Raw genomic sequence first — 56,876 nt, forward strand, 5'->3', positions numbered from 1 at the left:
CAACGGTGCACCGGGTGTTTATAGCGCACGCTATGCTGGTGGCGAAGGCCACGACTCGGAGGCCAATATGCAGAAGCTGCTTGCCGAACTGGCAGGAAAAGACAATCGCCAAGCACGCTTCCGCACCGTCATTGCGCTGATAGAGCGACGCGATGTGTGCCCCTGCGGTTGCACTGCTGTGAAGAAAGTGACCGAGTTTGAAGGCATTGTCAACGGCACCATCACCCACGAGAAGCACGGCAGTGAAGGCTTCGGCTACGACCCCGTGTTCCAACCCGAAGGTTACGACCACACCTTTGCAGAACTCGGAGTGGATGTCAAAAACACCATCAGCCACCGTGCACGTGCCACTCAGAAGTTGGCCGACTATCTGCGTGCAACTCTTGGAAAATAAACTATAAGAAAAATGATACTATCCCCACGTCAGACAGCATCATGGCTCATGTCCCACGACATTAGCTTTGGTGCTGTCTGTCGTTGTGTATGCACCCTGCTATGCTGGTTTGCCATGACGACAGTCCATGCACAGCCCGGCACCTGGCAGTATTATTTAGCCTATGGCGAACCGCAACAAATAGAGAAAGCAGAGCAAGGACTCTTCGTCAAAGCGAGTGGCAATCTCTATCACTACAACCTCAACGACCAGTCGGTTACTACTTTCGACCGGTCCAACGGCCTGAATGGCGGTCAGCTATCCCATATCAAATGGTGTAGCGAAGCCCATCGCCTCATCGCCATTTATACCAATGCCAATATCGACCTCATCAATCCTGAGGGTGAAGTGACCAATATGCCCGACCTCTATATGGCAACGATGGCAGGCAGCAAGAAGGTTCACCGCATTGTTACCGACGGTAGCATCGCCTACCTCTGTGTGGGTTCCAGCATTGTGAAGATAGATGTGGCGAATGCCCATGTGGTAGAAACTTACACCTTAGGCAGCGATGTTTGGAATGTGATGGCGGTTGACGGCAACCTCTATGCCAATACCGCAGCGAGCGGCGTGATGGTTGGGCGGATGTCCGACAACCTCATCAATCCTGCCAACTGGCACTCGACAAGCCATTTCCCTGAATCCATTTACGATGCTTACCGGGGTGACTACGATGCCTATATATCCATCGTCAGCCAGATAAATGCCGGTGGACCACACTACAACGAGTTCAACAGTCTGTGGTTCGTCAACGGATGTTTGTATGGAGTAGGTGGCGGTTGGTACGACGGAGGACAGATGGATCGCACCGCACAATGGCAGCAAATGGACCGCGAGGGACATTGGCAGCAAATCGATGCTCCAATGAAAAAGGATGCGGTGAGCATGGCTATCGACCCTGCCGATGCCACACATCTTTATATAGCGACCTGTGGCAACGGCCTCTTTGAGTTTCGCAACGGGCAATCGGTGGCTCAATACACCGCAGGCAATAGTCTGTTGGCAAGTGCCATTCCGGGCAACAACAACTATGTGCGTGTTGATGGACTCTTCTACGACCGTCAGCATCGCCTTTGGATGACCAACAGCGAGACCCAGCACCCACTTATCCGCATGAACAGTGAAGGCACGATGGAGTCACTCGACCATCCCTCACTCTTCTATAACGGCACGCCCCTAACCATCTTGCGCAACCCTACGACCGACCATACGGGTAAGGTTTGGCTTGTCAACAGTCATCACCATCACCCTTGCCTGGTGCGCATCGACCCTGAAACAGACGAGGTGGACCGTTTCGATGCCTTGCGCAATCAAGACGAAACACCCTTGCGCGACATCTATAGCTTCAACTGTGTGGCTGAAGATAAAGATGGCAATATATGGGCAGGCACCAATCAGGGACCGCTGATGCTCACTCCACAACAGCAACAATCGCCCGACTACGGATATACGCAGATTGTCGTTCCGCGCAATGATGGCAGCGGTTATGGCGACTATCTGTTGGAGGGAATCAGTGTGACTGCCATGGCTATTGATGGCGGCAACCGCAAATGGATAGGCACAGAAAGCAACGGCGTCTATGTAATCAGTAGCGACAACACCACCGAAGTGGCTCATTACACCTCAGCCGACAGCGGTTTGCTGTCTGACCGCATAGAGAGTATCGCCATCGACGGACAGACCGGACGGGTGTATATCGGCACGGAAGAGGGGCTATGCGCTGTGGTTTCCGATGCTACCGATGCCGCTGAAAAGATGGAGAAAGGTGTGGTGCGCGCCTATCCCAACCCTGTAGCCCCCGACTATACGGGACCTATCACCATTGAAGGACTGAGTTACGATGCGGATGTGCGCATTGTAAACACGGCAGGCATGCTGGTGGCACGTGGGCGCAGCACGGGTGGCACCTATATCTGGGATGGTTGCGACAGCAAAGGGCGCCGCGTGGCCTCTGGCGTCTATCATGTTTTGACCGCTACAAGCGACGGTCATCGAGGCACCGTTTGCCGCATTGCCATCATCCGATAAGTGGCAATGCGTCAAGCGCCATGATTTAAAGACAGTCCATCAGCTGACTGAAATGTTCTATCTTCGTTAATCTTTCGTGTGGAAACTCTTGCGATTTCTCCAATGCCCATACTGCATGGAAGGGAATATGTACTGCCCAGGCGCCAACAGCAAGTGCCGGAGCAATGTCGCTACGGAAGGAGTTGCCCACCATGAGTGTTTCATGGGGATCCACACCAAGGGTGTCGCAGAGTGTGCGATAGGCGGTTTCGGTCTTGTCGGACACGATTTCCACATGCGAGAAATAGGGCAACAGTCCTGATCGCGACAGTTTATCCTCTTGTCCCATCAGTTCACCTTTGGTAAATACCACCAACCGGTAGCGTCCCGCTTCGTGGAGTTGGCGCAGCGTAGATTCCACTTCAGGCAACGGAGTAGCAGGGAAACGCAGCAGACGCTTACCCATTTCGATGATTTGGAGTAGCACATCGGCACCGATGCGACCATCGGTCAGTTTGATAGCATTCTCCAACAGCGACAGGGTGAATGCCTTAGTGCCATAGCCGAAAAGCGGCATATTAGCGCGCTCGATGGCAAAGAGGCTGTCTGCCACGCATTGTCTGTCGCTCACCCAAGGTTTAAGCATATCGGCAAGTTGCTCTTCGGCACGGTCAAACCAAGTCTGACAGTCCCATAGGGTATCGTCGGCATCGAAAATGATGGTCGTGATATCGGTCTTTGTCATTGTCATGTTGCGATGTTATTCAGTAAGTCACGGATTGGGATGGGTACGGCGGTAGTGCCACAGTTCAGCTGAGTTGATGATGTTCTGCCACAGCACATAACAGCCTGCGCCTACCGATGCTACAGGATGCAGATAGAGGTAAGCCACCCAAATGGCTAACGAGGTGTTCTTCTGAAACAGGGCTTGACCGCAGCAGATTTCCTCGCCAAGGTGTCTGCCAATGGCGCGACCAATGCCGAACTGCACAAAGCAGACCACGAAACTCAATGCGGCAATAGCCGTGAGCAACCACAATGGTGCATTGCTGTGCAGGATATTCTTCACCGTTACACCGGCTACAATAGTGAGCGAGACGCCCCATAGATAGAAACTCAGATTGGGCATGGAGGCAATGCGACGGCAGACCGCCTTTACATAGTGCTGCATCAGCCAGCCCAAGACCAACGGCAACAGGAGCACCATCGATACTTTTTGCAGAATAATGAGGAAGGTTTCGAAGAATGTAAGATGCACCGTACTAGTCAACGGAGGAAACACCAAGGGTATCATCAATGCCGATGCAAGGGCTGAGATGACGGTAAAGGTGGTCATCGTATTGATGTTTCCACCGAGCTTGCCCGTCACAACGGGCGCTGCCGATGCCGACGGGGCGATGGTACAAGTAAGCACTCCTTGCCAGATGAGCTGTTGGTCAAGGTCGTCTCCTACCAGAAAGATGATGCCGAGATTGGAAACTACCAGCAATACCTGTGCTGCAAGCACACCAATATGCCAACGATGGGGGCGCATCTGATGGAAATCGACCTTGCAAAAGGTGGCTAACAGCGTGAGAAACACCGTCACCGGGAATATCACATCGATAACGGGGCCTAGCCTATTGCCCAGTCCGTCGAGCTGCGGCACATAGTAAAACAGCAGATAAACTGTTGCACCAAGAGCTATTGCCACAGGCAGCGTCCAGTCTTTCAGAAAGCGTATTATATTCATGTCTTACTCTCTTTTCATCTGCAAAATTACTGCTTATCGGGGGAATGACAAAAGAAAGTGGACGTTTCTTTTGTCATTCCGCCCATCTTTATGTACTTTTGCACGCATGAAACACGCTACTGCTATATTACTCATCGGTATCATCCTGCTGACGGGAGGATGCAGAAACCAGCCGCCTGTGGATTTTCAAGAGGTGGTGAGTCTGCCGTTCACTCCTGTCAAAAACCAAGGCAACGACGCGCTCTGCTGGGCTTATGCCATGCTCGCCACCATCGAGACGGAACATATCTGCCGAGGTGACTCGGTAAACCTATCACCTTATTATATCAAGAGGCTGGTGGGAAAACAGCGACAGCGTGGTATGGGGCACTCCTTGCTCCGCTTGATGGCTAATAAAGGTATTGTGCCGTTCGACACCTATCCCGACTCTACCCACGACCAACTGCCGTTGCCACAGTGGGTGTTCATGCTCGGTGCACGTTATACGCCACAGGAGTTTGCCCACAGTGTGTGTGGACCAGAGGAATACATGGCGGTAACTTCCGACCCTACCCAGCCTTATGGCAAGATGATTGTGGCAGACTATCCCGACAACTGGGAGCGGGAAACCTTTCTCAACGTGCCTCAAGACTCGTTGGTTGCCATAGTCTTGCGTGCCCTGCACCATCGCCATCCCGTTTGTTGGGAGGGTGATATCAACAACAGTGGATTTTCTTTTCGTAGCGGCATAGCCGACCACACCACCTCGTCACGACCCGATGACGACCATTGCATGACGATAATAGGCCTGGCGCGCCACCCCGACGGGCGGCTGTTCTTTAAGATGAAAAACTCATGGGGAACCGACAATCCCTATGGCGGAATGGTGTATATGTCGCAGGAGTATCTGCGCTGCTGCACCGTTGCACTATACCTAACGCGCGAAGCATATCTCGGTAAATAGCCTACCGATAGCACTTTACTTGTTGATGAAGGTCACTTGGTTCTGCAAATCAAATTGATTTGCAGAGTAATTCAAATTGATTTGCAGAGCAATTCAAATTGATTTGCTGAGTAATTCAAATTGATTTGCTCTGCTAACTGATTTTTATAAGAGACGAACGAAATATTCGTTGATGTGCAAACTCATTGAATTTGCGAAGTAAATTCATTGAAATTGCTGACCAAATTCATTGAAATTGCTGACCAAATTCATTGAAATTGCTGAGTAACGCAACTCGCATAGCACTATAATACACTATATACCATCATGTTACACAACTCTTAAGAGTGGGCGGAAAAACATGGTTTTTCTGGCTTCCAACGCTATACATGGTGCAGAGGACCTATACACACGTGATTGATGCTTCGTGCATTGCCCCAAAAACATGATCATAAAAAAACAGGGCGATATCACATCGGCCTGTTTAAACGATGATTTATAAAAAAAGGCTTTTATACTAAACAATGTAAAAATACATCAAATTGTTCTCATTTATTAAGTTTCCAGGTGACACCATCCTTAGTGTCTTTTACCTCAAAACCTGCTGCTGCCAACTCATCACGAATCTTATCTGATGTGGCCCAGTCCTTATCTGACTTGGCCTTGGCACGCAATTCAAGCACCATATCGACCACCTTTCCGAAGGCTTGCTCGCGCTCCTGGCTGGTTTCACTCGCCTCTTCACGCAGACCAAGAATGTCGAATGTGAACAGGCGCATGGTGTCGCTAAGCTCTTTCAGACAGTCGGCACAGATGGTAGCTTTATGGTCAACGAGCTTGTTGACTACCGAGCAAGCCTCAAACAGATGGCTGATGACCTGTGGAGTAGCCAAATCGTCGTTCATAGCATCGTAGCATTTCTGGCGCAACGACTTCACAATATGTTCGGTCTCACTATCACAATGTGCGCTGACATTGATGCGCTTCAGGTCGGCAATGCCTTGCAACAGTTTCTGTAAGCCCTTCTCCGATGCCTTCAATGCCTCGTTGGAGAAATCAACAGTGCCGCGATAGTGGGCAGAAAGTATGAAGAAACGGATGGTCATGGCGCTGTAGGCCTGTTCCAACAATGGGTGATTACCGCTGAAAAACTCGTTGAGCGTAATGAAATTGCCCAGCGATTTGCCCATCTTCTGACCGTTGATGGTCAACATATTATTATGCATCCAGTACTTCACCATAGGGTGTCCCTGGGATGCAATGGCTTGCGCGATCTCACATTCATGGTGTGGGAAAATCAAATCCATACCACCACCGTGGATGTCGAAAGTATCGCCAAGATACTTACGGCCCATGGCTGTACACTCACAGTGCCATCCGGGGAAACCGTCACTCCATGGCGAAGGCCAGCGCATGATGTGCTCTGCCGATGCTTTCTTCCACAAAGCAAAGTCGGCTTGGTGGCGCTTTTCACCCACACCTGCCAACTCGCGGCTCTCATCCTTCGTGTTTTCGAGCGATCGTCCACTGAGTTCACCATATTTATATTGCTTGTTGTAAGCCTCGATGTCAAAGTAGATAGAACCGTTCGACTTGTAGGCAAAACCATTGTCCAATATCTGCTGCACCAATTGCTGCTGTTCGATGATGTGACCAGTGGCATGCGGTTCGATACTCGGAGGCAACACGTTGAGGGCTTCCATAGCCTGATGGTAGCGGTTGGTATAGTACTGGGCTATCTCCATCGGCTCCAATTGCTCCAAACGAGCCTTCTTTTCTATCTTGTCGTCGCCTTCATCGGCATCGTGCTCCAAGTGGCCCACATCGGTAATGTTGCGCACATAGCGAACCTTATAACCTAAATGGCGAAGATAACGAAACACCAAGTCGAAGGTAATGGCAGGGCGAGCATGGCCCAAATGGGGGTCGCCATAGACGGTAGGACCACACACATACATGCCTACATGAGGTGCATTCAATGGTTCAAAACGCTCTTTTTGACGAGTTAGCGTATTGTATATTACGAGTTTGGATTCCATTCTATTTTAAGTTTTACTTTTGCAAAATTACTAATAACACACCGAAAAACAAAGTTTTTGACTTCAAAATTTGACTTTTCAACAAATATTTCGTAATTTCGCACCCACTAACGGAATATAAACTACCCAAACATAAAACAAATGGCTTATACACGCATGACCGCTGCAGAAGCTGCAGCGCTGATCAACAACAACGACAACATCGCCATGAGTGGCTTCACGCCTGCTGGTGTTGCCAAAGCTGTCACAAGAGAACTGGCAAAGAAAGCAGAGGCAGAACACGCTGCTGGACGCGAGTTCAAAGTTGGTATCTTCACCGGTGCTTCGACCGGACAGTCCACAGATGGCGTACTGGCCAATGCACAGGCCATTAAATACCGTGCTCCATATACCACCAATCCAGATTTCCGCAAGCGCGTCAACATGGGAGAAATCCCATACAACGACCTGCACCTGAGCCACATGGCACAGGAACTGCGCTATGGTTTCTATGGTGAGATTGACTGGGCTATACTCGAAGTATGCGACATCGAGGAGTGTGGCAACGAGTATCACGTCTATCTGACCGCTGCTGGTGGCATCTCGCCAACGGCTGCACGCCTCGCCAAGCATGTGATTCTCGAACTGAACAGCTTCCACAACCCCAACGCAAAGTTCATCCACGACGTCTATGAACCTCTCGATCCTCCTTACCGCAAGGCTATCCCCATCGAAAAGGTTGGCGATCGCATCGGTGTGCCCTATGTAGTTATACCCAAAGACAAGCTCGTGGGCGTTGTAGAATGTAACATCCCCGACGAGGCAAGAGCGTTCAAAGACTCTGACCCCGTAACAGAAAAAATCGGTTTCCTTACTGCCGAATTCCTCGTTTCTGAGCTCGCCAAGGGACGTATTCCTAAGGAATTCCTCCCCTTGCAGAGTGGCGTAGGATCTACAGCTAACGCTATCCTCGGTGCGCTGGGACAAGACAAGCAGGTGCCCGACTTCAATATCTACACCGAAGTGATACAGAACTCTGTCATTGACATGATGCTCACAGGTCGCGTGAAAGATGCATCTGCATGCTCACTGACCGTGTCAAACGACTGCCTCATGCAGGTTTATGACAACATGGACTACTTCAAAGACCACCTCACACTGCGCCAGAGCGAGATTTCAAACAGTCCTGAGATCATTCGCCGACTGGGTGTTATCGCTATCAACACCGCTATTGAGTGTGACCTCTACGGCAATGCAAACTCTACACATATCAGTGGCGTGAAGATGATGAACGGTATTGGTGGTTCGGGAGACTTCGAGCGCAACGCTTACCTCTCTATCTTCACCTGTCCGTCAACTGCCAAAGGCGGCCTCATCAGTAGCATCGTGCCTTTCGTAAGCCATCAGGACCACTCAGAACACGATGTCAATATCATCGTAACAGAGCAAGGTGTGGCTGACTTGCGCGGTAAATGTCCGGAAGAAAGAGCGAAACTCATTATCGAGCAGTGCGTACATCCAGACTACAAGCAACTGTTGTGGGACTACATGAAGATTGCCAAAGGCGGTCACACACGCCACAATCTGCCCGCTGCATTCGCTATGCACGACTCATTGGCACGCAAGGGCGATATGCGACTGACCGATTTCGCGGAATATGTGAAATAACATCAGCGTGAAAAAATAACACTGGGAGGGGTCCGCACAACGCTGACTCCTCCTCGTTTTTACAGCCCACAGCCACCCCAAAAGAGCCGCAACCACCAGCGAAGAAAGGCCGCAACCGTTACCGAAGCATCTCCTTCAGTCCTCCATCCCCCATTCCCAACAATGAACGACAGTACCCTTACCTTCATCAAGCAACATCGCAACGATGACATCCGCCAGTTGGCGCTGACGAAACCTGCGTCTGACATCGATCTGAAACTGGCTTTGCAACAGATTGCCGGATGGCAGACTGCACGCCGAAAACTGCCCGACTGGGCGGCATGCGACAACATTCTATACCCACCACACCTCAACATGGAACAGGCATCGAGCCAACAAACGGCTCAATACAAAGCAAACGTCGTGGAGAGATGGGGCGGCAAAGACACTTCCTATGTGGATCTTACAGGCGGCATGGGTATCGATTTCTCGTTCATGGCAAGGGCATTCGACAAGCGAACCTACGTGGAACGCAATGAAATGCTCTGTCAACTGGCACACCACAACTTCCCCATACTGCAGTTGGAAGCCGCCGTTGCCAACGATGATGCAGAAGACTTTGTCAACAAGATGGCGCGTGCTACGGTCATATTCATAGACCCGGCAAGGCGCGACGAACATGGCGCACGCACCTACGGACTGGCTGATTGCACACCAGATGTCACGCTCATGATGCCTGTGTTGCGCGAAAAGGCTGAACATATAGTCATGAAACTATCGCCTATGCTCGACTGGCGAAAGGCGGTTGATGACCTGGGAGGCGCCAGCGAGGTACATATCGTCAGCGTGAAAAATGAATGTAAGGAGCTATTGCTTGTCATCGACCATCGCGCTTCGGCAAATCCAACACTCATTTGTATCAACGATGAACAACGGTTCTGCCCTTCCGACACAACAGAAACACCAACCTGCCAACCCACAGCAACTGACAACAGCGCTTTGGACAATACCTATCTCTATGAACCCAATGCCAGTATCATGAAAGGCGGATGCTTCACTGAAGTGGAACGTGCCTTCGCCATGCAACAGGTGGCTGCCAATTCACACCTCTTCCTAAGCAACACAGCGGTGAAATCATTCCCTGGTAGAAGTTTCATCGTCAAGCAACAATGCTCCTTAAACAAGCGCGAACTGAGACAAGCACTTGCTGGTATAGACCGCGCCAATGTGGCAGTGCGCAACTTTCCACTATCGGCAGAAGTACTGCGCAAGAAACTCAAGCTGAAAGACGGTGGAGATACATACATCTTCGGCACCACACTTCCAGATGGCAACCACGTATTGTTCGTATGCCGTAAAATAGGTTAAATGTTTGGCTTTTTGTCAGTTTTTCACTACCTTTGCATCAATTCTGGACGTTATTTATAGATAAAAAGAAGAAGAGATGTCATCAATAGAAATAAAGAGAGTAGATAGCCAGAAACTTCTGGAAGACTTCATACAATTCCATTATGACCTGTATAGAGGCAATAAATATGATGCGCCCAACCTATACAGCGACGAGAAACATACGCACAACAAGAAGGAAAACGCGGCTTTCGAATTTTGCGAAGCTGAATATTTCCTCGCCTTTAAAGACGGAAAGATTGTTGGACGCGTGGCTGCCATCATCAATAACCGAGCCAACGAACGCTGGCAGAGAAAAAGCGTGAGGTTCGGATGGATCGACTTCATTGACGATATCGAGGTTTCGAAAGCATTACTTGAGGCCGTTGAACAATGGGGGCGCACCAAAGGTATGACCGAAATGGTAGGACCACTCGGCTATACGGACATGGATCCAGAGGGTATGCTCATTGAAGGATTCGACCAATTGGGTACGATGGCGACTATTTACAACTATCCCTACTATCCAAAACACATGGAACAGATGGGCGGTTGGGAGAAAGACAACGACTACGTGGAGTTCAAACTTATTGTGCCAAAAAAGGGAACGATGCCCGACAAATACGCTAAAATCGCACAAATGGTGATGAAGCGATACAACCTTCACGTAAGAAAGATAAAACGTAGCGAGGTTTTTGGCAAAGAACAGGTGGGAAGAAAAGTGTTCGACGTGGTCAACCAAACATTCGGAAACCTCTACGGATACTCGCAAATGACCGAAGCACAGATTGACGAATACCTCAAAATGTATTTCCCTGTACTCGACCTCAATCTCGTCACTCTCATAGAAGACTGGAATACGCCAGACCACAAACTGATTGGAGTGGGCATATCTATACCGTCGCTGACTAAAGCACTGCAGAAATGCCACAACGGAAGAATGTTCCCATTCGGCTGGTGGCACTTACTCAAGGCTCTGAAATTCCACAAAACAAAGATTGTAGATCTTATGCTGGTGGGCATTCTGCCTGAATATCAAAACAAAGGCGCTAACGCTTTGCTATTCTACGACCTCATCCCATGGTATCAGATATATGGCTTTGAATGGGGAGAGACTAATGTCGAGATGGAAACCAACGATAAAGTGCAGAGCCAATGGCAGTATCTTGAACACGTACAACATAAGCGGCGCCGCTGTTATAAAAAGAATATCTAACCTGACAATATGAGCGAAGACATCAACACCAACGAGCAAACCATCAGATATGAAGATGACAATATCCGACATCTGTCGGATATGGAACACGTGCGAACAAGACCGGGCATGTATATCGGACGCCTGGGCGACGGTTCGCTGGCTGAAGACGGCATCTATGTATTGCTGAAAGAGGTCATAGACAACTCTATCGACGAGTTTAAAATGAATGCCGGAGACCGCATAGAAATCAACATCGACGACCAACTGCGGGTGTCGGTGCGCGACTATGGACGTGGCATTCCACAAGGAAAACTTATCGAAGCGGTCAGTATGCTGAATACGGGCGGTAAATATGACTCTAAGGCTTTCAAAAAATCTGTAGGACTCAATGGTGTCGGTATCAAAGCAGTCAATGCGTTAAGCAGTAGGTTTGAAGTGGCATCATATAGAGATGGACAGGTAAGAAGAGCGGTTTTTGAGCGCGGACAACTGCAAAGTGACGTGACAGAAAAGACCGACGACGAGAATGGAACATACATCTTCTTCGAGCCAGACAATACCTTGTTTGTCAACTACCAGTTCCACAACGACTTTGTGGAAAACATGCTCCGCAACTATACCTATCTCAATACTGGTCTCGCCATCATGTACAACGGCAGAAGAATACTCAGCCGACATGGTTTGGAGGACTTGTTGAAGGACCGAATGACCAACGATCCCCTATATCCCATCATACACCTCAAGGGAGAAGATATAGAAATTGCATTCACACATGCCAACCAGTATGGTGAAGAATATTATTCGTTTGTCAACGGACAACATACAACTCAGGGCGGTACACATCAAAGTGCATTCAAAGAGCATATCGCCAAGACAATTAAGGAATTTTTCGGGAAATACGAATATGGGGATATTCGAACCGGACTCGTTGCTGCTATTGCCATCAACGTAGAGGAACCGATGTTCGAAAGCCAGACCAAAATCAAGTTGGGATCACTCACTATGTCTCCTAACGATGGAGTCTCTATTAATAAATATGTGGGCGACTTCGTCAAACAGGAGGTGGACAACTACCTGCACATCCATACCGACGTGGCTGAAGTGATAGAGCAGAAGGTGAAAGAGAGCGAACGCGAGCGCAAAGCAATGGCGGGTGTGACCAAGATTGCACGTGAACGGGCAAAGAAAGCTAACTTGCACAACCGCAAACTGCGCGATTGTCGCATCCATTTCAGCGATGCTAAAAACGACAGAAAAGAGGAGAGTTGCATCTTTATCACTGAGGGCGACTCGGCAAGCGGAAGTATCACAAAGAGCAGAGATGTGAATACACAGGCGGTTTTCTCACTGCGCGGTAAACCTCTGAACTCGTTTGGACTGACCAAAAAGGTGGTCTATGAAAACGAAGAGTTCAACCTTTTGCAGGCTGCACTCGATATCGAAGAGAGCCTTGACACGTTGCGCTACAATAAAGTGATAGTGGCTACCGATGCGGATGTCGATGGAATGCACATCCGACTGCTGATTATTACATTCTTCTTGCAGTTCTTTCCAGAACTTGTCAAAAAGGGACACGTATATGTACTACAGACTCCTTTGTTCAGAGTGCGCAACCGTAGAACCAAAATAAAAAACAAAAAGGTGGTGGCAGAAGCTGACGCTAAGACGGAAGGAAAGAAGACTGACTTCATCACACGCTATTGCTATAGCGAAGAGGAACGCATCAATGCCATACAACAATTAGGACCGGACCCGGAAATCACACGATTCAAAGGTCTCGGAGAAATAAGCCCAGAAGAGTTTGCTGGCTTTATCGGACCTGATATCAGACTCGAACAGGTGACGCTGCATAAGAACGACCAGGTGCAAAAGCTATTGGAATACTACATGGGCAAGAACACTATGGAGCGACAGAACTTTATCATCGACAACCTCGTGATAGAGGAAGACCGACCAGAAGACGTTTACGAATAACAAAGAAAACATGATTTCAAAAAGAAATATACTATACCTCATGCTATTGTTGCCGTTGGCTGCCATAGCACAGTTGCGCATCAATATGCGAGGAGAAGCCTTGCGCAAACTGCAAATAGCAGAGATGGCTATCAACAACCTGTATGTGGACACCGTAGATGAACAGCGATTGGTGGAAGACGGCATACGAGGTATGCTCGAAAAACTCGATCCGCACAGCAGTTACCTTACCGCAAAAGAGGTGGAAGCAAGCAACGAACCACTGCAAGGCAACTTCGAGGGCATCGGTGTGCAGTTTAATATGTCGGAAGATACACTACTCGTGATACAACCCGTGGTAGGCGGTCCGTCTGAAAAGAAAGGCATCATGGCGGGCGACAGAATAGTCACCGTCAATGATACTGCGATTGCTGGCGTAAAAATGTCGCGCGAAGAAATCATGCGCAGACTGCGCGGACGAAAGGGAACATTAGTGCGCTTGGGCGTTGTACGCCGCGGTATCAAGGGCATGCTGCATTTCGATATCATCCGCGACAAGATTCCTGTGAAGACTATCGATGCCTCATATATGATCAGACCAACGATAGGATATATCCGAATCGGTAGCTTCGGGGCACAAACCCACGAAGAATTTCGCGAACGCCTCAAAGCTTTAAAGGCACAAGGCATGACCTCGCTCATACTTGACCTGCAAGGAAACGGTGGCGGATATATGCACGCTGCAGTGGAAATTGCCAACGAGATGCTTCACGCTGGCGACCTTATTGTATATATGGAAGGGCGACAAGCCTCACGCAAAGATTATAAAGCACGCGGAAAAGGACTCTTTGAGGAAGGTCAGCTCGCTGTGTTGATTGACAGTTACTCGGCTTCAGCCGCTGAAATCGTGACGGGTGCCATACAAGACCAAGATCGCGGCATCGTGGTTGGACGTCGATCATACGGTAAAGGTCTGGTACAACGACCTGTTGACCTGCCCGATGGATCAATGATTCGACTGACTATAGCCCACTATTTCACACCATCTGGACGCTGTATCCAAAAACCATACGTGAAAGGAAAAGCAGAAGATTACGCCATGGATGTATATAACAGACTGACCAGTGGCGAACTGCAACATGCAGACAGCATACATTTTGCCGACTCACTGAAATGCTATACACTGCGCCAACACCGTACGGTTTATGGCGGAGGAGGTATCATGCCCGACCATTATGTGCCACTCGATACTACAATCTATACTCCCTTCTACAGAGAGATTGCTGCCAAATCATATATCATCAATGCCAATCTGCGCTATGTGGATACACATCGCAAGCAGTTGCAAAAGCAGTATCCTGTGTTTGAGACTTTCAAAAACACCTATGAAGTGCCGCAAGATGTGATTGACCAAATGTTGGCAGAGGCTGCAAAAGACGGTGTCAAACCAAAAGACGATGCCGAATTGCAAAAGTCACTCCCATCCCTTCGTCTCCAAATGAAGGCACTTGTGGCACGCGACCTATGGAATATGGATGAGTATTTCTCTATCATGAATGAGCAAAACGACATCGTGATGAAGGCTATCCAGCTGTTGCAACACCCCTAACCCACTTCTATTGCAGTAGGAATGACGTACAATACGCTTTGTAAACAACTGGCATTGACCTACGACGAGGGTGAGGCAAAAGCCATTGCACGCTTGGTTTATGAAGTGCGCTATGGTTTATCACTCACCGATATCTGTCTCGGACGCGACGCAGACATCGATGACAGCGACCTCAAACAAGTGGCAGAACGATTGAAAAACCATGAGCCCGTGCAGTATGTATTAGGCAAGACGCAGTTTTGCGGACATACTTTCCATACCGACCGACGGGCTTTAATACCCAGACCTGAGACCGGAGAACTCTGTCAATGGATGCTTTCCACACCATTCAGCAGTTTGCTCGATATCGGAACAGGCAGTGGTTGCATTGCCATCACTATGGCATTGGCACAGCCAAAAGCACAGATTACAGCATGGGATATATCCCCCGATGCCCTTTCGCTGGCTTCAGAAAATGCACAAAACCTGAACGCACATGTTGATTTCATATTGCGCGATGCACTACAAAATCATGAAGATGATAATCAGCGCTATGACATTATCGTGAGCAATCCGCCATATATCTGTCAAAACGAGGCTGAAGCGATGGAGAAAAACGTACTCGATTACGAACCACACACAGCACTTTTCGTGCCAGATAGCGATCCGCTGCGATTCTACTGCGCCATTGCACGCTATGCCTTAACGGCACTTCTACCGCAAGGTAACCTTTATTTCGAAATCAATCCACTCTATGCCGATGATCTCTGCACAATGCTTCACAATGCTGGATTCAGCGAAGTGACGCCCCGTAGCGATGCTTTTGGCAAAATACGCTTTATCCGTTGCCGCCGATGAACACGATGACAGAACAAGAAGCCTACCTCCGCTTGGCTGCATTATGTGCTCAAGCTGAACACTGCGAATATGAGATGCAGGAGAAAATGCGCCGTTGGGAAATTGCTGACGATGCTCAGGCGAGAGTGATGCAACGGCTGATAACCGAGCGATATGTAGATGATGAACGCTTTGCACGTGCTTTTGCCAACGACAAAGTGAAATACAATAAATGGGGACGACGCAAGGTCGAACAGGCCATGTGGCTGAAACACATTGCCGAAGACATACGCCAACGAGTGCTCGACAGTATCGACGACGAGGAATACATTGCCATTCTGCGCCCATTGCTACAACAGAAAAGACGCTCAGTAAAGGCGCATAACGACTATGAATTGCGGCAGAAGCTCATCAAATTTGCCATCGGCAGAGGATTCACCATGGATATTATCAAACAGTGTATCAGTATCGATGACGAAGAAGAATACGATATGGAATAGGCTTCTCGACACCATTCTACCCCGCCATTGCAGTATCTGCGACAGTCGGTTGGGCTTCGACGAGAAAGCCATTTGTGGCAGTTGTGCCACAAGACTGCCGCGTACCCACTACGAACTGACGGCAGACTATAATCCTATGACCGTCTTGTTTCAAGGTATCGTACCTATAGAAAAGGCCGTGGCATTCGTCCATTTCAATCCTCACAATGCTTCAGCGCGCCTCATTTATGCTATAAAATACTACCGGCATCCTGACTATGCGATGGCTATGGGGGAAATCATGGCAAAAGAACTATTATCCTCAGGGTTCTTTAACGATATAGATGCCATCGTTCCGGTACCACTTTCGCGCCGCCGGCTACATCAACGAGGCTACAACCAAAGCGAATACTTGGCACGTGGAGTCAGTAAAATCACCTCTATTCCAGTAATTACCAAAGCGCTCCGTCGCAAGCATTTCCTACAAAGTCAAACGATGTTGGGGCACACTGAACGCCAGAAAAATGTGGAAAACATGTTTGTATTGCGTGATGCCTCAGCACTTTCTGACCGACATATCCTATTGATAGACGACATCTGCACTACAGGTGCCACAGCCATGGCCTGTATTCAAGAGATGCAAGTAGCAAAAAATATACGCTTCAGCATACTGACGCTTGGGTTGACAGACCATTAAACAGCCATTCCAAAAAGATGATGAAGACCATGAAATCATCTCTTTTTCTGCTTCTCGACAGGTTGCACTTTGTGAACAGCCGACTTACTTGTATGTGCAGCAGACCTTCCGGAAGCCTTCCCCGTACCTTTACTATGAGATGTAGCAGACTTACCTGAAACCTTCTCCGTGGCTTTATTTGGATGCATTGCAGACTTTCCTGTGGATTTTCCTGCCGTTTTTTTCGCAGGAACAGCAACAGTTTTTTCATCTTCATCTTGCCATTGCGGAACGATTTTATCATCGCTTTCGGTCATTTCCAAATCGAGTTCAGGCACATCAAAACCGTCATCTGGCTTGAATGGTATCTCTACTTTTCGCTTATAAACCGATACCTCAACCATGGCAACACCCTGCGCTACGATGCCCAACTCACGGGCAGCGCGATAGGAAAGATCGATGACACGACCACGGGAAAAAGGTCCTCGGTCGATAACGCGTACTACAACTTCCTTGCCATTGGCAGGATTTCTCACTTTTAGGAGTGTGCCGAAGGGGTGTGTGCGATGCGCACAGACCAGACTGTCACTATGGATACGTTCTCCACTTGCCGTTCTTGAACCATTAGCGCGCTTCGAATAAAAGGTTGCTTTACCTTTCTGTTGAGCAGCCGAAGGAATCCCGATGGCAGCCAAAACAGCCATAAGGATAGAATACAGATACGATTCCAGAGTTCTTAGTTGCTTTGATAGACTTTTCATTGTTATAGTGATTGACCACCAACAGCGTCTCTTTGGTCAGAAAACAGATGTGTCGGTGGTACGAATTATTTGTCGTTATCAAGTTCAAGTTCGAGTTCATCAGTTCGCCGCTTTATATCGCGGTAAGCCTGTGACAGGTCGGTTTTGGTAATATCGATATTTGTGTTAATCGGTCGCCGTGGGTCGCTTAATGCGTGTTGAAACAACCAATCATACGTTTTGTCGGTATAGAAGAAGCGTGCCAAAGCACCATGTGATGCTCCAGGCATCCAGTCATAACGCAAACGCTCGGTAGCTCCGAGTATTTTCATCCCTTCAACCACCTTCTGTGATTCGCGCACCGATACGGCGCGGTCTGCAGTTCCATGCACTATCCATAATGGTAATTCACCCAATCCACGATAGTCTTTCAGCGTAGAACCGCCACATAGTGCTATTGCGGCAGCTATTTTGTCAGGATAAGTACCTGCGAAATCCAGTGTACCATAGCCTCCGAGACTCATACCTATTACATATACGCGTGTATCGTCAAATGAATAGTTCTTCTTCATCCACTCCAGAATATTGTTAAGGCGGCGTGGATTCCATGCCCCGCCTGGGTTTTGTGGGGTAACTATAAGTGCGGGAATCTGTCTTCCCATCTTAACGGCATCAACAGGGCCATATTGCAAACAGCGTTTCATATCGCGTCCACAGCGGCTTGCACCATGAAGGAAGATTATCAATGGAGTTTGTTCCTGCGAGAAATAATAGTCATCTGGCGTATATACCCAAAAGTCGTAGCCGTCTTTCACAACCCCTTTCTTTGCCGACAATAAGTCATACTGCGCCCATGTTGCTGTGTGTAACATCAGCAACAAGAGCGTCAGTATGGTTGTATGCAGCGTTTTTTTCGTTATATATACGCTCACTTTCTGATTTTATCGTTTAATTTTTACCGTTGTTTTCTTACCATTATAGGCCACTTTATAAATGGTATTATCGGGCATCTTCACCTCAAAGACACGCTTTTGGAGCATTCCTTTGAATTTTCCGCGACGCTGTCCGATAGTCAGCAAATGCTGTTTTTCGTTCCATGTCATAGGAATTTCGGCATATTGTCCACGTTGATAGTTGAAGTTGTCGCCCTCATCTTCATAGAGTGTAAACGATGTATCGCGTCCCGGATAAACCAAGAGTGTAAGCACATCCCATGGTCTTTCGTCGCTATACTGTCGGTCATCACCCATCGGCACAATACTTCCAGCCTTGACATAGAGTGGTGAGTGTGCTATTGGTGCATCCGCTTTGATGGTCTGTCCGCCTTTATATAACTGTCCTGTCCAATAGTCATACCAGTCAGCACCTTGTGGCAGATAGACGTCAAAAAGCTTTTTCTGACTCCAATCCACCGTTGGCCATCCGTTTGCATACTCATTGTTATCGTGTCTATCCCAGCCCGATTGCTCGTCGGTCTTTACTATTTTCTCCTCAGTAAATAGTGGATCAACCACCGGGCACACTAAGAAGCTGTGACCAAACATATATTGTCGTCCATTGTTCCACACATTTTTATCGTTGCGGAAGTCCATCACCAAGGGACGCATAAATGAATCATCGTTGGCACTTACTTGCCAGCTTTGACTATAGATATATGGCAATAGGCGATAACGCATCTTTACGGCATCAAGCAATGCATCATATACAGGTTCGCCAGGCTTGCCGTAGTAATAGAGTTCTCGATATACCTCAGTACCGTGACTACGCATCATTGGTGTGAAAAGTCCGAACTGCATCCATCGCACGTATAGTTCTTGGAACTGTGGATTAGTTGTTCCAGTATTGTCGAGATAGGTGCGGTTGTATGCATTGGCAAAGAATCCGCCTATGTCGGTATTCACATTGGGGTTGGCGCAAAGTGTGTGATTCAGACAAAGTGGCACTTGTGCGCGTAAAGACTGCCACGAACTGCCCACGTCTCCACTCCACGTATGTGCTCCATAGCGCTGTTGTCCGGCGAAGAAGGAACGTGTAAGAATGAAAGGGCGATGTATTGAATCCACCTTACGCTGGTTTTGATCCACTCCTCCAACCGCCATCAAGGCAAATGCATTTCGTACAGATCGCCAGCTACCCATGCTGCATTTTTCGTCAAGGTCACTATCCTTAAACTGGCAATGGTCGGGATCTGTAGAGTCCATCCACCATGCATCGATCCCCATCTGATGGAGTTTTGATAGATATTTCCAATAGATATCGCGTGCCACAGGCGAGTAGCAGTCATAAACACGTACACCAGACGGATAGTCCTGACGTGGTGGCCACTGGGTAAGTCCCGACTCTGGCCATGTTTTGAAATGGAAGAGCAATCCCTTTTCATCGAGTTCCCGATATGGTTTTGTATGTGGTCCGAACGATGCCCATACCGAAATGGTGAGATGTGCATGACGTTGGTGCACCTCATCTATCATGGCTTGTGGATTACTGAACGCATCATTGAGAAACTCCATAGCATTCCAGTTGTAGTTACCACCCCAGTATTGCCAGTCTTGTATTATTCCGTCGAATGGTATTCCCATTTTGCGATAGCGTCTTACCACGTCGAGCAGTTCGTTTGCCGACTTGTATCTCTCACGACTTTGATGGAATCCATAGGTCCAACGTGGCACCATAGGCACTTTTCCGCTTAGCCAACGCATCTGTCGGATGACGCCATCCGCATCGTTACCATACATGAAATAGTAGTCAACAGCCTTTCCTACCTGACTCTCCAGTTGCAGTGTATCATCGTCGTTGATTGTTGTTGGCGAGTAATTGTCCCAATAGATGCCATATCCTTTAATACTCTGGAAGAAATGAGTAAAGTCTTCCAGATTAGTTTGTATCATCAGTCTGTGTTCTCCTCTTAGATTCATTTTTCCGCTCTGCATCATTCCCAAGCCATAGATGGGCTCATCTTTTTCCAGTGCAAAAGCTTGTTTTACGCGATACGATCCCTTGTCTATACCCTCTGTAATAGGCGTAAAGGCAAATTCGCCTTCAGTCATAAGCGTTGTACCGTCGGCTTTTGCAAAGCTTACCTGTTGCGATTTATCATCCACGGTAACGGTCAATGCATTCGTCCGATAGACTGTTTTGCCATCCGCCTGCTTGACATTGACCGCCACTTTTTGCGGTGTAGCCGTTATAACAAGGCTTTTCTTTTCTGCAAACTGCCCATCTGTAGTCTTCTCCACACGTACCACAGTAGGTGAGAAGAAGGTGATTTTCTGTGCTTCCATGCTTTCGAAACAAAGCAATGCAAGAGTGATAGAGATAATTTTCTTCATTGTTATTAGTTGTTTTATTTGAAGTTGATAAGCGCCCTCATTAGGGCTTTTCAGTTAGTATATTGGTTACAAAGGTAGTATATTTCTTTGATTTCTGATAAAAAAGCATGGTTTTTCCATTCAAAAATAAGAATTTGTAACTATATTAAATACAATGAAACACACGAAGTTAAATTTTATAAGCACCAAATGCCAATTGCTCATGATTCTGTCAAACGCTGCGTATGTGGCTTGTAGAAGTCACATAGAAGTCTTGCAGATATAAGAAAAACGAGTTTTTCTTTTGTACTTCGCTCACTTAATCGTACCTTTGTGACTACGTCGCGAAGGTAGGCTGCACCTCGGAAATACAAAAGAAAATGGTCTTTTCTTTTGTATTTCGCTCGGTTTGCACTACCTTTGCACCTTGTATAATAATACAGATATGAGTTTAACAAATATTGTACGCCACATCTTCGTGCATCGCATGCATGAACTGGAACGCCATCAGAAGGAGGGCGAAGCCCTTCAGTGCGAGGTGTTGCACCGCCTGCTTGCTCAAGCATCCAACACCGAAATAGGACGCAAATATGCATTTTCAGCCACGAAAGACTATGATACTTTCGTGCGAAACTGCCCCGTCAACACCTACGAAGAACTGAAAGAACAGATAGATCGCATGCGCCACGGAGAGACAAATATCCTCTGGAACGGACGTGTGAAATGGTATGCCAAATCGAGTGGCACTACGAACGACAAGTCGAAGTTCATTCCTGTCAGCAGCGACGGTCTGAAAAATATCCACTACAAAGGTGGCTTCGACTCTGTAGCCCTCTATCTCCGCAACAATCCTCAATCTCGATTGTTTGACGGCCGCGCATTGATTTTAGGTGGCAGCCATGCTCCCAACTATAATCTGCCAGATTCTTTGGTAGGCGACCTCAGCGCCATTCTCATCGAAAACATCAATCCTTTGGCAAATTTGGTGCGCATTCCGAAGAAGAAGACCGCATTGCTTGAAGACTTTGAAGTGAAGCGCGACCGCATTGCCCACGAAGCACTCCACAAGAATGTGACCAACATATCAGGCGTTCCCTCATGGATGTTATCGGTATTAAACCGTGTCATGGAGATTTCTGGCAAGACCCATTTGGAAGAAGTATGGCCCAATCTTGAAGTATTCTTCCATGGCGGAGTGGCTTTCACCCCCTACCGCAAGCAGTATGAACAACTTATCACGTCACCCAAAATGCATTATATGGAAACGTATAATGCGAGCGAAGGATTCTTCGGCCTGCAGGATGACCCATCCGACAAAGCGATGTTGCTCATGCTCGACTATGATGTTTTCTACGAGTTCCAAGAGATGGGCACCGACAACATCGTTCCGTTATGGGGCGTTGAAAAGGACAAAAACTATGCCATGATAATCACTACATCATGCGGATTATGGCGATACATGATCGGTGATACCATCCGATTCACCTCCACCAACCCATATAAGTTTGTTATCTCAGGTCGTACCAAGAGCTTTATCAACGCTTTTGGCGAGGAACTCATCGTAGATAATGCCGAACAGGGTCTGGCTTATGCCTGTCAACAAACAGGTGCCGAGGTGCTGGAATACACCGCAGCCCCCGTTTTCATGGATGCCAATGCCAAATGTCGCCACCAGTGGTTGATTGAATTCAGCACCCCTCCAGCCGATTTGCAGCAGTTCTCCGACCTGCTTGACCGTCGCCTACAAGAGCTCAACAGCGACTATGAAGCCAAACGCTATAAGAATATCACCCTGCAACATCTGGAGATTATCCCTGCCAGAAAGGGACTTTTCAACGATTGGCTTAAGCAACGCGGCAAATTAGGCGGTCAGCACAAAGTGCCACGCCTAAGCAATTCGCGTGAACATATCGAACAGCTTCTCAAACTGCAATCATGAACAGACCCACAAACAGACACTTCCAGTTGATACTCATAGCAGCCCTATCCCTGCTGATGGTGGCATGCGCACGTATGGGACAACCCGATGGCGGATGGTTTGACGATGATCCACCCCGCATCATCGGCTCCAATCCAGCCGATCAGGCTGTCGGTGTGAACTCCAAAAGAATAACCATACAGTTTGATGAGTATATCAAGCTGGAGGATGCCACACAGAATGTTATCGTCTCTCCACCACAATTGGAGATGCCCGAGATTAAGGCAACGGGTAAAAAGATTGTTGTTGACTTGAAAGACTCACTAAAGGCCAACACCACCTACACCATCGACTTCAGCGATGCCATCAGCGACAACAACGAAAACAATCCGTTGGGCAACTACACCTTCACCTTCTCTACCGGTGAACGCATCGACACTTTCGAGGTGGCAGGAACGGTGCTCGACGCCTCAAACCTCGAACCTATCAAAGGCATACAAGTTGGGCTCTATGCCGATCTGGCAGACTCAGCGTTCCGCACCAAGCCCCTTTTGCGCGTTGCCCGTACCGATGGCAGAGGGCGTTTCGTCATCAAAGGTGTTGCACCTGGCGAGTATCGCGTCTATGCGCTACAAGATGCCGATGGCAATTATATGTTCAATCAGAAGAGCGAGATGGTGGCTTTCTCCCATACCACCTATAAACCGTCAGCCGGACCAGATATCCGACAGGACACCATCTGGCGTGATTCCTTGCGTATCGATAATATATTGCGAGTGCCATACACCCACTTCTATCCCGACGACATCATCCTTCTGGCCTTCCAAGAAGTTCAAACCGACCGCTATCTGCTGAAACAACCAGAGCGAAAAGATGCCGACCGCTTCACTTTATATTTCAGTTATGGCAACCCACAATTGCCAGAAATACGCGGCTTCAACTTCGATGAGAAAGACGCCTTCGTTCTTGAGGCCAGCGAAAAGAAGGACACACTGACCTATTGGTTGCGCGATACGGCACTGGTCAACCAAGATACGCTATCCATGCAACTCTCCTATCTCATGACCGACTCTACCGGAGTACTCGTCACACAGATTGATACGGTAGATGTGATAGCCAAAACCAGCTACGCCAAACGGCAGAAAGACCTGAAAAAACAGGTTGAGAGTTGGGAAAAGGAGCAAGCTAAACTCAAAAAGCAAGGCGAGCCCTACGACAGTATCATGCCGCGCGAGCCACTTAAAGTGCAGTATAACGTGCCCGGCACCATGGCACCAGACAGTCGTCCCACCATCAATATGCCCGCTCCACTGGCTCGATGCGACACCGCCTCTATCCACCTATATACTAAGGTTGATACCCTTTGGTATCGTGTGCCCGTTGATGTGCAGCGTCGCGACTCATTGCTCCGCACGTATGATGTGCTTGCCGAATGGACAGCCGGTAGCGAATACAGCTTAGAAGTAGATTCCGCCGCCTTCGAAGACATCTACGGCAACGTATCGAAACCCTTCAAACAAGGCATTAAGATCAGCACCCTCGATGAGTTCTCGACCATCGTCTTGCAACTCGCAGGCGTCACCGACACCACCTATGTGGTAGAGTTGCTCGACCAAAGCGAGAAGACCATCAAGCAAGTGCGTACCGAAGCCAATGGCGATGCCGTATTCTTCTATGTCAAACCCGGTGGCTATTACGCACGTGCCTTCCGCGATCGCAACGGCAATGGCGTATGGGATACAGGCAACTACGATGCCAACTTACAACCAGAGGAAGTATATTATTTCCCCGGACGCATAGACTGTAAGGAGAAATGGGACATCACCCGCCCTTGGAATCTTACCGCCACACCGCTCAACATGCAGAAGCCCGGCGAGATAACCAAGCAGAAACCGGATAAAGAGAAACAGAAGTTACTCAATAGAAATGCCGAGCGCGCACGTCGTTTGGGTATTTCCTACTACAAGAACGGCGTGTTGCAAACCGCTAACAACAACTCTAAATGACGATAAAAGATGAAACACCTGAATACCAACGGCAGACGCCTATTGCTCATGCTGATGCTCTGTCTGCCACTTTTCTCACACACCGTCACCACCTCGCAAGCGCAATGTGGCATCCACAACACCGCCTTCAAATCGGGCGAGTATCTCTCCTACGACCTCTATTTCAATTGGAAATTCGTATGGGTGAAGGTCGGCACGGCATCTATGTCCACCGTACAATCGACCCACAAAGGTGTGCCTGCCTTCCGGTCGAGCCTCATCACGCGTGGTAACGACAAGCTCGACAATATGTTTATCATGCGCGATACCCTGCTATGCTACACCACTACCGATATTACCCCACTTTATTACCGCAAAGGAGCACGCGAGGGCAAGCGCTATTACGTAGATGAGTTATGGTATAGCTACCCTAAGGGAAACAGCCACTTGAAGATGCATCGCATCGATGCCGACGGTAAACACCACTGGAAACAAGCAGAGTATAAGGACTGCATCTACGACATGATGAGCATTTTCCTTCGTGCACGCAACTTCGACACATCCAAGTTGCGCAAGGGCGAGAATATCCCCATGCCCATCAGCGATGCCAGACACCTAAGCAACTCATGGTTGAAATACGGCGGAAAGACTACGCTGAAGATGAAAAACAGCAATGCGAAGTTCCGTTGTCTGATATTCTCATTTATCGAACGTGAGGACGGCAAGAACCACGAACTCATACGTTTCTTCGTCACCGACGATAAGAATCACCTGCCCGTACGCTTGGATATGTTCCTTTCGTTCGGATCTGCCAAAGCCTATCTCACAGGCATGAAGGGTCTGCGCAACGAACTCACTTCAAAAGAGAAATAATTCCCAGCATACAAAAGTCAACCTCATGGAAACCGTAGAACTCAGACATCTCACCATCGGGTATATCGTCAAAGGACAGCAACGCATCGTGGTCAGCGATATCAACGCAACCATCAATGCCAGCGAACTGACTTGTTTGTTGGGGCAGAACGGTATCGGCAAATCCACACTGCTGCGCACTTTGTCGGCATTCCAACCCGCCCTTTCCGGCGAAATCTATCTCGACGGCACTCCGCTGACAGCCCTTTCGTCGCGCCAACTCAGCAAGAAAGTGGGTGTAGTACTGACTGAAAAGCCCGATGTGCGCAATATGTCTGTAGAAGAAATGGTAGGCATGGGGCGTTCGCCCTATACCGGTTTCTGGGGTTCACTCGATGCTGACGACCACCAAATGATAGACGAAGCCATCCGTTTGGTAGGCATCGACCGGCTTAGACGCCGTCCAGTTCACACGTTGAGCGACGGTGAACGCCAGAAATGTATGATAGCCAAAGCCCTTGCGCAGCAAACACCCACCATCTATCTCGATGAGCCAACAGCCTTTCTCGACTTTCCCAGCAAGGTTGAGATGATGCAATTGCTGCGACGACTGGCACACGAACAACAGAAAACGATATTTCTTTCCACCCATGATGTAGAACTCGCCATGCAGTTGGCAGACCGCATTTGGCTGATGGAACCCGACCGTTTGAGCATCGACACCCCTCACCAGCTCGCCGCCGACGGTTCGCTGAGTCGCTTCATCGAGCGCCCTGGCATACATTTCGATACTAACGATATGACCATACGGGTGGCACGTCAGACATGAACGAGCCGCCCTATATATATAAATAAGGTGTAGCCCTACACCTTGACAGGCATTACTTCACTTATTACCAAACATCCAACGATTCCTAAACTCTCCAGAAGAATAAGACAATGATAGAAGGACACGGTGACGATCTCTACCGCTACAACAGTCAGGTGCGCATCAATTTCAGTTCCAACATCTGCCAACAGACAGACCATACAGCCCTGAAAGCCCATCTTGCCAACCATCTTGACCTTGTAAACCACTATCCGGAACCTCAGCCTCGGAAGCTCGAAGAACAGTTGGCCGAGTATCACGACATCCCTGCCGAATGCGTGATGGTGACCAGCGGTGTGACCGAAGCCATCTATCTCATAGCCCAGATGACGCGTGGCGGCATGTCTGTCATCCCCCAACCCACTTTCAGCGAGTATGCCGATGCTTGTCGCCTCAACGAACATATCATCAGCTATGAGTATGAAAACGACCAGAAGTTGCTGCCTACGCGCCGCATCTACTGGCTCTGCAATCCTAATAATCCAACAGGAGGAGTGATGACCGAAGGCATCATCGACCATCTTATCGCCACCAATCCCATCCACCTTTTCGTGGTCGATCAGTCGTATGAAGGTTATACCGCCGCAAAATTAGTAGATGTGAAACAAGTGATGCGCTATCCCAACCTCATTCTGCTCCATTCGCTGAGCAAGCGTTATGCGGTGCCGGGCATGCGTGTAGGCTATGTGACAGCACATCCTGAGATATTGCGACACCTCCGCCAGTACCAGCGCCCATGGTCGGTAGGAGCCTTGGCTATCGAGGGTGCACGCTTTCTGATCGCTCAAGACAAGCCCGCCATCAGCGACCTTGAGGGACTGTTGAAAGAGACCGCACGCCTTCGCGATGCTTTGCGTGCCCTCCCTGGCATCAGCGTTTACGACACCGACAGCACTTTTATGCTCTGTATGATAGAGCAAGCCAGCAGCCTTCAACTGAAGAATTGGCTGATAGACCATGAGGGCATTCTGATTCGCAACTGTTCAAACTTTGCCAATCTATCGCCCCACCACTTCCGCATAGCCACCCAGAGTCCTGAAGAAAACGATGTCCTCATCAGTGCTTTGCATCGCTTTCTGAACGAATAGAGTCATTGCGGCTGACCAGTCGCTATGTCTTGTCAGCACATGAGAATACTGGATAGAGGTCTATGCGACTTCCATCCATTGCCTATCGGATAAACCTTGGTAGATTATTGTCGTGAGAAAACAGAAACAACCCCCGTTGGCCCGGTACAATTGACCAGTGCGTATTGTTCCAGTTTATGGTCGTCTTTACCGCCATTGACCACTATGCCCCGATTGTTGAGCATATATTGTCGCTTGCAAGTGGGACAGGTCGCCATGCCTTTATGATCCATTTGGATGATATACTTGCTACTTCCCAGCGAATTGCCGTTTCTCACACAGTTTGGACACTGTGCATCATAAGCAATAAATCCGCCGTTTGGCGTCGTATTAAAAGTTTGATAGCCCACAATGATGCCGTTGCTGAGTCCGAGCTGATAGTGGCTCTCGCTCTCTGCCGCCGTTTCGCGCTGTGTGGATGAAAGTCCGTCAGAATTGGTAAACACGAGGTGTTTCGCTCCTTGTCTTACGCTTTCGGTGATATGACAAAATATGCCACGCGACATGCTGTTGGTGGCTGTGGCGAGTGTTTGGTCGAGATGGAGTCCGTTATCATAGACAAAGCGACAGGGCCATGCACTGAATTCAGGGTCTGTGGAGCATGCCGTTGCCATCAGCAGTACTGCCACACCTGCCGTAAGGCGCCTTGTCCAAAGAGAAAGGTGCCCTGTCCAAGCAGAAAGTCGCCTTCCCGTTGGTGTTGACACAACGGTAGGGCGACTATCCATATTATAATGTTTGCTATAGCCTTCAGCCATATTGTTCTGTTGTTTGCCTTATGGTTTAAGCGTTTTCCAACAGCGATTTTTCTGCATCGGTGACACGGTTGAAACCGAAACCTCCAAGCACTTGCTGCATCAGATCGGCTATCTTGTCGTTGCAGAGATTGCCTATCGAACCCTCATGCGTATGGTGTATGTCCTTGTTGGGTGTGAAAGTTCCAGCCTCGATATCGAGCCCAACCTTCTTATACGCATCGCGGAAGGGCATTCCGGCAGCAGCCAAACGGTTGACTTCCTCTACGGAGAACATCGGGTCGTACATGGGATTGTCGAGAATATCCTCGCGCACTTCAATCTTATTGATGATGTATGCCGCCATCTGCAAACAGTCTTTCAGTTCGTCGAAAGCAGGCAAGAACACCTCTTTGATAATCTGCAGATCGCGGAAATAACCCACGGGGAGATTGTTCATGATGAGTGTCACCTGTTGTGGCAAAGCCTGAATCTTGTTGCATTTCGCACGGATGAGTTCGAAGACATCGGGATTTTTCTTGTGGGGCATGATGCTACTTCCGGTGGTACACTCTTTTGGAAGTTTCACAAACGAGAAGTTTTGCGAGTTGAAGAGACACGCATCAAATGCCATTTTAGCAAGTGTTCCTGCTATAGTAGCCATGGCAAATGCCACGTTGCGCTCCATTTTTCCTCGTCCCATCTGCGCATAAACCACGTTATAGTCCATAGAATCGAATCCCAAGAGGTCTGTGGTCATCTGTCTGTTGAGTGGGAACGACGATCCATATCCTGCTGCTGATCCCAACGGGTTACGGTTGGTCATCTTGTATGCTGCTTGCAGAAAGAGCATATCGTCTGCCAACGACTCGGCGTAGGCGCCAAACCATAGTCCGAAGGATGATGGCATTGCCACCTGCAGATGGGTGTAGCCCGGCATGAGCACGCTTTTATACTGTTCGCTCTTAGCGAGCAATTCGTCGAAAAGCACTTTCACCCCGTCTGCCAGTTCCATGAGTTGATGGCGTGTAAAGAGTTTCAAATCCACCAATACTTGGTCGTTGCGTGATCGGCCTGAGTGTATTTTCTTACCCATGTCGCCCAGTTTTCGTGTCAACATGAGTTCCACTTGTGAGTGTACATCCTCCACTCCGTCTTCTATGCGAAATTCGCCGCGCTGGCAAATGGCATATATTTGTTTGAGTTCAGCCAACAGTTGTTTCAGTTCGTCGGCTTCCAAGAGGCCAATACTCTCAAGCATAGTGATATGTGCCATAGATCCCATCACATCGTAGGGTGCGAGGTAGAGATCCATCTCACGGTCGCGTCCCACGGTGAAGCGCTCTATTTCTGCATTCACCTCAAAGTTCTTCTCCCAAAGTTTATTCATCTGTCGTGTATAATATATAATCGGTGTAAGGGTTGATTGGCAGAGGTGTGCCTACAAGGTGTAGGGCACCTGTGCCAAAGCAGTGGCAACTTTCTCTACTCCATCCTGCAGTGGACCGCTCACCATGCCTTTGAGCATGAATGGGATGTCGGCCTTTACGGTGACACGCATCTTGCTTTCGTGGTCGTTGACGGGCAGCACCTGTATCCAAAGGTTGAAGGGTACTGGCGATTTCTCTGCTTCAAACTTCACACACTTATTGTCTTCACGCTCTATGATGCGCAGTTTCAGAAGTCCTACCGGTGGCACATTGACCTGCACACTATCTTTGTCAAACTGAAAATCCTTCAGTTTGTCTTCGGGCACTCGGTCTTTAATACGCTCCAAGTTGGTGAGGTCGCTGATGTTGCGATAAACGTTTTCCACCGGATATGGAATCTGGTGTACGCTGCTTTCAAACTTTGTCATGCCTTCCAAGCAGCTGGGTCCTTACGCCACTCGTTCAACACTTCGATGTCTTCTGGCTTGATATATCCGGTGTCGGCAGCCTGTTCAAGCACGGCAGCATAGTTGCTCAGCGTAATCAGACGCACGCCAGCCTCCTTGAAAGCCTGTTCGGCAACGGGGAAACCATAGGTGAACGATGCCACCATACCAATGACTTCGCATCCATACTGGCGCAGTGCTTCAACGGCTTTAAGACTGCTTCCTCCGGTAGAGATCAGGTCTTCTACCACGATAACCTTAGCACCTTTTTCGATGTGTCCCTCTACTTGGTTGCCCATACCGTGGTCTTTTGGTTTCGGACGAACGTAGGCATAGGGCAGTCCGAGCTGGTCTGCCACGAGAGCTCCTTGTGCTATAGCACCTGTGGCAACACCAGCCACAGCCTCTGCCTCAGGGAAATTCTCCTGAATGGCGTGGCACAGTTCGAGTTTTACAAACGAGCGCACGTCGGGATACGACAGTGTTTTGCGGTTGTCGGTATAGATTGGTGACTTCCAACCAGATGCCCATGTAAAGGGTTCGTTGGGTTGCAATTTGATGGCTTTGATATCCATCAGCTTCTTTGCGAACAGTTTTTTGATTGCGTCCATATCTTTGTTTATTTGTTTTTCGTTTTGCAAAGGTACGATTAAGTGAGTAGAATACAAAAAGAAAACACATTTTTCTTTTTGTATTCCACATATTATTTCCGCTTCAAAGCCATATCATTTTCCCCTTGCCGACAACATTCTTTTACCCCATCTATATATTCCTTACGTTCAAAACGTTACGCGTACAGCTCAGCAATTTCAATGAATTTACTCAGCAATTTCAATGAATTTGCAGACCAATTTCAATGAATTTACTCAGCAAATCAAATTGAATTGCTCGGCAAATCAATTTGTTTTCCTCGGCAAATCAATTTGTTTTCCTCGGCAAATCAATTTGTTTTCCTCGGCAAATCAATTTGTTTTGCTGAGAAAAGTATCTTTCATATAGGTGTAAACCATTATATTTCATACTATTACACACCATCGGAAACACCTTGGCAAATAGCATATAAAATCGGGAAGCAACCTGCCGTTGACGGCTATGCCTCCCGATAGTATATGGAATATGTATTTTCCAGGGGTTGTTCCGATGGATTATTCGTCGTTGTCAGCCAGTGTGAAGTCGAGCTGTCGCTTCTCTATATTGGCTCTTGCCACCTTGATGCGTACTGCATCGCCCAGTTGGTATTTGTGGTGATGACGTCTGCCAACGAGACAATAGTTCTTCTCGTCGAAGTCGTAGTAGTCGTCGTCAAGGTCGCGCATAGGTACCATTCCCTCGCAGTGGTTCTCGTCTATCTCGCAATAGATACCATATGACTGGATGCCACTGATATGCGCATCGAAGCACTGGCCCAACTTGTCTGCCATAAACTCTACCATCTTATACTTGATAGAATCGCGCTCAGCCTGCTGTGCCACCTGCTCCATGTCGGAACAGTGCTCGCAGAGTTCCTCGTATTTATCTTGGCTGGCACTGCGGCCTCCGTCCTGATAGCGTGTCAACAGACGGTGTACCATCGTGTCGGGATAGCGTCTGATGGGCGAAGTGAAGTGGGTGTAGTATTCAAAAGCCAGTCCGTAGTGACCTATATTATGGGTGGAATACTTTGCCTTCATCATTGATCGGAGAGCAACAATCTCTATCAGGTTCTGCTCTCGCTTACCCTGACACTCGTCCATGAGCGTGTTCAGACTGCGCGAGATCGCTCCTTTGGTGCCGGCAGTCTTCATCTTATAACCAAACTTCACTACAAATTCGCGCAATGCCTCCAGCTTGGTGGGGTCGGGCTGGTCGTGGATACGGTAGGGCAGTGTCTTGGCTTTGACACCTTTCTTCACCTTACCCACACTTTCTGCCACCCACTTGTTGGCTATGAGCATAAATTCTTCAATGAGTTGGGTAGCCTGGTTCGACTTCTTGAAATAAGCTCTGATGGGCTTACCCTTCTCGTCTATATCGAAATGCAACTCTTCGCGGTCGAAGCGCACGGCACCGCCTTTGAATCTGCGCTCACGCAGTATCTGCGACAAGCGAGCGAGGGTGCAGAGCATTTCTGCATTTTCAATGGTCTTGCGCAATGAGGGTTTAGCCTCACACTGCTGCAAAATGTCGAGCACTTCTTCATAGGCATAGCGTCTGTTGCTCTTGATGACGGTGTGTGCAATATGGAATTTCTTGATGTTTGCATTGTCGTCCATCTCGAAAATAGCCGAATAGGCGAGCTTCTCCTCATCGGGGCGAAGGGAGCAGATAAAGTTGCACAGCCGTTCGGGAAGCATCGGGATGGTGCGGTCAACGAGATAGATACTCGTGGCACGCTTCATGGCTTCCTTGTCAATGATAGATCCTTCGGTCACATAATGAGACACATCGGCAATGTGGACACCCACTTCCCAAAGTCCATTCTTCGTTTTGCGAATGGAGAGTGCATCGTCGAAATCTTTCGCATCCTTCGGGTCTATAGTGCAAGTGAACACATCGCGGAAGTCTTCACGACGCTTAATCTCATCGGGCGTGATAGTGGGATCTATCTTTTCGGCAGCATCTTCCACGGCTTTCGGATATTTGTAAGGCAGTCCGTATTGTGCCAATATGGCGTGCATCTCCACATTGTTGTCGCCTTCTTTACCAAGCACATCAATGACTTCGCCCACCATGTTCTTCGATTCCTTCGATGGCCATTGGGTGATTTTCACCACTGCCTTATCGCCATCCTTACCACCTTTGAGTTTTTTCTTCGGCACAAAGATGTCGTGAACAAAGATGTTTCCCTCGGTAACAAGGAAGGCATAGTCTTTTTCCACACGCAGACGACCCACTGCCTGATCGCGCTTATGCGACAAGATTTCTACCACCATTGCCTCCTTGATATGTTTTTCGCGACGTGCCATATAGGCCACTTTCACACGGTCGCCGTTGAGTGCATACATAGAGTTGCGCTCACTGACAAACACGGGCGTGCCGCCATCGTCGGGAAGGAACGAGTTTTTACCATTGGCCTTGCGCACAAAGGTGCCTTCCTGCACTTGTGTTTTGAGGTTGAGCCGGTAACTGTTTTCCGAAACCTTCGAGAGATAGTCGTCCCATGCCATTTCCTCCATCGTGTCGATGGCGAGCATTTTAGCGGGATGGGTTACCAATCGGAGTGCACGGAATATCTGTTTGAACGAGAATGTCTCGTTGGGATTTTCTTGGAAGAATGTCTGAAGCCGCTCCACGAGTTGCTTCTTCGTTACGCGTTTTCCACCTTTTTTCTTATTCATAATCGTAGTTTTTGGATTGTATTCTGCTACAAAGATATGAAAAAAGTCAATTTCTTGTACGCTTCGACGGTTAATTTTCATTAAATTGTCATAGACTGGCTGCCATATCTGACCATCATAACAGGACTAACCGCCACTCACAACAGCCCGACACCCCCTCTACGTATCTGCAATGTGATATAGTTCAAAGGGTTACACCATGTCAAAATATGATAAAAAATAGGAACACCACGAAGAATATATCTGTTTTTTCTTTGTTTTCCGATTGCTTAATCGTAACTTTGCAAACTGATTGTCGTAAGGTAACGACTGCACTGCATTTACAAAAGCATACATGACACAGAAACAACAATATACAGGACTGACACCGCAACAAGTGGCAGAGAACCGAAAAAAGTATGGGGAAAACATACTGACCCCACCAGAAAAGGATCCTTTGTGGCGGCAGTTTCTGGAAAAATTTCGCGAACCACTCATCATAATCCTACTCGTTGCAGGATTATTGTCAGTGGGAATAGCATGCTACGAACACTACGGACTCGACAAAGGAGGCGAAGTTTTCTTCGAACCCGTAGGCATCTTTGTGGCTATCATGCTGGCTACAGGACTCTCTTTCTACTTTGAATGGCAAGCCAACAAAGAGTTTGCTATACTCAACCACGTAAACGATGATGAACCCGTGGAGGTGATCAGACAGGGAAACACTACCATGATACCGCGACGCGAACTGGTGGTCGAGGATGTGGTGGTGCTCAACACAGGCATGGAAGTGCCTGCCGATGCCGTCTTGCTGACTTCCACATCGCTGCAAATCGACGAATCGACACTGACGGGCGAACCCATCTGCCACAAAAGTGAACGTCCGGAAGAGGCTGACCCCGATGCCACCTACCCCACCAACCAAGTGATGAAGGGCACGAAAGTAATGGAGGGACATGCCATCTGTCGCGTCACGGCAGTGGGCGACCATACCGCACAAGGCAAGGTGTTTGAGGCTGTACAGATAGACAACAGCATACGTACACCACTCGACGAACAGCTCGGACAACTGGGAAAATGGATCACCGTCGTCAGCTATATCGTGGCTACAGGTATTGTAGTGGGAAGAATCGTGGCATATCTCACTGCCATGGACCATTTTCAGTGGATCGACTTCACCGCTTATATGCTGCAAACCTTCATGATTGCAGTGACGCTGATCGTGGTATCGGTACCCGAAGGACTACCCATGACCGTCACACTGTGTCTGGCCTACAGTATGCGACGCATGCTGAAAAGCAATAATTTGGTGCGCAAGATGCATGCCTGCGAAACTATGGGAGCTACCACTGTCGTCTGTACCGACAAGACTGGAACATTGACGGAAAATCAAATGCGGGTGGATGAGATGAAGCTGTATGGCACTACAGATGCCGACATCGTAGCGGAAGGACTCGCTGTCAATGCTACTGCATCGCTCGACTATGCGAAAAGTGGCGAACCTGCCGTATTGGGAAACCCCACTGAGGGAGCATTGCTACTATGGCTACACAGCCAAGGCAACGACTATCGCACCATCAGACTGCAGACCACAACACTGGCAGAACTGCCTTTCTCTACCGAACATAAATTCATGGCTACGGTTGTGGAGTCGGTTGCCCGTAAAGGACAACGCATACTCTATGTGAAAGGTGCACCGGAAATCGTCTTTGCCATGTGTCAGACAGCTGACGTGGAACGCAGAGAGATAGACCAACAACTGGCTGTCTATCAGCAACGCGCCATGCGCACACTGGGATTTGCCTATCAGATACTCGAACCTGGAGCACCCCTCCCCATTGTCAATCATAAGCTACAGGCATCCTGTCTGCATTTCATAGGCATTGCAGCCATAGCAGACCCCGTCAGAAGCGATGTGCCACAAGCCATCAACGAATGTATGGAGGCGGGCATTAAAGTCAAGATCGTGACTGGCGACACGCCGGGTACTGCTCGCGAGATAGCACGACAAATAGGACTGTGGAACGATCACGACACCGACCAAAGCATCATTACGGGACCTGAATTTGAAGCGCTTTCCGATGAAGAGGTGCGCCTACGTGTGGAGCAACTGAAAATCATAGCACGCGCACGACCTATGGACAAACGCCGACTGGTAGAAGCATTGCAGAAGAACGGAGAGGTGGTGGCAGTCACTGGCGACGGTACCAACGATGCCCCTGCACTGCGCGCTGCCCACGTGGGACTGTCGATGGGCGACGGAACGAGTGTTGCCAAAGAGGCCAGCGACATCACTATCATCGACAATTCATTCTCCAGCATAGGCAAAGCGGTCATGTGGGGACGGTCGCTCTACCAGAATATTCAGCGCTTTCTACTGTTCCAACTCACAGTAAACGTCACCGCTTGCCTCCTTGTGCTATTCGGTGCGTTCATGGATACTGAGTCGCCACTCACCGTGACACAGATGCTTTGGATCAATCTCATTATGGATACGTTTGCTGCCATGGCTTTGGCATCACTCCCACCATCACACGCTGTGATGAAAGATAAACCACGCAACAGGTATAAATCCATTCTGACCAAGGAAATGCTAAGAGAGATTGTGGGCGTAGGACTGTTCTTCTTCCTACTGCTGCTCACCATGCTCTTTGCTTTCCAACATACCGACATCACCTCGCTGACAGACTTTCTGCAACTGCAACTCAGCAATAAACGACATATCAGCGCTTACGAACTCACATTGCTGTTTACCGTTTTTGTCATGACACACTTCTTCTACCTCTTCAACGCAAGGGCATTCGGAAGTCATCGCAGTGCATTGCATTTCAAAGGGTGTAAGGGCTTGATCACTATCGTGGTCATCATCTTCGTAGGACAAGTGGCAATGGTTGAGACACCGGGCTTCCAAAAGTTCTTCAACGTGGTCAGTCTCCGATGGACTGACTGGCTCATTATCATCGCAGGATCGTCGCTCGTACTATGGATAAGAGAGGCGTGGAACCTGTTGGTAACACAAAAAAGAATATAAAAACAAGAAATAGATTATGGCAAAAGTTAGAATAAACACCTCAGAGGGCAGTATCACTGTGCGCCTCTACGACGAGACTCCAAAGCATCGCGACAACTTCCTGAAGTTGGCCAGAGAGGGATTCTTCAACGGAACGCTCTTTCATCGTGTCATCAAAGACTTCATGATTCAGGGCGGAGACCCTGACAGCAAAGGCGCACCTGCTGGCAAAATGCTCGGTACGGGTGGGCCCGGATATACCATTCCCGCTGAATTTGCATATCCACAGTGCTTCCATAAGCGTGGCGCACTTAGTGCTGCGCGACTCGGCGATGAGGTAAATCCTGAAAAAGAAAGCAGCGGAAGCCAGTTCTACATCGTCTGGGGAAAGACTTACAAACCTCAAGAGCTCCGACAAATGGAGCGACAAATGGCTATGCAACAAGAGCAAAACGTATTTAACCAACTGGCACGACAGAACCACGAACGCATCATGGAACTCAGACGCAACCGCGACCGCGAGGCACTCATGGCGCTGCAAGACCAACTCATAGCACAAACAAAACAACAATGTAAGGACATGGGACTGCCTACCTTTACCCAAGAACAGACCAATGCCTATACTACCGTGGGCGGAACTCCGTTCCTCGACGGACAATACACCGTGTTTGGCGAAGTGGAAGAAGGACTCGACGTGGTGGAAAAAATACAAAACACAGAGACACTGCGCGGTGACCGTCCTAAAAACGACGTGACCATGACGGTGGAAATCATCAACGAATAAACTAAAAATGAAGATTCTCATCACTGGAGCCAGTGGTTTCATCGGCTCGTTTATCGTGGAGGAAGCTATCAGACAGGGCTTCGAAACATGGGCGGCTATACGCCGTTCGAGTTCGAAGGACTATCTGCAAGACCCACGCATACACTTCATAGAACTCGACCTTTCATCGGAAAGCAAACTGGTGGAACAGTTGCAAAACTGCTCGTTCGACTATGTAGTGCATGCTGCCGGTGCCACCAAGTGTCTCAACAAAGCCGACTTTGCACGCATCAATACCGAGGGTACCAAGAATTTGGTTACTGCACTGCGCATCCTACAAATGCCTATACAGCGCTTTGTGTTCATCAGCAGCCTCAGTATCATGGGTGCTATACGCGAAAAACTGCCTTATCAGGAAATCTGCGAAACCGACACACCACAGCCCAACACGGCTTATGGCAAAAGTAAACTGCAAGCAGAGCAATGGCTCGACACACAGAAAGACTTCCCATACACCATCCTCAGACCTACCGGTGTGTATGGCCCAAGGGAAAAAGACTACTTCCTGCAGTTTAAAAGCATTAAGGGACACACCGATTTCGCAGTAGGCCACCAACGACAAGATATCACCTTTGTCTATGTCAGCGATGTGGTACAGGCGGTTTTCCTGGCTTTGGAGAAAGGCAAAACAGGCCGCAGATACTTCCTGTCAGACGGTGAAGTGTATCAGTCGGCAGACTTCAGCAACCTCATACATGAGGCATTGGGACGCCCTTGGTGGATTCGCATCACTGCACCGATATGGCTTTTACGCATCGTTACAACATGCGGCGAATGGATCGGACATATCACCGGAAAGGTTACAGCACTTAACAACGACAAGTTTAACATACTCAAGCAACGCAACTGGCGCTGTGACATCACTCCTGCCATCAATGAACTGGGCTACAAACCACAGGTGAAACTGAAGGAAGGTGTGCGCAAAAGCGTGGAATGGTATCAAGCAAAGGGATGGCTATAAACATGCATACACCGAAATTCCTTATCAGACTGGTGGCACATGACAGTCACCCCACACGAGGACTGTTGGCTGTAGAGTGGGCTATGATGCTCTATCTGCTGTTTACACTGGCACTCATGGCATGTCTCTGGCCGCGCATCCAACAGCCTGCACCCATGCTCATAGGACGATTGGCAATGGTCATCGGGGTATTGCTGGCATGGATTATTTATCAATGGAAACCGTGTCGCATCACCCATTTGGCACGAATACTGCTGCAACTCGGACTCCTCTCATGGTGGTATCCCGATACCTATGAGATCAATAAACTATTGCCCAACTACGATCCATACTTTGCGGCGGCTGATCAATGGCTGTTCGGATGCCAACCCGCACTGCTCTTTTCACAGTGGATGCCGCAACATTGGTGGTCGGAACTCATGCATCTGGGGTACGCCAGTTATTATCCGCTGATGGTGGCAGTAAGCCTTTACTACTTCTGCTGCCGCTACGAGCGATTTGCAAGAGCCACTTTCGTACTGCTGACATCGTTTTTTGTCTATTACGTCATCTTCGATGTCGTGCCGGTTACTGGTCCGCAATACTACTATCTGGCAGCCGGAACAGACCAGATCGGCGCCGGGGTGTTCCCTGAAATAGGACAATGGTTTATCAACCACACCGAGTCACTGCCCATACCGGGGTGGTCTGACGGTTTTTGCTACCATCTGGTGGCTGCCGCACACGCAGCAGGAGAACGCCCAACAGCGGCATTTCCCAGTAGTCACGTAGGTGTGACAACCATTCTCATGCTATTGGCTTGGAAGAGTGGAAGCCGCAAACTGCTATGGAGCGTAACACCTTTCTATATATTAATGTGTATGGCTACCGTCTATATCCAAGCACACTACGCCATCGATGTGATTGGCGGATGGGTCAGCGGTGTCATCTTCTATTTCGCTTTGGACGGATTTTATCGGAAAAATTTGGAAAGTAGGAAATAAATGCCTAACTTTGCAAACGATAACGAGACACAGTAGAAAAAGGGGATTCCGACATGAGCATAGTCGGAATTCTTTATTTTTTTTGCATCTCGTGAAGTTATATTACAAGAAAACAGAAACCTTTTAAAACAAGAACAATTATGGCTTATATGTCACAAGAAGGCTATGACAACCTCATAGCTGAATTGCAGCGATTGGAAAGTATTGAGCGACCAAAGGCCTCTGCAGCAATCGCCGAAGCCCGCGACAAGGGCGATTTAAGTGAAAACAGTGAGTATGATGCTGCCAAAGAAGCACAGGCACATCTGGAAGACAAAATCAACAAATTAAAATCTACCATTGCCGAAGCTAAAATTATCGATACTTCACGACTCAGCACCGACTCGGTACAGATTCTGACCAAGGTGGAAATGACCAATATCATCACCAAAGCCAAGATGACCTATACCATTGTCAGCGAGAATGAAGCTGATTTGCGCGCTGGAAAAATATCTATCCAGACTCCTATCGCACAAGGACTTTTGGGCAAAAAGGTTGGCGACGAAGTGGAAATCAAAATACCACGCGGCACCATCAAACTGCGCATTGAGAACATCTCTATAGCCTAATATCCAAACAAAAAGGCCACAGAGAAGGGTTAAACCATATTAATACAAATGCTTATGGACATCTTTTCAAAGATTGCAGCTGGTGAAATTCCAAGCTACAAATGTGCAGAGAACGATGAGTTCTATGCCTTTCTCGACATCAATCCACTGGTGAAAGGCCACACACTGGTGATTCCCCGCCGTGAAGTGGATTACTTCTTTGACATGGACGATGAGGAGTTGGCACGCTACCAGAAGTTTGCCAAGCGTGTTGCAGCAGCTATCAAGCGCGCTTTCCCCTGTCGCAAAGTGGCACAGGTGGTGCTCGGTCTTGAAGTACCACACGCCCACATCCACCTCATTCCAATGCAGAGTGAGGCTGATGCAGACTTCCGTAGAGAGAAACTGAAACTCTCTGAGGAGGAATTTCAGGCTATTGCCGATAAGATTCTAAATGAGTTTAAGTAGATTTCAGACCGTCTTAAACAAACTCATCACCGTATTTCATCTGCACTTCGTTCACATATTTGCGAACCAGTGCAGATGAATCTCCTTTCTTACAGATAAGCAATACATTGTCTTCCTCGGCCACAATATAGCCGTCGAGACCGCTGACAATACCCAAACGACCTTTAGGAAGCTTGATAACATTATTGTGCGACTCATCCAATATCACTTCCGAATCGACCACCACGTTATCTCCTTCACCACGACTTCTACATTCATAGATGGCATGCCAAGTACCTAAATCTGCCCAACCGAAGTTGCCGTGCATCACGCAAACCTCGTCACAGCGCTCTAACACACCTCGGTCGATGGAGAGATTGGCATAGGAAGGATAGTTCTCGCTTACAAATTCCAACTCATCCTCTAAGGTGAAGTTGGGACGCACAGCATCCAAACGCTTCATCACATCGGGGAACAGCTGTCGGAAACAACTGTTCAGATAGTGTCCGTTGGCTTGTATAAGACCTGTGTTCCATAGAAATTCACCGCTTTCCATAAACACTTTGGCGAAGTCGCGATCGGGTTTTTCGGTAAAAGACTTCACACGGAAGACCTCTGTAGCGCCTTCCATCGCATCACCCATCTGTATGTAACCATAGCCAGGTTCTGGACGTGTGGGAGTGATGCCTATGGTGAGCAGCGCCTGATGATGCTCCACAAAGCGGAAACCTTCCTCTATATTATGTTGGAAAGCCTCTTCGTTGAGCACAAACTGATCGCTCGGCGTAATCACCACATTGGCATCGGCACACTGACGGCATATGCGCATGTTGGCCCACAATACAGCCGGAGCAGTGCCGCGACTTACTGGTTCTGCCAAAATGTTGTCGACATTCATGTCGGGCAATTGTTCTTTCACCAATTCGACATACTCTTTAGCAGTTGTGATGAAAATATTTTCTTGTGGTAATATCTTGGTGAAGCGGTCGTAGGTCTGTTGCAACTGTGTGCGACCAGAGCCAAAGAAATCTATAAACTGTTTTGGGTTTGTCTCTCTGCTACAGGGCCAAAGTCTTCTGCCTTTGCCTCCTGCGAGAATGATGCAATATTGTTTGTTGTCCATGTTATAGGCTTTAAAGGAACTATTTTACGGTACGAAGTTAGTCAATTTCTGCATATTGAACAAAAAAATCAATCATTTTTAATAATTTTTCTCCTTTCATAAACAGATATTCAAAGAAATTTTGTAACTTTGCACTCGCTAAATAAGCCCAGATGGCGGAATCGGTAGACGCGCTGGTCTCAAACACCAGTGGGGAAACCCATCCCGGTTCGAGCCCGGGTCTGGGTACAGCAGAGCGGCTAAGCGTTGGTTTTCAACGCTTAGCCGCTACTTTTTTTTATGAACTAAAAAGTATTGCCGCAGGATGTGTTGACAGTGGTTGCAACTTGTTTGAAAGCAATACTGATACTAAAGGAAGTGTTGCTTCCGGTTGTACAAACGTTGGCTGTTACCTTTTTACTAACCAAAAACACCACTAAGCAATCATATCAACATACAATAATAAACTTTCTTCATTTTCATAGATCTATTAATTATATAAAATTTTTGCAGACGCAAAAATCCAAGAGCGGTATTACAATCGTGTGATAATCGTATAAATATGGTGTTAAAGGTTAAACCCGAAGTGTTCCACCTATTATATATATACGAACCATTGATGCTGAAAAATGATGTTCATCCTTTCTCCATAAGATAGAAATCGAGCTGTAACACCATATCTATACTTTTACAGCCGAAAAAAAAATCCATATCGGATATGAACAGACTGAAGATTGTTTTGATAACAACAGTATTGGACACATCAATACTATATGCCCAACAAACACAACTCAAACGCATAACAGTAGTATCGGATGTACACCTGATGGCACCATCGCTCTTACGACACAAAGGATCAGCATTCGACAGCTACATCGCAAACGACAGGAAAATGCTTGTGGAAAGTACTGAACTATTAGATTCTGTGAGCAACAGCCTGGCCAACTGTCAGCCGTAAGTTGGTGGTCGATGGGTGGTCGAACTTTCAGACATCGACCACCACCTAAAGTTCTATATGATAGCGTGATGCACACTTTGGTGGTCGAGTGGTCGAAATTTTCTTGAAAACTAAAATAACTGTACACGTTAAGCGGTGATGTCCATTCGCCTACGACTTTATTCGAATTCGGTCATTATATTACATGCATGACCATGGATTATTATATTTCTAATGACCGATTTGTGACTAATATCTTTTAACTGAAAGTTGTATCGATAAAGCTTATCTAATACTTTTTGGGTGCAAAGATATGAGATGTATGTTTCAAAGATGTGATAGAAGTATGAATATGAAGTTAAAAATCAGTTGATTACCGATGTTATCCACAAAGTTATCAACCTATAAGTATCTATACCCGTTAACACCTATATATTGGTTTAGAAACAAACAGATATGGCGGAGCGATTACAGCAAACTATTCTGGTTTCAAAACGAGCGATTCTGCAAACTTATAAATAATGATGCCTGCCGTGACAGATACGTTCATGGAGTGTTTGGTGCCCAATTGAGGAATTTCCAAACAACCGTTGCTGGCATCAACAACCTCCTGATGAACACCTTTTACCTCGTTTCCTAATACCACAGCATAACGCTTCGAAGGATCAGGAACGAAATGCTGCAGCTTGGTAGAATGTTCCACTTGTTCCACCGACAACACCTCGTAACCATCGTTCTTCAAAGCATTGACAGCCTCAAATGCCGTCTTGTAGTATCGCCAATCCACAGACTCTTCTGCGCCAAGCGCCGTCTTATGAATCTCAGTGGCAGGCGGTGTCTGACAAATGCCACAAAGACAAACAGCCTCTACCCTAAACGTATCAGCCGTACGAAATACACTACCTATATTATACATAGAGCGGACGTCGTCAAGGACAACCACTAAAGGCAGCTTTTCCGACTTCTTGTATTCCTCAATACTCAGTCGCTGCATCTCTATCGTGCGTATCTTTCTCATAGTTGGCGACAAAATTACAAATAAAAAACGATAATACAAATTATTGTGGATAACTATGTTGATAACCGTGTGGATAACGTGTTAATTATCCACTAATATCCACAACGACATTTCTGGTATATGGATATCCACAGGTTTATACAGTTGTTTTTAGCAACTTTTCCACGCAATTATGATGAAAAAAGATATAAACTTATTAAATTTGCACCAAAATACGGAATTGTGGATAAGTTATTCAGTGGTCTAAAAATCAGCACTTAACTATCAACACCTATTGTGGATAGTGTGTGACCACAAGTTGATAACGAAAAAAGCAAAATATCAATAAGAAAGTTTTGCACTTATCAACAGGCTATTATCATACACATTTCTATTTTAAAATTAAAATAAAAAATAAATAATATAATATTGTGATGTTGAAAAACGAATGGATAAAACAAGGATTCATTGATGAACCTATTGCTGACGGCACCGATCTGAAAAAAGAAATAAGACGGTTGGCGAAGGAGAAGAATGCCTTGATTCTGGCACATTACTACACTCGTGGCGAAATACAAGAGGTAGCCGATTTCATTGGTGACTCGTTGGCTTTGGCGCGTAAGGCAGCCGAAACCGATGCCGACATGATAGTGATGTGTGGTGTTCACTTCATGGCTGAAACCTGTAAGATACTCTCTCCTGAGAAGAAAGTGCTTTGTCCTGATGTGACAGCAGGCTGTTCGTTGGCTGATTCATGCCGTGCAGAAGATCTCAAGAAATATAAAGAGGAGCATCCAGGTTATCAGGTTATCAGTTATGTGAATACCACTGCCGCAGTCAAGGCATTGACCGATGTGGTGGTGACCAGTGGCAATGCCAAGAAAATAGTTGATACCTTTCCTGCCGATGCAAAGTTGATATTTGGTCCAGATTATAACTTAGGATCGTATATCAATTCAGTTACGGGTCGTAACATGCTTCTATGGAATGGCGGTTGTCATGTACACGAGCGTTTCTCGGTAGCAGAAATTGCCAAACTGAAAGCCGATCATCCCAAAGCCCTGGTATTAGCACACCCCGAATGTAAGGGTCCTGTGCTTGCTGTAGCCGATGTAGTGGGTTCTACGGCAGTTCTTTTGAAGTATGCGGTAGAACACCCAGAGCAAGAATACATCGTGGCTACAGAGTCTGGAATACTGCATGAGATGCAGCGCCAGTGTCCCACCACCATGTTCTATCCCGTACCTCCAGAGGTTAGTGAAGGCGGATTGGGTTGTTCGTGCAATGAGTGTGACTATATGAAGAAGAACACTTTAGAGAAGATCTATCATACCCTTCGTCACGAATGGCCTACCGTAGAGGTGGATGAAGCCACAGCTCGCGATGCCGTGAAGCCTATTGAGCGTATGTTAGCATTGAGTTAATGCGTGGAAATAATGGTGATAGGCGGTGCTAAAGCCATAGTTCTTCGCCATTTTCTATGTGTGATAAAAAAAGAAAATAACAATTTCTTTTGTATTCTGCTTAGTTATTCGTACCTTTGCAGGCGAATTCCAAATTCCACTGCCGCGATGGTGGAATGGTAGACACGAGGGACTTAAAATCCCTTGGCCAGTAATGGCTGTGCGGGTTCGAGTCCCGCTCGCGGCACGTTTGGATAAGACAAGCCCCGTCGATGTTTCAGTTTTGAAACAACGGCGGGGCTTGCTTTTGTAGGATGGGAAGTAGGGATTTCCCGCATGAGAATATTTTGGAACGTTGGTCTTGCTATTGCTATAGATATAAAAAATGAGGGCCCGATACTTCACAGCATCGAACCCTGCGCAAACTTCAAACAACCAAAAAAAGAAATAGATTTGTTGTTATTGATGTCTATTCATCAGTCTTATATTAGCGGATGAACAATAGTTCACGATATTTAGGCAATGGCCAGCAGGTATCATCAACAATCAGTTCGAGTTTATCAATCTGATATCTGATGGTGTCCATCTTTGGTTCTATCGTGTCATGATATGCAATAGCCTTTTCATGTTCATCGGCAATTTTGTTTGCAACCTTTCTTGCGTTGACAAGTTCTTCTACGCCTTTCTCGATAGTTGATGTGCGTTCAGCAATTTCCTCTATGATTTTAATGTTGCGTGCTGATAGTTTATCAGCTTTGTCAACAGGGAAAATGGCGCGCATATTCTGTACATTATCGAGCAATTTACTCTGGTACTGAGTAGCTACAGGTATGATATGGTTCATAGAAAGATCGCCCAGAACACGTGCTTCAATCTGTATTTTCTTGGTGTATGTTTCCCATTTCACCTCATTTCTGGCTTCCAGTTCCTTCTTACTCATCACGCCGAGTTTCTCAAACATCTCTATACTTGCCTTGTCGAGATAGCGCTCAAAGATCTTCGGGCATGATTTTTCCACGTCAAGACCACGTTTGGTAGCCTCTTCAATCCATTCGTCACTATATCCATTGCCATCGAATCGGATAGGTTTGCAGGTTTTAATATCCTCACGCAATACTTCCACAATAGCGCTGGTCTTATCTTCACCTTTTTCAATGAGAGCGTCAACGCGCTTCTTGAAATTAACCAAAGCTTCAGCAACTGCCGCATTCAGTGCAATCATGGCTGATGCACAGTTGGCTTCAGAACCAACAGCACGGAATTCAAATCTGTTACCTGTGAATGCAAAAGGCGATGTACGGTTGCGGTCTGTGTTATCGATAAGCAGTTCAGGAATTTCCGGAATATCGAGTTTCATACCCTGTTTTCCAGCCATAGTAAATAGATCGTCCTTGTCTGCGAGTTCGATATGGTCGAGCAGTTCGGTCAACTGTTTGCCCAAGAATGATGAAATGATGGCAGGGGGCGCCTCGTTTGCACCCAGACGGTGTGCATTAGTAGCACTCATGATAGAAGCTTTGATCAGTCCGTTGTGCTTATAAACACCCATCAGTGTCTCTACGATGAAGGTCACGAAGCGCAGATTAGCCTCCGCAGTCTTACCAGGAGCATGCAACAATACGCCATTGTCGGTAGATAAGCTCCAGTTGTTGTGTTTACCAGAACCGTTGATGCCATCGAAAGGTTTCTCGTGCAGCAGAGCGCGGAATCCATGTTTGCGAGCTACGCGCTTCATCAACGACATGAGCAACATATTGTGATCGACAGCGAGATTAGTCTCTTCGAATATAGGAGCTACTTCAAACTGGTTAGGTGCTACTTCGTTATGTCTTGTCTTGCATGGAATTCCCAGTTCAAGAGCCTGCATTTCCAAGTCGCGCATAAATGCTGCAACACGCTCAGGAATAGATCCGAAGTAGTGATCATCCATTTGCTGGTTCTTTGCAGAATCGTGTCCCATCAGTGTACGTCCAGTGAGCAAGAGGTCTGGTCGAGCCGAATAGAGTCCCTCATCAACGAGGAAATACTCCTGTTCCCATCCCAAGTTAGATGTGACCTTCTTGACTGTTGGGTCAAAATAATGGCACACATCAGTAGCAGCCACGTTTACTGCATGCAATGCGCGTAGCAGTGGAGCCTTATAGTCGAGTGCTTCACCAGTGTAAGAGATGAAGATGGTCGGGATACACAACGTATCATCGATGATAAACACAGGGCTTGTAGGATCCCATGCAGAGTATCCTCTTGCTTCGAAAGTAGCACGTATGCCACCTGAAGGGAATGATGATGCATCAGGTTCCTGCTGCACAAGGAGTTTTCCGGAAAACTCTTCTACCATTCCACCTTTACCGTCATGCTCTATAAACGAGTCATGTTTCTCTGCTGTGCCCTCTGTCAAAGGCTGGAACCAGTGTGTGTAATGAGTTACGCCATTCTCTTTAGCCCACTGTATCATACCTGCAGCCACAGCGTCAGCTACTTTTCTATCGAGTCTAGCACCGTTGTCTATGACATCAATCATTTTTTCATAGACATCTTTCGGCAGGTACTTATACATTTTCTCGCGGTTGAATACCTTTTTACCGAAATACTCATACGGTCTTTCCGATGGAGCTTTAACGTCGAGTGGCTTTTTCTGAAAAGCCTCTTCCACGACCTGAAATCTTAAATTTGCCATAATCACTGTGTTTTTATTTTGTGTTTGTGTTTTTGTTATTTTGTGTCTGTGTTGTCTGTTATATTGTTGTTACTTCAACCAGTTTTCTATACGTAGCAGTGCTTCGTCGGTTTTCTCTTGTTGTCCGAAGGCAGTCAGACGAATATATCCCTCGCCACTTGGACCGAATCCCACACCTGGTGTACATACCACATGAGCATCGTATAGCATCTGTTCGAAGAATCTCCAGCTCCCTTCTCCATTTGGTGTTTTCACCCAGAGGTATGGTGCGTTTTCACCTCCATATACTTCCAGTCCGAGTTTAGTGAGTGTCTCCTTCATTTTATGTGCATTGCGCATATAGTAGCTGATGGTTTCTTTCACCTGTTCCTTACCTTCTTGTGTATAGATAGCCTGTGCAGCTCTTTGGCTCAGATAACTTGTTCCGTTGAATTTTGTGCATTGTCTTCTGTACCAAAGGTGGTTCAGTGGAATGCGTTCACCCGTCAGTGTTGACGCTGTAATATCTTTCGGCACCACGGTATAACCACATCTTACACCGGTAAATCCAGCTGTTTTCGAATAGCTATGAAATTCTATAGCACATTTTCTTGCACCTCTTATCTCGTAAATAGAGTGTGGTATAGAGTCATCTTGAATATATGCTTCATACGCCGCATCGTAGAATATGATCGCATCGTTTTTTAATGCGTAGTTTACCCACTTTTTCAATTCCTCCTTAGGAAGTACCGTACCCGTTGGGTTGTTAGGATAGCAGAGGTAAATGATATCTACTCTTTTGTTAGGAATCTGTGGTATAAATCCGTTTTCAGCCGTGCATGGCATGTATAAAACATTTGACCATCGTCCGTTTTCCACTACCCCAGCTCTTCCGATCATTACGTTGGAGTCGATATATACAGGATAGATAGGATCTGTCACACCGATGCTGTTGTCCCATCTCACCAGTTCCTGTATGTTTCCTGTATCGCTTTTAGCACCGTCGTTGATGAATATCTCGTTGATATCGAGATGTATTCCGCGAGGCAGAAAATCGTTTTTCAGGATGGCTTCACGCAGGAAGTCGTAGCCTTGTTCCGGTCCGTAGCCTCTAAACGTGGCTTGTGTAGCCATTTCATCAGCTGCGTGGTGTATGGCTTCCACTACTGCTGGACACAGTGGTTGAGTAACATCACCGATGCCGAGCGATATGATGTCGGACTTTGGGTGCATCGTCTTGAAGGCATTCACCTTTTTGGCGATGTCAGCGAACAAGTAATTGTTCGGCAATTTGAGAAAGTGTTCGTTTACTAATGCCATATCTTTGGTTGTTTTAAAAGTTGTCGTTTGTATTCAATTGGTGGGCGGTTCTCCGTCTGGAAGTTCTATTTCTCCTTCGAAAACAAATTCCGCCGGCCCTGTCATATATATATGGTTGTTGGTTTCGTCCCATTTGATAGTGACGTTGCCGCCGTCCATTTCAATGACCGACTCTCTTCCTTTTCTTCCAGTGAGTGCTGCTGCAACCGCTGTAGCACATGCCCCTGTTCCGCACGCCATGGTAATTCCGCTTCCGCGTTCCCATACTCTCATTCTGATATGTCCGTTATCCATGACTTGTGCAAATTCTATATTGCATCTTTCAGGAAAAGCCTCATGGTGTTCCAGTATATTTCCTATTCGTGCAATGTCTATTTGATTCAGTTTTTCTGTGAAGATGACGAAGTGTGGATTGCCCATTGACACGAATGTTCCGGGCCAATCCTCTCCGTCTGCTGTTAAGGTGATTAGTTGTTCCGACCGATTGTCTGAACCTATAAACTGCCTTGTGTTGTACAGTTTAGGTTCTGACATATCCACTGTGACACTGCACACTCTCTCATGGGCAACGTTCAGATGTAATGTCTTAATGCCCGATTTTGTCAACAGTCGGATATCGGTCTTATGGGTTATCCCTTTTTCGTAGAGGTATTTACCAATACATCTTGATGCGTTTCCACACATCATCGCCTCGCTTCCATCAGCGTTGAATATTCTCATGGAATAGTCGGCTTCAGGCATATCCACCTCACCGATGAGCACCAGTCCATCGCTTCCGATGCCTGTATGAGGCTTGCTCCATACTCTGGCAGCCTCTTCAGGGTTGGCTATATTATATAATAAGGTATTGACGTAAATATAGTCATTACCAGCCCCCTGCATCTTTGTGAAATGAACTTTAGCTTTCATCATGCTAATCTTTTTGCCTTTTTTAATTGCTTAATGTCTTATTTCTGGTGCAAAGATACGTCGATTTGATAGTATTTGCAAGTTTATTGCAAGTTTATTTGATAACTTTTTGTGTTATTTTGTTAATTTGAAAGCAAATAGGCTATATTGCTTTCAAATTGTAAGTAACTACAATAAAAACTATAATAAATGCAAACAAAACTAATATTTTATTTTCTTATTGATATAAATATCATTGTTTTACTTACTTTTTGCACTAATTTTGCATCCGAAACAATACAGTTTATTATCAATACGACATATTAATATAATTAGTAACATTAAAGGTTAAAGTTATGAAAAAGATTGAAGCAATCATCCGCAAAACAAAATTTGAGGAGGTGAAGAGTGCTTTGCTCTCTTCCGACATCGACTGGTTTGAGTACCACGACGTACACGGAATAGGTCAGAGCAGGCAGGAGCGCATTTATCGTGGTGTTCAGTATAACACCGATGTGATAGAGCGTGTAGCGCTAACCATCGTGTGTCGTGAAATGTTTGTCGAACCAACCATCAAAGTCATATTAAATGTAGCCCATACCGGAGAGATTGGTGATGGTCGTATTTTCCTCAGTGAGGTTATCGACACCTATTCTATCCGTACAGGTGAGAACGGCGACACGGTTTTGCGCGATAAGAAATAGTCTGGTTGCGTAATATTGAAACACAACAAGAGAAACGGATAACACAATAACACAAACACAAAATTTAGAAGATTATGAATGAAGTAGGAATTTCTCTCGATACCGTATGGATGTTGTTAGCTGCCATGCTCGTATTTTGGATGCAGCCCGGTTTTGCGCTGTGTGAAGCAGGTTTCACCCGCAGTAAGAACACTGCCAATATTCTGTTTAAGAACTTTGTCGATTTCATGCTTGGTTCGGTATTGTTCTTTTTCGTAGGTTTTGGCTTTATGTTTGGCTCCGATGGCGCTGGTTTCATCGGTGCTCCCAACTGGGGCGACCTTTCTTTTTATAAGAGTGATCTGCCTGTAGAGGGTTTCTTGATGTTTGAAACAGTCTTTTGTGCCACTTCCGCCACTATTGTCAGCGGTGCCATGGCCGAGCGCACAAAGTTCTCTATGTATATAGTCTATAGCTTTTTCATCTCTCTGATTATTTATCCTGTGGAAGGCCATTGGACTTGGGGAGGTGGATGGTTGTGCAACGACGCAGCCGAAAGCTTTATGATGACCACTTTCGGACATGTGTTCCATGATTTTGCAGGTTCAGCCATTGTTCATAGTGTAGGTGGTGTGCTGGCATTGATTGGTGCTATTGCCCTCGGTCCCCGTCGCGGCAAGTATGATGCAAACGGCAAGAGCCGTGCCATTCCTGGTCATTCACTCATCTTGGCAGCCCTCGGTGTATTCATCTTGTGGATGGGTTGGTTTGGTTTCAACCCTGGTTCTCAGTTGGCAGCAACGGGTGAAGTAAACCGCATCGCTATCTCTCACGTCTTCCTGACTACCAATCTTGCAGCCGCCTGCGGTGGTATCGCCACGATGTTTGTTACTTGGATGAAGTATGGCAAACCTTCATTCTCACTGACCCTCAACGGTGTATTGGCAGGATTGGTAGGTATTACTGCTGGTTGCGATGCTGTTGATGCTTGGGGTGCCATTATCATCGGTTTGGTTTGTGGCATAGTTCTTGTATATGCTATTGAGTTCATCGACCGGAAACTTCACATTGACGACCCTGTAGGTGCTTCTTCTGTACACGGTGTATGTGGTATATTGGGAACATTGATGACTGGTCTGTTCTCTGTCAGCGAAGGACTTTTCTACGGTCATGGCTGGGGATTCCTCGGTGCCGAAGCCTTCGGTATACTGATAATCGACCTTTGGGCAGCAGTCACTGGTGTCATTCTGTTCTACTCTATTAAGAAGATTCACGGTCTGCGCGTCAGTGCCCGTATTGAAGATGAAGGTCTTGACATCTACGAACACGGTGAGACTTGCTACAACTGATCCTCTCTCTTGAGAGATCACAACAATAGTATTAATCAATAAAAAACATGAAGACGATGAAAAAGAATGTATTGCTTATATCGGTAGGACTGCTTTTTGCAGTCGCTACCGCCCATGCACAGGACAAAGTAGAAACCACTTTATCTGCCGATGTAGTAAACCATTATATCTGGCGTGGTACTGATTGCGGCAATGTAAGTATTCAGCCCACCTTGGGTGTTGCCTATAAAGGCCTGAGTCTTTCGGCTTGGGGAAGTGTCGGACTCGATAAAGACGACAACAAAGAACTCGACCTTACTGCCAGTTACAGTGTAGGTGGATTCTCTATCGGTGTCACCGATTATTGGTTTAATACCCCCGAAAAGCGTTATTTCTACTATAACGCCCATGGCACCAGCCATATCTTTGAAGGATATGTGAGCTACGATTTCGGTCCTGTTTCAGCAGCTTGGTACACCAATTTTGCAGGCAACGACGGTGTCAACAAAGACGGTGACCGTGCCTATTCATCTTATTTCGAAGTCAACGCCCCGTTTAAGTTGGGCGGTGTAGATTGGACAGCCACAGCCGGTGCGGTGCCTTTTGCCACCACCACTTACAACACTTCAGGTTTTGCGGTTACCAATCTTGCCCTCAAAGCCTCTAAAGACATTCAGATCACCGACCACTTCACCCTGCCTATCTTCGGTCAGGTGGTGGCCAATCCCAGTGATCAGAAAGCCTATTTCGTGTTTGGATTCACCCTGCAGCCCTAAGTGGCTGCAGGCTAATCCAGCCACTCCCCTATCCTAACCTCAACGCAAACATAAAAACAACAATATCATCATGTGTGGAATAGTAGCCATCTTCCATGTGGAAGAACAAACGCAAGCCCTTCGCGACAAGGCCTTGCGCATGAGTCAGAAAATACGTCATCGTGGTCCAGACTGGAGCGGTATCTATTGTGGAGGCCATGCCATTCTCGCCCACGAACGTTTGTCTATCGTCGATCCTGAGTCAGGTCAGCAACCTCTTTATAGTCCCGATCGCTGCCAAGTGCTTGCCGTCAATGGCGAGATCTATAATCATAAGGACCTTCGCGAGCGCTATAAGGATCAATATCAATTTCAAACCGGTTCCGATTGCGAGGTTATTTTAGCCTTATATCGTGACCGTGGCATCGATTTCCTTGAAGAATTGAATGGCATATTCGCTTTCGCACTCTACGACGAAACGCGCGATGAGTTTCTCATCGCCCGCGATCCGATAGGTGTCATCCCTCTTTATATCGGCTATGATGCCGATGGCAAGGTCTATGTAGCCTCTGAATTGAAGGCGCTTGAAGGTCAGTGCGACCACTACGAACCATTTCTGCCAGGCCATTACTACTGGAGTGGCGAGGGAAAGATGCATCGGTATTACCATCGTGATTGGATGGATTACGACCAAGTGAAGGACAATAAGGCCAGTGTGACTGCTATCCATGACGGTCTTGAAGCCGCTGTACGCCGCCAACTGATGAGCGATGTACCCTACGGCGTGTTGCTCAGCGGTGGTCTTGATAGCAGTATCATCTCAGCCGTAGCCGAGAAATATGCCGATATGCGTATTGAAGACGACAGTAAGACCAAAGCCTATTGGCCCCGTCTTCATAGTTTTGCCGTTGGATTGAAGGGAGCGCCCGACCTTGCCAAAGCCCGTTTGGTGGCCGACCACATAGGCACTGTCCACCATGAAATCAACTATACCATTCAAGAAGGCCTTGATGCCATCCGCGATGTCATCTATTTCATTGAGACGTATGATGTCACTACCGTACGTGCTTCTACTCCGATGTATCTCCTTGCCCGTGTCATCAAGTCGATGGGCATTAAGATGGTACTCTCTGGCGAAGGAGCCGATGAGATATTCGGCGGTTATCTCTATTTCCACAAAGCGCCCGATGCGCGTGCTTTCCATGAAGAAACGGTGCGCAAGCTCTCTAAGCTTTATCTCTACGACTGCCTCCGTGCCAACAAGAGTCTTGCTGCATGGGGTGTGGAAGGTCGTGTACCATTCCTCGACAAAGAGTTTCTCGACATCGCTATGCGCACCAATCCTGAGGCAAAACTCTGTCCCGGCATGATGATGGAGAAGAAGATTTTGCGTCAAGCCTTTGCAGATATGTTGCCCGATGAAGTGGCATGGCGCCAGAAGGAGCAGTTCTCCGATGGTGTGGGCTACTCGTGGATCGACACGCTGAAAGCCGTTACCGCAGCCGCTGTGACCGACGAACAGATGGCACATGCCGCCGAGCGCTTCCCCATCAATACGCCACAGAATAAGGAAGAGTACTACTATCGCAGCATTTTTGCTGAGCATTTCCCTTCCGATAGTGCAGCTCGCAGTGTTCCAAGTGTGCCAAGCGTGGCATGCAGCACTGCCGAAGCATTGGCATGGGACCGTTCGTTCCAACATCTGAACGACCCCAGTGGTCGTGCTGTGAAGGGTGTTCACGAGCAGGCATATTAAGTCTGTGTTTTCTCCAGCCGATGTTTTTATGCTGGCAACAATGTCAGGTAGTAGTACTTTCTACAGTTTTTCAACTCCAAACAGTTGATATCCCCTACTCTTTTCAGTCTCCGACAAACAGCGTGTCGGAGACTGTTTTTCTTTCATTCCGCATCACTTCTCAGCCGTAGCTGACAGTTGTTTCAGTAGACAGTGGGTTGCGTATCGTCCTGATACCCTGTTTTTCAGTGGTTTTTTGATATGGTGTAACCTATTGGTATATAGAAGATTAAATACCTATAAGCGTCATGTAGTTCAGCAAACTCAATGAATTTGCTGACCAATTTCAATGAATTTGCTGAGGAAATTCAATGAATTTGCTGACCAAACTCATTGAAATTGCATAGTCATCAACGTCACTCAGCATCATTGAGAACGTCATTCAGCATCATTGAGAACGTCATTCAACGTCATCGAGAACGTCATTCAGCATGGCTGCAAACGTCATGTAGTTGAGCAAAACAAATTGATTTGCCGAGGAAAACAAATTGATTTGCTGAGGAAAACAAATTGATTTGCTGAGGAAAACAAATTGATTTGCTGAGGAAAACAAATTGATTTGCTGAGGAAAGTATGTTGAAAAGTGTTGAAACGTACATTATATCAGTACGTTATGCTTATTGTGTAGCAGTGGCAACAAAGGTCTTTTGTCCTACTGTGGTTTATTGTCATTTGCCAAAGAACGGCACTTCGTCCTGCCAATACAAGTGGGTATAGCTCGCCACCACATTGCCTTCGATGATAAACGGCGAAGGCGTTTGCTCATTGCGAGCGTTGAACACATCGGCGCCGGAGTGGGGCAGTGGCGGCAAAAACTGGGAGTAATGAAACTCATGACCGCGATATTCCTTCTCTCCAACTGTCACGCGGCGATAGCCTAAAGATAGTTTTCGGTCGCTCTTTCGGCTGCCAATAGAGTAGGGCAGTACGCCACACATCTCATAAGTACCTTCGTCGCTGACGATATCCTTGCAGAGATACATCATGCCGCCACACTCCGCCAGTATCTTTCCGCCACTGATGGCATAGCGGCGTATGCTCGCTCTGGTTTGTTGGGCGCGTTGCAATGCCTCTAAATGCTGTTCGGGATAGCCTCCCGGCAGATAGAGTAGGGTGGTGTCCGCCGGTATCGGCTGATTGTCTTCAGGATTGAAAAAGGTAACCCTGCCCAAGCGTTGCAGTAAATCGATATGGTGCTGATAGACAAACGAAAACGAATCGTCGTTGCGAGCCACTACGATGTGGCAGTCTGATAGTGGTCTATCGGTGTGATGGTCGATAGTTTCCTGCGGTCTCTCGCCACTTGTCAGCAGCAACAACCGGTCTATATCCACATGCTGTTCCACAAGGTCTGCCATCTCGTCCATATCCGTGGTACGACTAAAGTCCAGTCCCAAATAGCGCGACGAAGCCTCCGCTTGTCGCTGTCGCGGTACACATCCCAGACACACCAACCCTGCATCGGCTGCCGCCTCACGCAGCATGAGGTCGTGGCGTGGACTTCCCACCTTATTGAATATAACACCCTTGACATGGACATCGGCATCGTAACGCGCCAAACCCTGTAGCAGTGGTGCCACCGAATAGCCCGTATGGCTGGCATCCACCACCAGTATTACCGGCAAATGGAGTGTGGCTGCCACGTGTGCCGCACTGCCTTGCTGGCGCTGAAAGCCGTCGAAAAGTCCCATCATGCCCTCCACCACACATATATCGGCATCGCGCGATGCCTCAGAGTAGATAGCCTTCACGTGCGAATCTGTCGCCATGAAGAGGTCGAGGTTGTATGACGATCGGTGGCACGCCATACCGTGATATTTTGTATCGATATAGTCGGGACCGCACTTAAACGGTTGCACCACCCTGCCGCGACGCACCAGCGCCGCCATCATACCAATGGAAATGGTGGTCTTGCCCGACCCAGATGCCGGTGCCGCTATTAGAAATTGGGCGAAAGTATGCTTCATGGGTGCGAAATTACAAAAAAGGAGAATAATAATCCGATTTTTCTATGATTTTTTTGCCATATAACATAAAATGACTACATTTGCACCCGGAAAGAAAAGGCAATCAACGGCAGATGCCGTATGATGCAAGGGAATCCGGTGAAAGACCGGAGCTGTACCTGCAGCTGTAATCCCCCTTTGAAGCAAGTTTGTCAGTATAACGCCACTGAGGCAACTCGGGAAGGTATGACAGACTGGGGAGAGCCAGAAGACCTGCCTTATATGTTCTATCTCGGGCAAACGCCCAGACAAGACATTGCGCCCTCAGGATTAAGGGTTGACAATTTCCTATTTTATTTTAGAATGAATTATAAGGGTATTATGACTTGCAGAAACATTGCGGGTCTGCTACTTGCTATAGTAGTGTGTCCGCCGGTTTTAGCACAGAAAACCATTGAGAGCAAGGAGTCGCTGCAAGAGGTTGTGGTGACAGGAACTGGTACGCGCCACTTGTTGAAAGATGCTCCGGTACAGACCGAAGTCATCAAGGCTCACCCGATAAACCTAGGGGGGAATATTCTTTGATTCTACAGAAAATTTATATCTTTGCACCATGAACAATCAAGGACTATTAGCATTGGCACAGTTAATTCTGCCATCAGAGATACTTTCAAA

45 protein-coding genes, 2 tRNA genes, 1 pseudogene and 1 riboswitch (1 of these 49 only partly in view) are annotated in these 56,876 nt (G+C 47.4%); of the genes and pseudogenes, 31 read left to right on the plus strand and 17 right to left on the minus strand.

All coding sequences use genetic code 11. The features are described 5' to 3' along the window. Together CIK89_RS08700 and CIK89_RS08705 are read left to right on the plus strand one after the other, a co-directional pair. A protein-coding gene (locus CIK89_RS08700) for a non-canonical purine NTP diphosphatase (RefSeq protein WP_094390988.1) crosses the window boundary here: on the plus strand, window positions 1-394 show its 3' portion. The gene continues 227 nt to the left of window position 1, outside the view; 394 of the gene's 621 nt are visible here — the last part of the coding sequence; the start codon falls outside the window, past its left edge; its stop codon occupies window positions 392-394. 12 nt (window positions 395-406) lie between these two features. Continuing rightward, window positions 407-2,461 carry a two-component regulator propeller domain-containing protein gene (locus CIK89_RS08705; protein ID WP_094390989.1) on the plus strand — a complete coding sequence of 685 codons (2,055 nt, stop codon included), beginning with the start codon at window positions 407-409 and terminating at the stop codon, window positions 2,459-2,461. Between the two features lie 25 nt (window positions 2,462-2,486). On the opposite strand, the gene CIK89_RS08710 is transcribed toward CIK89_RS08705, so the two are convergent. Continuing rightward, a complete protein-coding gene (locus CIK89_RS08710; RefSeq protein ID WP_094391034.1) occupies window positions 2,487-3,185 on the minus strand; it encodes an HAD family hydrolase in 699 nt (232 codons plus the stop codon). 27 nt (window positions 3,186-3,212) lie between these two features. Beyond that, window positions 3,213-4,172, minus strand: a complete 960-nt coding sequence (locus tag CIK89_RS08715; protein WP_094390990.1) for a bile acid:sodium symporter — start codon at window positions 4,170-4,172, stop codon at window positions 3,213-3,215. A 106-nt stretch (window positions 4,173-4,278) separates the two neighbouring features. Between CIK89_RS08715 and CIK89_RS08720 the strand changes: the two genes are divergently transcribed. Beyond that, window positions 4,279-5,115 (plus strand): C1 family peptidase, encoded by an 837-nt coding sequence (locus CIK89_RS08720; protein WP_254046652.1) that lies wholly within the window; start codon window positions 4,279-4,281, stop codon window positions 5,113-5,115. Window positions 5,116-5,642: 527 nt separating this feature from the next. Here the strand turns inward: CIK89_RS08720 and cysS are convergent. After that, window positions 5,643-7,133 carry a cysteine--tRNA ligase gene (gene cysS, locus CIK89_RS08725; protein WP_094390991.1) on the minus strand — a complete coding sequence of 497 codons (1,491 nt, stop codon included), beginning with the start codon at window positions 7,131-7,133 and terminating at the stop codon, window positions 5,643-5,645. A 141-nt stretch (window positions 7,134-7,274) separates the two neighbouring features. Here cysS and CIK89_RS08730 point away from each other — a divergent pair, with 141 nt between their 5' ends. The 8 genes from CIK89_RS08730 to CIK89_RS08765 all read left to right on the plus strand — a co-directional run bounded on the left by CIK89_RS08730 (window position 7,275) and on the right by CIK89_RS08765 (window position 16,897). Next, complete coding sequence (locus tag CIK89_RS08730) at window positions 7,275-8,780, plus strand: succinate CoA transferase (protein WP_094390992.1); 1,506 nt, start codon at window positions 7,275-7,277, stop codon at window positions 8,778-8,780. A gap of 162 nt (window positions 8,781-8,942) precedes the next feature. Next, window positions 8,943-10,127 carry an SAM-dependent methyltransferase gene (locus CIK89_RS08735; protein ID WP_094390993.1) on the plus strand — a complete coding sequence of 395 codons (1,185 nt, stop codon included), beginning with the start codon at window positions 8,943-8,945 and terminating at the stop codon, window positions 10,125-10,127. Between the two features lie 76 nt (window positions 10,128-10,203). Next, entirely contained in the window at window positions 10,204-11,361 is a 1,158-nt protein-coding gene (locus CIK89_RS08740) for a GNAT family N-acetyltransferase (protein WP_094390994.1), read from the plus strand. Between the two features lie 9 nt (window positions 11,362-11,370). Beyond that, window positions 11,371-13,317: a DNA topoisomerase IV subunit B gene (locus tag CIK89_RS08745; RefSeq protein ID WP_094390995.1), complete on the plus strand. Its 1,947-nt coding sequence runs from the start codon at window positions 11,371-11,373 to the stop codon at window positions 13,315-13,317. A 10-nt stretch (window positions 13,318-13,327) separates the two neighbouring features. Further along, on the plus strand, window positions 13,328-14,905 hold the full coding sequence (locus CIK89_RS08750; protein ID WP_094390996.1) for a S41 family peptidase: 1,578 nt from the start codon (window positions 13,328-13,330) through the stop codon (window positions 14,903-14,905). Between the two features lie 21 nt (window positions 14,906-14,926). After that, on the plus strand, window positions 14,927-15,742 hold the full coding sequence (prmC, locus tag CIK89_RS08755) for a peptide chain release factor N(5)-glutamine methyltransferase (RefSeq protein WP_094390997.1): 816 nt from the start codon (window positions 14,927-14,929) through the stop codon (window positions 15,740-15,742). Between the two features lie 5 nt (window positions 15,743-15,747). Further along, window positions 15,748-16,221, plus strand: coding sequence for a regulatory protein RecX (locus tag CIK89_RS08760; RefSeq protein ID WP_371593383.1), 474 nt, complete (start codon window positions 15,748-15,750; stop codon window positions 16,219-16,221). After that, complete coding sequence (locus tag CIK89_RS08765) at window positions 16,193-16,897, plus strand: ComF family protein (RefSeq protein WP_094390999.1); 705 nt, start codon at window positions 16,193-16,195, stop codon at window positions 16,895-16,897. Before CIK89_RS08760 ends, CIK89_RS08765 begins: the two co-directional genes overlap by 29 nt. Window positions 16,898-16,932: 35 nt before the next feature. Here the strand turns inward: CIK89_RS08765 and CIK89_RS08770 are convergent, their stop codons facing one another. From CIK89_RS08770 to CIK89_RS08780, 3 genes are all read right to left on the minus strand, one after another. Beyond that, entirely contained in the window at window positions 16,933-17,637 is a 705-nt protein-coding gene (locus tag CIK89_RS08770) for a septal ring lytic transglycosylase RlpA family protein (RefSeq protein WP_254046653.1), read from the minus strand. A gap of 65 nt (window positions 17,638-17,702) precedes the next feature. Next, window positions 17,703-18,548: a dienelactone hydrolase family protein gene (locus tag CIK89_RS08775; RefSeq protein WP_254046654.1), complete on the minus strand. Its 846-nt coding sequence runs from the start codon at window positions 18,546-18,548 to the stop codon at window positions 17,703-17,705. 9 nt (window positions 18,549-18,557) lie between these two features. Beyond that, the gene (locus CIK89_RS08780) at window positions 18,558-20,945 is read right to left on the minus strand and encodes a glycoside hydrolase family 31 protein (RefSeq protein ID WP_094391002.1); all 2,388 of its coding nucleotides are present in this window, start codon (window positions 20,943-20,945) and stop codon (window positions 18,558-18,560) included. Between the two features lie 424 nt (window positions 20,946-21,369). Here CIK89_RS08780 and CIK89_RS08785 point away from each other — a divergent pair, with 424 nt between their 5' ends. From CIK89_RS08785 to CIK89_RS08805, 5 genes and pseudogenes are all read left to right on the plus strand, one after another. Then, entirely contained in the window at window positions 21,370-22,863 is a 1,494-nt protein-coding gene (locus tag CIK89_RS08785; protein ID WP_094391003.1) for a GH3 auxin-responsive promoter family protein, read from the plus strand. Beyond that, entirely contained in the window at window positions 22,860-24,848 is a 1,989-nt protein-coding gene (locus CIK89_RS08790; protein ID WP_254046655.1) for an Ig-like domain-containing protein, read from the plus strand. The genes CIK89_RS08785 and CIK89_RS08790 overlap by 4 nt, the downstream gene beginning before the upstream one ends. Before the next feature lie 9 nt (window positions 24,849-24,857). Then, window positions 24,858-25,700, plus strand: a complete 843-nt coding sequence (locus CIK89_RS08795; RefSeq protein ID WP_094391004.1) for a DUF3108 domain-containing protein — start codon at window positions 24,858-24,860, stop codon at window positions 25,698-25,700. 25 nt (window positions 25,701-25,725) lie between these two features. After that, window positions 25,726-26,493: pseudogene (locus tag CIK89_RS08800) on the plus strand (ABC transporter ATP-binding protein); the annotation flags it as partial. 125 nt (window positions 26,494-26,618) lie between these two features. After that, the gene (locus tag CIK89_RS08805) at window positions 26,619-27,635 is read left to right on the plus strand and encodes an aminotransferase class I/II-fold pyridoxal phosphate-dependent enzyme (RefSeq protein WP_094391006.1); all 1,017 of its coding nucleotides are present in this window, start codon (window positions 26,619-26,621) and stop codon (window positions 27,633-27,635) included. A 104-nt stretch (window positions 27,636-27,739) separates the two neighbouring features. Here the strand turns inward: CIK89_RS08805 and CIK89_RS08810 are convergent, their stop codons facing one another. From CIK89_RS08810 to rnr, 5 genes are all read right to left on the minus strand, one after another. Further along, window positions 27,740-28,432, minus strand: coding sequence for a hypothetical protein (locus CIK89_RS08810; RefSeq protein ID WP_144007230.1), 693 nt, complete (start codon window positions 28,430-28,432; stop codon window positions 27,740-27,742). A 25-nt stretch (window positions 28,433-28,457) separates the two neighbouring features. Further along, on the minus strand, window positions 28,458-29,798 hold the full coding sequence (gene argH, locus CIK89_RS08815) for an argininosuccinate lyase (RefSeq protein WP_094391008.1): 1,341 nt from the start codon (window positions 29,796-29,798) through the stop codon (window positions 28,458-28,460). Between the two features lie 51 nt (window positions 29,799-29,849). Beyond that, window positions 29,850-30,266 (minus strand): polyketide cyclase, encoded by a 417-nt coding sequence (locus CIK89_RS08820; protein WP_094391009.1) that lies wholly within the window; start codon window positions 30,264-30,266, stop codon window positions 29,850-29,852. After that, the gene (gene pyrE / locus CIK89_RS08825) at window positions 30,263-30,895 is read right to left on the minus strand and encodes an orotate phosphoribosyltransferase (protein ID WP_094391010.1); all 633 of its coding nucleotides are present in this window, start codon (window positions 30,893-30,895) and stop codon (window positions 30,263-30,265) included. Before pyrE ends, CIK89_RS08820 begins: the two co-directional genes overlap by 4 nt. Window positions 30,896-31,429: 534 nt before the next feature. Continuing rightward, on the minus strand, window positions 31,430-33,601 hold the full coding sequence (rnr, locus tag CIK89_RS08830; protein ID WP_094391011.1) for a ribonuclease R: 2,172 nt from the start codon (window positions 33,599-33,601) through the stop codon (window positions 31,430-31,432). 334 nt (window positions 33,602-33,935) lie between these two features. Here rnr and CIK89_RS08835 point away from each other — a divergent pair, with 334 nt between their 5' ends. From CIK89_RS08835 to CIK89_RS08860, 6 genes are all read left to right on the plus strand, one after another. Next, window positions 33,936-36,611, plus strand: a complete 2,676-nt coding sequence (locus CIK89_RS08835; RefSeq protein ID WP_094391012.1) for a calcium-translocating P-type ATPase, PMCA-type — start codon at window positions 33,936-33,938, stop codon at window positions 36,609-36,611. Window positions 36,612-36,627: 16 nt separating this feature from the next. Then, the gene (locus tag CIK89_RS08840; protein WP_371593384.1) at window positions 36,628-37,374 is read left to right on the plus strand and encodes a peptidylprolyl isomerase; all 747 of its coding nucleotides are present in this window, start codon (window positions 36,628-36,630) and stop codon (window positions 37,372-37,374) included. A gap of 7 nt (window positions 37,375-37,381) precedes the next feature. Next, window positions 37,382-38,374: an NAD(P)-dependent oxidoreductase gene (locus CIK89_RS08845; RefSeq protein WP_094391014.1), complete on the plus strand. Its 993-nt coding sequence runs from the start codon at window positions 37,382-37,384 to the stop codon at window positions 38,372-38,374. Next, on the plus strand, window positions 38,365-39,357 hold the full coding sequence (locus tag CIK89_RS08850) for a phosphatase PAP2 family protein (protein ID WP_094391015.1): 993 nt from the start codon (window positions 38,365-38,367) through the stop codon (window positions 39,355-39,357). The genes CIK89_RS08845 and CIK89_RS08850 overlap by 10 nt, the downstream gene beginning before the upstream one ends. Window positions 39,358-39,497: 140 nt before the next feature. Continuing rightward, a complete protein-coding gene (gene greA / locus CIK89_RS08855) occupies window positions 39,498-39,965 on the plus strand; it encodes a transcription elongation factor GreA (protein ID WP_094391016.1) in 468 nt (155 codons plus the stop codon). Between the two features lie 54 nt (window positions 39,966-40,019). Then, window positions 40,020-40,412 carry an HIT family protein gene (locus tag CIK89_RS08860; protein ID WP_094391037.1) on the plus strand — a complete coding sequence of 131 codons (393 nt, stop codon included), beginning with the start codon at window positions 40,020-40,022 and terminating at the stop codon, window positions 40,410-40,412. A 13-nt stretch (window positions 40,413-40,425) separates the two neighbouring features. On the opposite strand, the gene CIK89_RS08865 is transcribed toward CIK89_RS08860, so the two are convergent. Beyond that, a complete protein-coding gene (locus tag CIK89_RS08865) occupies window positions 40,426-41,514 on the minus strand; it encodes a mannose-1-phosphate guanylyltransferase (RefSeq protein WP_094391017.1) in 1,089 nt (362 codons plus the stop codon). Window positions 41,515-41,660: 146 nt separating this feature from the next. Here CIK89_RS08865 and CIK89_RS08870 point away from each other — a divergent pair. Then, window positions 41,661-41,742 (plus strand) — tRNA-Leu (locus CIK89_RS08870). Between the two features lie 469 nt (window positions 41,743-42,211). Further along, entirely contained in the window at window positions 42,212-42,451 is a 240-nt protein-coding gene (locus CIK89_RS08875; RefSeq protein ID WP_094391018.1) for a hypothetical protein, read from the plus strand. Window positions 42,452-42,908: 457 nt separating this feature from the next. On the opposite strand, the gene CIK89_RS08880 is transcribed toward CIK89_RS08875, so the two are convergent. Then, complete coding sequence (locus tag CIK89_RS08880; RefSeq protein ID WP_094391019.1) at window positions 42,909-43,448, minus strand: TrmH family RNA methyltransferase; 540 nt, start codon at window positions 43,446-43,448, stop codon at window positions 42,909-42,911. 413 nt (window positions 43,449-43,861) lie between these two features. Here CIK89_RS08880 and nadA point away from each other — a divergent pair, with 413 nt between their 5' ends. Together nadA and CIK89_RS08890 are read left to right on the plus strand one after the other, a co-directional pair. Next, on the plus strand, window positions 43,862-44,851 hold the full coding sequence (gene nadA / locus CIK89_RS08885) for a quinolinate synthase NadA (protein ID WP_094391020.1): 990 nt from the start codon (window positions 43,862-43,864) through the stop codon (window positions 44,849-44,851). Window positions 44,852-44,992: 141 nt separating this feature from the next. Continuing rightward, window positions 44,993-45,077: transfer RNA gene (locus CIK89_RS08890), tRNA-Leu, on the plus strand. Window positions 45,078-45,317: 240 nt separating this feature from the next. On the opposite strand, the gene CIK89_RS08895 is transcribed toward CIK89_RS08890, so the two are convergent. From CIK89_RS08895 to dapF, 3 genes are all read right to left on the minus strand, one after another. Continuing rightward, window positions 45,318-47,507, minus strand: a complete 2,190-nt coding sequence (locus CIK89_RS08895; RefSeq protein ID WP_094391021.1) for a glutamine synthetase III — start codon at window positions 47,505-47,507, stop codon at window positions 45,318-45,320. A 69-nt stretch (window positions 47,508-47,576) separates the two neighbouring features. Next, window positions 47,577-48,806 (minus strand): LL-diaminopimelate aminotransferase, encoded by a 1,230-nt coding sequence (locus CIK89_RS08900; RefSeq protein WP_094391022.1) that lies wholly within the window; start codon window positions 48,804-48,806, stop codon window positions 47,577-47,579. Window positions 48,807-48,839: 33 nt separating this feature from the next. Then, window positions 48,840-49,715 (minus strand): diaminopimelate epimerase, encoded by an 876-nt coding sequence (gene dapF, locus CIK89_RS08905; protein ID WP_094391023.1) that lies wholly within the window; start codon window positions 49,713-49,715, stop codon window positions 48,840-48,842. A gap of 335 nt (window positions 49,716-50,050) precedes the next feature. On the opposite strand from dapF, the gene CIK89_RS08910 reads away from it, so the two are divergent. The 4 genes from CIK89_RS08910 (at window position 50,051) to asnB (ending at window position 54,216) form a co-directional block, all read left to right on the plus strand. Then, complete coding sequence (locus CIK89_RS08910; RefSeq protein WP_094391024.1) at window positions 50,051-50,398, plus strand: P-II family nitrogen regulator; 348 nt, start codon at window positions 50,051-50,053, stop codon at window positions 50,396-50,398. 74 nt (window positions 50,399-50,472) lie between these two features. Next, window positions 50,473-51,726: an ammonium transporter gene (locus CIK89_RS08915; RefSeq protein WP_094391025.1), complete on the plus strand. Its 1,254-nt coding sequence runs from the start codon at window positions 50,473-50,475 to the stop codon at window positions 51,724-51,726. 47 nt (window positions 51,727-51,773) lie between these two features. Then, window positions 51,774-52,481 carry a hypothetical protein gene (locus tag CIK89_RS08920; RefSeq protein WP_094391026.1) on the plus strand — a complete coding sequence of 236 codons (708 nt, stop codon included), beginning with the start codon at window positions 51,774-51,776 and terminating at the stop codon, window positions 52,479-52,481. A 70-nt stretch (window positions 52,482-52,551) separates the two neighbouring features. After that, window positions 52,552-54,216, plus strand: a complete 1,665-nt coding sequence (asnB, locus tag CIK89_RS08925) for an asparagine synthase B (RefSeq protein WP_094391027.1) — start codon at window positions 52,552-52,554, stop codon at window positions 54,214-54,216. A 707-nt stretch (window positions 54,217-54,923) separates the two neighbouring features. Here asnB and CIK89_RS08930 read toward each other — a convergent pair. Next, on the minus strand, window positions 54,924-56,222 hold the full coding sequence (locus CIK89_RS08930; protein WP_094391028.1) for a cobyrinate a,c-diamide synthase: 1,299 nt from the start codon (window positions 56,220-56,222) through the stop codon (window positions 54,924-54,926). An 80-nt stretch (window positions 56,223-56,302) separates the two neighbouring features. Then, window positions 56,303-56,497, plus strand: a riboswitch (cobalamin riboswitch). A gap of 85 nt (window positions 56,498-56,582) precedes the next feature. On the opposite strand from CIK89_RS08930, the gene CIK89_RS08935 reads away from it, so the two are divergent. Next, window positions 56,583-56,786: a hypothetical protein gene (locus CIK89_RS08935; RefSeq protein WP_144007387.1), complete on the plus strand. Its 204-nt coding sequence runs from the start codon at window positions 56,583-56,585 to the stop codon at window positions 56,784-56,786. Window positions 56,787-56,876: the final 90 nt, after the last annotated feature.

The organism is Prevotella sp. P4-119 (assembly GCF_002251345.1).
Classification (GTDB): Bacteria; Bacteroidota; Bacteroidia; order Bacteroidales; family Bacteroidaceae; genus Prevotella.

Bases quoted from the DNA above. Each gene is read 5' to 3' on its own strand.
- CIK89_RS08705 (WP_094390989.1), top strand. From the start codon at position 407: ATGATACTATCCCCACGTCAGACAGCATCATGGCTCATGTCCCACGAC.
- CIK89_RS08710 (WP_094391034.1), bottom strand. From the start codon at position 3,185: ATGACAAAGACCGATATCACGACCATCATTTTCGATGCCGACGATACC.
- CIK89_RS08715 (WP_094390990.1), bottom strand. From the start codon at position 4,172: ATGAATATAATACGCTTTCTGAAAGACTGGACGCTGCCTGTGGCAATA.
- CIK89_RS08720 (WP_254046652.1), top strand. From the start codon at position 4,279: ATGAAACACGCTACTGCTATATTACTCATCGGTATCATCCTGCTGACG.
- cysS (WP_094390991.1), bottom strand. From the start codon at position 7,133: ATGGAATCCAAACTCGTAATATACAATACGCTAACTCGTCAAAAAGAG.
- CIK89_RS08730 (WP_094390992.1), top strand. From the start codon at position 7,275: ATGGCTTATACACGCATGACCGCTGCAGAAGCTGCAGCGCTGATCAAC.
- CIK89_RS08735 (WP_094390993.1), top strand. From the start codon at position 8,943: ATGAACGACAGTACCCTTACCTTCATCAAGCAACATCGCAACGATGAC.
- CIK89_RS08740 (WP_094390994.1), top strand. From the start codon at position 10,204: ATGTCATCAATAGAAATAAAGAGAGTAGATAGCCAGAAACTTCTGGAA.
- CIK89_RS08745 (WP_094390995.1), top strand. From the start codon at position 11,371: ATGAGCGAAGACATCAACACCAACGAGCAAACCATCAGATATGAAGAT.
- CIK89_RS08750 (WP_094390996.1), top strand. From the start codon at position 13,328: ATGATTTCAAAAAGAAATATACTATACCTCATGCTATTGTTGCCGTTG.
- prmC (WP_094390997.1), top strand. From the start codon at position 14,927: ATGACGTACAATACGCTTTGTAAACAACTGGCATTGACCTACGACGAG.
- CIK89_RS08760 (WP_371593383.1), top strand. From the start codon at position 15,748: ATGACAGAACAAGAAGCCTACCTCCGCTTGGCTGCATTATGTGCTCAA.
- CIK89_RS08765 (WP_094390999.1), top strand. From the start codon at position 16,193: ATGACGAAGAAGAATACGATATGGAATAGGCTTCTCGACACCATTCTA.
- CIK89_RS08770 (WP_254046653.1), bottom strand. From the start codon at position 17,637: ATGAAAAGTCTATCAAAGCAACTAAGAACTCTGGAATCGTATCTGTAT.
- CIK89_RS08780 (WP_094391002.1), bottom strand. From the start codon at position 20,945: ATGAAGAAAATTATCTCTATCACTCTTGCATTGCTTTGTTTCGAAAGC.
- CIK89_RS08785 (WP_094391003.1), top strand. From the start codon at position 21,370: ATGAGTTTAACAAATATTGTACGCCACATCTTCGTGCATCGCATGCAT.
- CIK89_RS08790 (WP_254046655.1), top strand. From the start codon at position 22,860: ATGAACAGACCCACAAACAGACACTTCCAGTTGATACTCATAGCAGCC.
- CIK89_RS08795 (WP_094391004.1), top strand. From the start codon at position 24,858: ATGAAACACCTGAATACCAACGGCAGACGCCTATTGCTCATGCTGATG.
- CIK89_RS08805 (WP_094391006.1), top strand. From the start codon at position 26,619: ATGATAGAAGGACACGGTGACGATCTCTACCGCTACAACAGTCAGGTG.
- CIK89_RS08810 (WP_144007230.1), bottom strand. From the start codon at position 28,432: ATGGCTGAAGGCTATAGCAAACATTATAATATGGATAGTCGCCCTACC.
- argH (WP_094391008.1), bottom strand. From the start codon at position 29,798: ATGAATAAACTTTGGGAGAAGAACTTTGAGGTGAATGCAGAAATAGAG.
- CIK89_RS08820 (WP_094391009.1), bottom strand. From the start codon at position 30,266: ATGACAAAGTTTGAAAGCAGCGTACACCAGATTCCATATCCGGTGGAA.
- pyrE (WP_094391010.1), bottom strand. From the start codon at position 30,895: ATGGACGCAATCAAAAAACTGTTCGCAAAGAAGCTGATGGATATCAAA.
- rnr (WP_094391011.1), bottom strand. From the start codon at position 33,601: ATGAATAAGAAAAAAGGTGGAAAACGCGTAACGAAGAAGCAACTCGTG.
- CIK89_RS08835 (WP_094391012.1), top strand. From the start codon at position 33,936: ATGACACAGAAACAACAATATACAGGACTGACACCGCAACAAGTGGCA.
- CIK89_RS08840 (WP_371593384.1), top strand. From the start codon at position 36,628: ATGGCAAAAGTTAGAATAAACACCTCAGAGGGCAGTATCACTGTGCGC.
- CIK89_RS08845 (WP_094391014.1), top strand. From the start codon at position 37,382: ATGAAGATTCTCATCACTGGAGCCAGTGGTTTCATCGGCTCGTTTATC.
- CIK89_RS08850 (WP_094391015.1), top strand. From the start codon at position 38,365: ATGGCTATAAACATGCATACACCGAAATTCCTTATCAGACTGGTGGCA.
- greA (WP_094391016.1), top strand. From the start codon at position 39,498: ATGGCTTATATGTCACAAGAAGGCTATGACAACCTCATAGCTGAATTG.
- CIK89_RS08860 (WP_094391037.1), top strand. From the start codon at position 40,020: ATGGACATCTTTTCAAAGATTGCAGCTGGTGAAATTCCAAGCTACAAA.
- CIK89_RS08865 (WP_094391017.1), bottom strand. From the start codon at position 41,514: ATGGACAACAAACAATATTGCATCATTCTCGCAGGAGGCAAAGGCAGA.
- CIK89_RS08875 (WP_094391018.1), top strand. From the start codon at position 42,212: ATGAACAGACTGAAGATTGTTTTGATAACAACAGTATTGGACACATCA.
- CIK89_RS08880 (WP_094391019.1), bottom strand. From the start codon at position 43,448: ATGAGAAAGATACGCACGATAGAGATGCAGCGACTGAGTATTGAGGAA.
- nadA (WP_094391020.1), top strand. From the start codon at position 43,862: ATGTTGAAAAACGAATGGATAAAACAAGGATTCATTGATGAACCTATT.
- CIK89_RS08895 (WP_094391021.1), bottom strand. From the start codon at position 47,507: ATGGCAAATTTAAGATTTCAGGTCGTGGAAGAGGCTTTTCAGAAAAAG.
- CIK89_RS08900 (WP_094391022.1), bottom strand. From the start codon at position 48,806: ATGGCATTAGTAAACGAACACTTTCTCAAATTGCCGAACAATTACTTG.
- dapF (WP_094391023.1), bottom strand. From the start codon at position 49,715: ATGAAAGCTAAAGTTCATTTCACAAAGATGCAGGGGGCTGGTAATGAC.
- CIK89_RS08910 (WP_094391024.1), top strand. From the start codon at position 50,051: ATGAAAAAGATTGAAGCAATCATCCGCAAAACAAAATTTGAGGAGGTG.
- CIK89_RS08915 (WP_094391025.1), top strand. From the start codon at position 50,473: ATGAATGAAGTAGGAATTTCTCTCGATACCGTATGGATGTTGTTAGCT.
- CIK89_RS08920 (WP_094391026.1), top strand. From the start codon at position 51,774: ATGAAGACGATGAAAAAGAATGTATTGCTTATATCGGTAGGACTGCTT.
- asnB (WP_094391027.1), top strand. From the start codon at position 52,552: ATGTGTGGAATAGTAGCCATCTTCCATGTGGAAGAACAAACGCAAGCC.
- CIK89_RS08930 (WP_094391028.1), bottom strand. From the start codon at position 56,222: ATGAAGCATACTTTCGCCCAATTTCTAATAGCGGCACCGGCATCTGGG.
- CIK89_RS08935 (WP_144007387.1), top strand. From the start codon at position 56,583: ATGACTTGCAGAAACATTGCGGGTCTGCTACTTGCTATAGTAGTGTGT.